Source organism: Pedobacter sp. R20-19 (assembly GCF_000708265.2).
Lineage (GTDB): Bacteria > Bacteroidota > Bacteroidia > Sphingobacteriales > Sphingobacteriaceae > Pedobacter.
Genome location: NZ_JCKI01000002.1, coordinates 115344 through 172646, shown reverse-complemented (window position 1 = coordinate 172646; position 57303 = coordinate 115344). Strand labels below are relative to the sequence as shown.

General features: G+C 36.8%; 66 protein-coding genes (2 of these 66 running past the window's edge). 21 read left to right on the top strand and 45 right to left on the bottom strand.

The genetic code is table 11. The features are described from left to right. The 3 genes from AN34_RS04585 to AN34_RS04575 form a co-directional block, all read right to left on the bottom strand. Positions 1 to 21 carry the start of a carbonic anhydrase gene (locus AN34_RS04585; protein ID WP_029282763.1) on the bottom strand. The gene continues 636 nt to the left of window position 1, outside the view, so only the first 21 of its 657 coding nucleotides appear in the window; its start codon is at positions 19 to 21; its stop codon lies beyond the left edge, outside the window. 5 nt (positions 22 to 26) lie between these two features. Next, on the bottom strand, positions 27 to 1631 hold the full coding sequence (locus AN34_RS04580) for a SulP family inorganic anion transporter (RefSeq protein WP_029282761.1): 1605 nt from the start codon (positions 1629 to 1631) through the stop codon (positions 27 to 29). Positions 1632 to 1782: 151 nt separating this feature from the next. Beyond that, positions 1783 to 2127 carry a hypothetical protein gene (locus tag AN34_RS04575; protein ID WP_029282759.1) on the bottom strand — a complete coding sequence of 115 codons (345 nt, stop codon included), beginning with the start codon at positions 2125 to 2127 and terminating at the stop codon, positions 1783 to 1785. Between the two features lie 242 nt (positions 2128 to 2369). Here AN34_RS04575 and AN34_RS04570 point away from each other — a divergent pair, with 242 nt between their 5' ends. The 6 genes from AN34_RS04570 to gpmA all read left to right on the top strand — a co-directional run bounded on the left by AN34_RS04570 (position 2370) and on the right by gpmA (position 7944). Beyond that, positions 2370 to 3911: an acyl-CoA carboxylase subunit beta gene (locus AN34_RS04570; protein WP_029282757.1), complete on the top strand. Its 1542-nt coding sequence runs from the start codon at positions 2370 to 2372 to the stop codon at positions 3909 to 3911. A 92-nt stretch (positions 3912 to 4003) separates the two neighbouring features. After that, the gene (locus AN34_RS04565) at positions 4004 to 5179 is read left to right on the top strand and encodes an MFS transporter (protein ID WP_036676551.1); all 1176 of its coding nucleotides are present in this window, start codon (positions 4004 to 4006) and stop codon (positions 5177 to 5179) included. 4 nt (positions 5180 to 5183) lie between these two features. Further along, complete coding sequence (locus tag AN34_RS04560) at positions 5184 to 5609, top strand: GNAT family N-acetyltransferase (protein ID WP_036676549.1); 426 nt, start codon at positions 5184 to 5186, stop codon at positions 5607 to 5609. Between the two features lie 114 nt (positions 5610 to 5723). Then, on the top strand, positions 5724 to 6860 hold the full coding sequence (locus AN34_RS04555; protein ID WP_029282751.1) for a M42 family metallopeptidase: 1137 nt from the start codon (positions 5724 to 5726) through the stop codon (positions 6858 to 6860). After that, complete coding sequence (locus AN34_RS04550) at positions 6860 to 7126, top strand: hypothetical protein (RefSeq protein ID WP_029282749.1); 267 nt, start codon at positions 6860 to 6862, stop codon at positions 7124 to 7126. The genes AN34_RS04555 and AN34_RS04550 overlap by 1 nt, the downstream gene beginning before the upstream one ends. 128 nt (positions 7127 to 7254) lie before the next feature. Further along, positions 7255 to 7944 carry a 2,3-diphosphoglycerate-dependent phosphoglycerate mutase gene (gene gpmA, locus AN34_RS04545; RefSeq protein ID WP_029282747.1) on the top strand — a complete coding sequence of 230 codons (690 nt, stop codon included), beginning with the start codon at positions 7255 to 7257 and terminating at the stop codon, positions 7942 to 7944. Between the two features lie 568 nt (positions 7945 to 8512). Here gpmA and xth read toward each other — a convergent pair. After that, entirely contained in the window at positions 8513 to 9283 is a 771-nt protein-coding gene (gene xth / locus AN34_RS04540) for an exodeoxyribonuclease III (RefSeq protein ID WP_029282745.1), read from the bottom strand. A gap of 109 nt (positions 9284 to 9392) precedes the next feature. On the opposite strand from xth, the gene AN34_RS04535 reads away from it, so the two are divergent. From AN34_RS04535 to AN34_RS04520, 4 genes are all read left to right on the top strand, one after another. Next, positions 9393 to 9863, top strand: coding sequence for a sigma-70 family RNA polymerase sigma factor (locus AN34_RS04535; RefSeq protein WP_029282744.1), 471 nt, complete (start codon positions 9393 to 9395; stop codon positions 9861 to 9863). Then, positions 9853 to 10347, top strand: a complete 495-nt coding sequence (locus tag AN34_RS04530; RefSeq protein ID WP_029282743.1) for a hypothetical protein — start codon at positions 9853 to 9855, stop codon at positions 10345 to 10347. Before AN34_RS04535 ends, AN34_RS04530 begins: the two co-directional genes overlap by 11 nt. Positions 10348 to 10403: 56 nt before the next feature. Beyond that, positions 10404 to 10976 (top strand): DUF1543 domain-containing protein, encoded by a 573-nt coding sequence (locus tag AN34_RS04525; protein ID WP_029282742.1) that lies wholly within the window; start codon positions 10404 to 10406, stop codon positions 10974 to 10976. Between the two features lie 92 nt (positions 10977 to 11068). After that, the gene (locus tag AN34_RS04520; protein ID WP_029282741.1) at positions 11069 to 11656 is read left to right on the top strand and encodes a DUF4142 domain-containing protein; all 588 of its coding nucleotides are present in this window, start codon (positions 11069 to 11071) and stop codon (positions 11654 to 11656) included. 56 nt (positions 11657 to 11712) lie between these two features. Here the strand turns inward: AN34_RS04520 and AN34_RS04515 are convergent, their stop codons facing one another. The 3 genes from AN34_RS04515 to AN34_RS04505 form a co-directional block, all read right to left on the bottom strand. Further along, entirely contained in the window at positions 11713 to 13449 is a 1737-nt protein-coding gene (locus AN34_RS04515; protein ID WP_029282740.1) for an FAD/NAD(P)-binding protein, read from the bottom strand. A 368-nt stretch (positions 13450 to 13817) separates the two neighbouring features. After that, positions 13818 to 16313, bottom strand: coding sequence for a PAS domain S-box protein (locus tag AN34_RS04510; protein WP_051666232.1), 2496 nt, complete (start codon positions 16311 to 16313; stop codon positions 13818 to 13820). A 629-nt stretch (positions 16314 to 16942) separates the two neighbouring features. Continuing rightward, positions 16943 to 17362: a transcriptional regulator gene (locus tag AN34_RS04505; RefSeq protein WP_029282739.1), complete on the bottom strand. Its 420-nt coding sequence runs from the start codon at positions 17360 to 17362 to the stop codon at positions 16943 to 16945. A 366-nt stretch (positions 17363 to 17728) separates the two neighbouring features. Here AN34_RS04505 and AN34_RS04500 point away from each other — a divergent pair, with 366 nt between their 5' ends. The 7 genes from AN34_RS04500 to AN34_RS04470 all read left to right on the top strand — a co-directional run bounded on the left by AN34_RS04500 (position 17729) and on the right by AN34_RS04470 (position 26125). Beyond that, positions 17729 to 20146, top strand: coding sequence for a S9 family peptidase (locus AN34_RS04500; protein ID WP_029282738.1), 2418 nt, complete (start codon positions 17729 to 17731; stop codon positions 20144 to 20146). Between the two features lie 490 nt (positions 20147 to 20636). Continuing rightward, positions 20637 to 21038, top strand: coding sequence for a helix-turn-helix domain-containing protein (locus AN34_RS04495; protein WP_029282737.1), 402 nt, complete (start codon positions 20637 to 20639; stop codon positions 21036 to 21038). Between the two features lie 194 nt (positions 21039 to 21232). Continuing rightward, complete coding sequence (locus AN34_RS04490; RefSeq protein WP_029282736.1) at positions 21233 to 22129, top strand: DnaJ C-terminal domain-containing protein; 897 nt, start codon at positions 21233 to 21235, stop codon at positions 22127 to 22129. A gap of 3 nt (positions 22130 to 22132) precedes the next feature. Next, on the top strand, positions 22133 to 22432 hold the full coding sequence (locus AN34_RS04485; RefSeq protein ID WP_029282735.1) for a chaperone modulator CbpM: 300 nt from the start codon (positions 22133 to 22135) through the stop codon (positions 22430 to 22432). A gap of 101 nt (positions 22433 to 22533) precedes the next feature. Further along, on the top strand, positions 22534 to 24102 hold the full coding sequence (locus AN34_RS04480) for a helicase HerA-like domain-containing protein (protein WP_029282734.1): 1569 nt from the start codon (positions 22534 to 22536) through the stop codon (positions 24100 to 24102). A 59-nt stretch (positions 24103 to 24161) separates the two neighbouring features. Continuing rightward, a complete protein-coding gene (locus tag AN34_RS04475; protein WP_029282733.1) occupies positions 24162 to 25061 on the top strand; it encodes a sugar phosphate nucleotidyltransferase in 900 nt (299 codons plus the stop codon). Continuing rightward, the gene (locus AN34_RS04470) at positions 25052 to 26125 is read left to right on the top strand and encodes a phosphotransferase enzyme family protein (protein WP_029282732.1); all 1074 of its coding nucleotides are present in this window, start codon (positions 25052 to 25054) and stop codon (positions 26123 to 26125) included. The genes AN34_RS04475 and AN34_RS04470 overlap by 10 nt, the downstream gene beginning before the upstream one ends. 203 nt (positions 26126 to 26328) lie before the next feature. Here the strand turns inward: AN34_RS04470 and dnaK are convergent, their stop codons facing one another. Further along, positions 26329 to 28239 (bottom strand): molecular chaperone DnaK, encoded by a 1911-nt coding sequence (gene dnaK / locus AN34_RS04465; RefSeq protein WP_029282731.1) that lies wholly within the window; start codon positions 28237 to 28239, stop codon positions 26329 to 26331. Positions 28240 to 28599: 360 nt separating this feature from the next. On the opposite strand from dnaK, the gene AN34_RS04460 reads away from it, so the two are divergent. Next, complete coding sequence (locus AN34_RS04460) at positions 28600 to 28959, top strand: DUF1304 domain-containing protein (protein WP_029282730.1); 360 nt, start codon at positions 28600 to 28602, stop codon at positions 28957 to 28959. A 142-nt stretch (positions 28960 to 29101) separates the two neighbouring features. Here AN34_RS04460 and AN34_RS04455 read toward each other — a convergent pair whose 3' ends face one another. Continuing rightward, positions 29102 to 30307 carry an SAM-dependent methyltransferase gene (locus AN34_RS04455; RefSeq protein WP_231625482.1) on the bottom strand — a complete coding sequence of 402 codons (1206 nt, stop codon included), beginning with the start codon at positions 30305 to 30307 and terminating at the stop codon, positions 29102 to 29104. Positions 30308 to 30576: 269 nt separating this feature from the next. Here AN34_RS04455 and AN34_RS04450 point away from each other — a divergent pair, with 269 nt between their 5' ends. Further along, positions 30577 to 32313 (top strand): GMC oxidoreductase, encoded by a 1737-nt coding sequence (locus tag AN34_RS04450; RefSeq protein WP_029282728.1) that lies wholly within the window; start codon positions 30577 to 30579, stop codon positions 32311 to 32313. Between the two features lie 10 nt (positions 32314 to 32323). Then, complete coding sequence (locus AN34_RS04445; RefSeq protein ID WP_029282727.1) at positions 32324 to 32962, top strand: gluconate 2-dehydrogenase subunit 3 family protein; 639 nt, start codon at positions 32324 to 32326, stop codon at positions 32960 to 32962. A gap of 109 nt (positions 32963 to 33071) precedes the next feature. On the opposite strand, the gene AN34_RS04440 is transcribed toward AN34_RS04445, so the two are convergent. From AN34_RS04440 to AN34_RS04275, 35 genes are all read right to left on the bottom strand, one after another. Beyond that, complete coding sequence (locus tag AN34_RS04440; RefSeq protein ID WP_029282725.1) at positions 33072 to 36041, bottom strand: glycoside hydrolase domain-containing protein; 2970 nt, start codon at positions 36039 to 36041, stop codon at positions 33072 to 33074. A gap of 612 nt (positions 36042 to 36653) precedes the next feature. Beyond that, positions 36654 to 37184, bottom strand: a complete 531-nt coding sequence (gene rplQ, locus AN34_RS04435) for a 50S ribosomal protein L17 (protein WP_029282722.1) — start codon at positions 37182 to 37184, stop codon at positions 36654 to 36656. Positions 37185 to 37309: 125 nt separating this feature from the next. Continuing rightward, on the bottom strand, positions 37310 to 38302 hold the full coding sequence (locus AN34_RS04430) for a DNA-directed RNA polymerase subunit alpha (protein ID WP_025145205.1): 993 nt from the start codon (positions 38300 to 38302) through the stop codon (positions 37310 to 37312). A gap of 85 nt (positions 38303 to 38387) precedes the next feature. Beyond that, complete coding sequence (gene rpsD, locus AN34_RS04425) at positions 38388 to 38996, bottom strand: 30S ribosomal protein S4 (protein WP_029282720.1); 609 nt, start codon at positions 38994 to 38996, stop codon at positions 38388 to 38390. A gap of 61 nt (positions 38997 to 39057) precedes the next feature. After that, positions 39058 to 39447 (bottom strand): 30S ribosomal protein S11, encoded by a 390-nt coding sequence (rpsK, locus tag AN34_RS04420; RefSeq protein WP_029282718.1) that lies wholly within the window; start codon positions 39445 to 39447, stop codon positions 39058 to 39060. 152 nt (positions 39448 to 39599) lie between these two features. After that, complete coding sequence (gene rpsM, locus AN34_RS04415) at positions 39600 to 39977, bottom strand: 30S ribosomal protein S13 (protein WP_010599886.1); 378 nt, start codon at positions 39975 to 39977, stop codon at positions 39600 to 39602. 69 nt (positions 39978 to 40046) lie between these two features. Next, positions 40047 to 40163 (bottom strand): 50S ribosomal protein L36, encoded by a 117-nt coding sequence (gene rpmJ, locus AN34_RS21385; protein WP_010599887.1) that lies wholly within the window; start codon positions 40161 to 40163, stop codon positions 40047 to 40049. A gap of 1 nt (position 40164) precedes the next feature. After that, the gene (infA, locus tag AN34_RS04410) at positions 40165 to 40383 is read right to left on the bottom strand and encodes a translation initiation factor IF-1 (RefSeq protein WP_010599888.1); all 219 of its coding nucleotides are present in this window, start codon (positions 40381 to 40383) and stop codon (positions 40165 to 40167) included. A gap of 71 nt (positions 40384 to 40454) precedes the next feature. Then, positions 40455 to 41240 (bottom strand): type I methionyl aminopeptidase, encoded by a 786-nt coding sequence (gene map, locus AN34_RS04405; protein WP_029282715.1) that lies wholly within the window; start codon positions 41238 to 41240, stop codon positions 40455 to 40457. Positions 41241 to 41332: 92 nt separating this feature from the next. After that, positions 41333 to 42673: a preprotein translocase subunit SecY gene (secY, locus tag AN34_RS04400; protein WP_029282713.1), complete on the bottom strand. Its 1341-nt coding sequence runs from the start codon at positions 42671 to 42673 to the stop codon at positions 41333 to 41335. Positions 42674 to 42680: 7 nt separating this feature from the next. Continuing rightward, the gene (rplO, locus tag AN34_RS04395) at positions 42681 to 43127 is read right to left on the bottom strand and encodes a 50S ribosomal protein L15 (RefSeq protein ID WP_029282711.1); all 447 of its coding nucleotides are present in this window, start codon (positions 43125 to 43127) and stop codon (positions 42681 to 42683) included. A 135-nt stretch (positions 43128 to 43262) separates the two neighbouring features. Beyond that, the gene (gene rpmD / locus AN34_RS04390; protein ID WP_029282709.1) at positions 43263 to 43442 is read right to left on the bottom strand and encodes a 50S ribosomal protein L30; all 180 of its coding nucleotides are present in this window, start codon (positions 43440 to 43442) and stop codon (positions 43263 to 43265) included. A 4-nt stretch (positions 43443 to 43446) separates the two neighbouring features. Then, positions 43447 to 43965: a 30S ribosomal protein S5 gene (gene rpsE, locus AN34_RS04385; RefSeq protein WP_010599893.1), complete on the bottom strand. Its 519-nt coding sequence runs from the start codon at positions 43963 to 43965 to the stop codon at positions 43447 to 43449. Between the two features lie 17 nt (positions 43966 to 43982). Continuing rightward, a complete protein-coding gene (rplR, locus tag AN34_RS04380) occupies positions 43983 to 44336 on the bottom strand; it encodes a 50S ribosomal protein L18 (protein ID WP_029282707.1) in 354 nt (117 codons plus the stop codon). Positions 44337 to 44341: 5 nt separating this feature from the next. Next, on the bottom strand, positions 44342 to 44899 hold the full coding sequence (rplF, locus tag AN34_RS04375) for a 50S ribosomal protein L6 (RefSeq protein ID WP_029282704.1): 558 nt from the start codon (positions 44897 to 44899) through the stop codon (positions 44342 to 44344). A gap of 18 nt (positions 44900 to 44917) precedes the next feature. Further along, positions 44918 to 45316 (bottom strand): 30S ribosomal protein S8, encoded by a 399-nt coding sequence (gene rpsH, locus AN34_RS04370; RefSeq protein WP_010599896.1) that lies wholly within the window; start codon positions 45314 to 45316, stop codon positions 44918 to 44920. Between the two features lie 157 nt (positions 45317 to 45473). Further along, positions 45474 to 45743 carry a 30S ribosomal protein S14 gene (gene rpsN, locus AN34_RS04365; protein ID WP_010599897.1) on the bottom strand — a complete coding sequence of 90 codons (270 nt, stop codon included), beginning with the start codon at positions 45741 to 45743 and terminating at the stop codon, positions 45474 to 45476. Further along, complete coding sequence (rplE, locus tag AN34_RS04360; RefSeq protein ID WP_088301915.1) at positions 45743 to 46309, bottom strand: 50S ribosomal protein L5; 567 nt, start codon at positions 46307 to 46309, stop codon at positions 45743 to 45745. Before rplE ends, rpsN begins: the two co-directional genes overlap by 1 nt. After that, positions 46306 to 46647, bottom strand: a complete 342-nt coding sequence (gene rplX, locus AN34_RS04355) for a 50S ribosomal protein L24 (RefSeq protein WP_029282701.1) — start codon at positions 46645 to 46647, stop codon at positions 46306 to 46308. Before rplX ends, rplE begins: the two co-directional genes overlap by 4 nt. 1 nt (position 46648) lies before the next feature. Then, positions 46649 to 47017: a 50S ribosomal protein L14 gene (rplN, locus tag AN34_RS04350; protein ID WP_010599900.1), complete on the bottom strand. Its 369-nt coding sequence runs from the start codon at positions 47015 to 47017 to the stop codon at positions 46649 to 46651. 1 nt (position 47018) lies between these two features. Next, on the bottom strand, positions 47019 to 47273 hold the full coding sequence (rpsQ, locus tag AN34_RS04345) for a 30S ribosomal protein S17 (RefSeq protein ID WP_010599901.1): 255 nt from the start codon (positions 47271 to 47273) through the stop codon (positions 47019 to 47021). 13 nt (positions 47274 to 47286) lie between these two features. Next, entirely contained in the window at positions 47287 to 47499 is a 213-nt protein-coding gene (rpmC, locus tag AN34_RS04340) for a 50S ribosomal protein L29 (RefSeq protein ID WP_025145217.1), read from the bottom strand. 73 nt (positions 47500 to 47572) lie between these two features. Beyond that, on the bottom strand, positions 47573 to 47995 hold the full coding sequence (gene rplP, locus AN34_RS04335; RefSeq protein ID WP_010599903.1) for a 50S ribosomal protein L16: 423 nt from the start codon (positions 47993 to 47995) through the stop codon (positions 47573 to 47575). Positions 47996 to 48035: 40 nt separating this feature from the next. Continuing rightward, a complete protein-coding gene (gene rpsC / locus AN34_RS04330) occupies positions 48036 to 48887 on the bottom strand; it encodes a 30S ribosomal protein S3 (RefSeq protein ID WP_029282699.1) in 852 nt (283 codons plus the stop codon). Between the two features lie 9 nt (positions 48888 to 48896). Then, a complete protein-coding gene (gene rplV, locus AN34_RS04325; RefSeq protein ID WP_029282697.1) occupies positions 48897 to 49259 on the bottom strand; it encodes a 50S ribosomal protein L22 in 363 nt (120 codons plus the stop codon). Between the two features lie 7 nt (positions 49260 to 49266). Beyond that, positions 49267 to 49533 carry a 30S ribosomal protein S19 gene (gene rpsS, locus AN34_RS04320; RefSeq protein WP_010599906.1) on the bottom strand — a complete coding sequence of 89 codons (267 nt, stop codon included), beginning with the start codon at positions 49531 to 49533 and terminating at the stop codon, positions 49267 to 49269. Then, complete coding sequence (gene rplB / locus AN34_RS04315) at positions 49533 to 50357, bottom strand: 50S ribosomal protein L2 (protein ID WP_029282695.1); 825 nt, start codon at positions 50355 to 50357, stop codon at positions 49533 to 49535. The genes rpsS and rplB overlap by 1 nt, the downstream gene beginning before the upstream one ends. Positions 50358 to 50377: 20 nt before the next feature. After that, complete coding sequence (gene rplW / locus AN34_RS04310) at positions 50378 to 50668, bottom strand: 50S ribosomal protein L23 (RefSeq protein ID WP_029282693.1); 291 nt, start codon at positions 50666 to 50668, stop codon at positions 50378 to 50380. A gap of 1 nt (position 50669) precedes the next feature. Then, positions 50670 to 51299: a 50S ribosomal protein L4 gene (rplD, locus tag AN34_RS04305; protein ID WP_029282691.1), complete on the bottom strand. Its 630-nt coding sequence runs from the start codon at positions 51297 to 51299 to the stop codon at positions 50670 to 50672. 4 nt (positions 51300 to 51303) lie between these two features. Beyond that, positions 51304 to 51921 (bottom strand): 50S ribosomal protein L3, encoded by a 618-nt coding sequence (rplC, locus tag AN34_RS04300; RefSeq protein ID WP_029282689.1) that lies wholly within the window; start codon positions 51919 to 51921, stop codon positions 51304 to 51306. A 416-nt stretch (positions 51922 to 52337) separates the two neighbouring features. Further along, positions 52338 to 52895, bottom strand: a complete 558-nt coding sequence (locus AN34_RS04295; protein WP_051666228.1) for a hypothetical protein — start codon at positions 52893 to 52895, stop codon at positions 52338 to 52340. A gap of 83 nt (positions 52896 to 52978) precedes the next feature. Next, positions 52979 to 53371 carry a DUF1634 domain-containing protein gene (locus tag AN34_RS04290; RefSeq protein WP_029282685.1) on the bottom strand — a complete coding sequence of 131 codons (393 nt, stop codon included), beginning with the start codon at positions 53369 to 53371 and terminating at the stop codon, positions 52979 to 52981. Positions 53372 to 53373: 2 nt separating this feature from the next. Beyond that, positions 53374 to 54207 carry a sulfite exporter TauE/SafE family protein gene (locus tag AN34_RS04285; protein WP_029282684.1) on the bottom strand — a complete coding sequence of 278 codons (834 nt, stop codon included), beginning with the start codon at positions 54205 to 54207 and terminating at the stop codon, positions 53374 to 53376. A 218-nt stretch (positions 54208 to 54425) separates the two neighbouring features. Further along, the gene (locus AN34_RS04280; protein WP_029282682.1) at positions 54426 to 55019 is read right to left on the bottom strand and encodes a hypothetical protein; all 594 of its coding nucleotides are present in this window, start codon (positions 55017 to 55019) and stop codon (positions 54426 to 54428) included. Positions 55020 to 55028: 9 nt separating this feature from the next. Beyond that, on the bottom strand, positions 55029 to 56285 hold the full coding sequence (locus AN34_RS04275; RefSeq protein WP_029282680.1) for a prephenate dehydrogenase: 1257 nt from the start codon (positions 56283 to 56285) through the stop codon (positions 55029 to 55031). A 139-nt stretch (positions 56286 to 56424) separates the two neighbouring features. On the opposite strand from AN34_RS04275, the gene AN34_RS04270 reads away from it, so the two are divergent. Beyond that, the gene (locus AN34_RS04270; RefSeq protein WP_029282678.1) at positions 56425 to 57036 is read left to right on the top strand and encodes a hypothetical protein; all 612 of its coding nucleotides are present in this window, start codon (positions 56425 to 56427) and stop codon (positions 57034 to 57036) included. Between the two features lie 23 nt (positions 57037 to 57059). Here AN34_RS04270 and AN34_RS04265 read toward each other — a convergent pair whose 3' ends face one another. Next, positions 57060 to 57303 carry the end of a YiiX/YebB-like N1pC/P60 family cysteine hydrolase gene (locus AN34_RS04265; RefSeq protein ID WP_082468319.1) on the bottom strand. Its footprint extends 404 nt past the window's final position, so only the last 244 of its 648 coding nucleotides appear in the window; its start codon lies beyond the right edge, outside the window — the gene reads right to left on this strand; it ends in the stop codon at positions 57060 to 57062.

Genomic DNA, 57303 nt, shown 5'->3' with positions numbered 1-57303 from the left:
TTCTATTGGTTTTGCACACATGTTGCTTATTGATTAAGGTCTTCTACAAATTTGTTAGTTAATTTTGGCACAGTATAATGTTTCTGTATGTGCGCTAGTGTTACAATAATGCCTTTCGTATAAGCATTATGTTTATAATTGAAAATGGTTTCCAACACATCAGGATCAATGTATCGGGCATTTGAACCATCTATAATGACGTTTGTCTCGCGTGGAATATTGGTCAGAACGACTTGTATCGCAGCCTTGTTTAAAAAGGATACCTCTTCCGCCAGCTTAATTCTGATATTTTTCCGGTCACCATCATTCGTAATCCGGTAAAAGAAAGGGTTACGCATATTAGTACGCAACAAATAGAATATCGAAACCATCATCCCTACAGCTACCCCTTTTAGTAAATCGGTAAACAGCACGGCCAGCACGGTAACCACAAAGGGCACAAACTGATCCCAGCCCTTATGGTACATGTGTTTGAACAAAGCTATCCGCGTTAATTTATAACCCGTTACCAATAAAATAGCAGCCAGGCAAGAAAGTGGAATCATATTAATCACCTGAGGGATAAATAATAAAGACAAAAGCAACCAGATGCCATGGAAGATAGCAGACATTTTGGTCCGTCCACCTGCATTCACATTGGCAGAACTCCTTACAATGACCGATGTCATGGGTAAACCACCAACCATCCCACTCGTAATGTTACCTATCCCCTGTGCAATCAGCTCACGATTAGTGGGCGATACCCGTTTAATCGGATCTATTTTATCCACCGCTTCAATACTCAAAAGCGTTTCCAAACTGGCCACTACCGCAATGGTGAGGGCTACAATATAAACGTTTTTATTAGCCAGCTGCGAAAAATCGGGCAAGGTAAATAAACCTAAAAACCCACTGAAGCCACTAATTACCGGAATTTTAACCATTTGATCGGCTCTTAATGGATGATCTGTTCCAGAGAATAAAAATGTACCCAAAATGCCCAATGCCACCACCAATAAGGGAGCAGGCACTACAGTTAATTTAGGAAACTTAGGCCAAATAATTAAAATGGCTATAGATAACAAGCTGATCACCACTGCAGCCAAACTAAAATGACCAATTGCCGCAGAAATTGCAGAAAAAGTATTTTCATGATCTTGTTGAAAGAATCCTTCATCGCCACTAAAATCAGTATCAACACCCAAAGCATGGGGCAATTGCTTCAAGATCAAAATCAAACCAATAGCGGCCAGCATCCCCTCTATCACACTGGATGGAAAGTAATTCCCAATGGTACCGGCCTTTACCAAACCCAGAATCAATTGAAAAACCCCTGCCAGTACTACGGCCAGTAAAAAGGTTGGATAAGCGCCTAATGAAGTTATGGCACCCAAAACAATCACCGTTAAACCAGCAGCAGGTCCGCTTACACTTAACTGCGAACCACTACAGGAAGCCACAACAATACCGCCAATAATGCCGGTGATTAAACCGGCAAATAATGGCGCACCAGAAGCCAGGGCAATTCCCAAACATAATGGCAAGGCCACTAAAAATACGACGATACTGGAAGGAAGATCTTTCTTGAGATTCTTTTTCAGGAAATACTTTTTGATATCCGAACCTGAAAAGGCCGGGTTAAACTTTTGCATAACGATAGAATTATCTGGTAAATTTTAACGAATAAATCGCGGGGATCTTAAAATGAAATCTTTTATAAATCAAGCATGCAGCAAAATAACCATGCGCCATATGCCTGCTTCAGTTAAAAAGCACAACAAAAAATTAACCCCAAGAAAAAAACTAGATAAAGTTGGGTGGCGGTGTAGGCACCGTAGGGTGATATGGATCTACATATCTTTTAAAATGCTCAATAAAACTACTCTTCAATACAAAGTGGCTGGAAGAGAATTCATAAGCAAAAATCGGATGATTGAGTTCGAGAAGTTTGAAATCGGTAAATTTTGTGATGTCTTTGCCAGTATCCTTGCCGCTATCATGTTCCAGTTCAATCTGCATGATTACCGCATTCATGATTTCCTTATCCATACTCTTATAAAAAACCGGCGCACCAGAAATGCCCATCTTCGCAATGAAGATAAACATAAAGGCCGTAACGATAATATATTTGTATTTCCTGAAAAACATCCGAGATTTCTAATCCGATTCTAATGTAATAGTACAAATGTAAAGGGATTATTCGCTTTTCAATGAGATTGCTGTAAAAAAATGCAATATAACGAACGAAGCACTTCAAATATATGATCGGCTATCCCACAGACTGATATCAATCTGATTTTTAACACTTATAACCCAGATCTAAATTAAGAAAGATACAAACTTGGAATCTCAATGGTAATTTTTAAATTTAAAACCTCATTACATCTGCAATGGATAAAAAAATAGCGTTACTTCAGGATAAGATTAAACAGGCCAGCCTTGGTGGCGGACAAGCACGTATTGATAGCCAGCACGCTAAGGGCAAGCTTACCGCCCGCGAGCGCATTCATTTTTTGATGGATGAAGGAAGTTTTGAAGAAATCGGAATGATGGTGACCCATCGAAGTACAGATTTTGGAATGGAGCGCGAAAAGTATCTGGGTGATGGGGTGGTAACCGGTTACGGCACAATAAACGGTCGCTTAACTTATGTCTTCTCACAAGATTTTACTGTTTTTGGGGGTTCCCTATCAGAAACACATGCTGAAAAAATCTGTAAGTTAATGGATATGGCCATGAAAAATGGTGCTCCTTTAATTGGCCTAAATGATAGCGGGGGTGCCCGAATTCAGGAAGGTGTGGTATCATTGGGTGGTTATGCCGATATCTTTTATAAAAATGTGCAGGCATCAGGCGTAATTCCTCAGCTATCTGCCATTATGGGCCCATGTGCGGGCGGTGCAGTATATTCTCCAGCCATTACCGATTTTGTTTTAATGGTAGAAAACACCTCCTACATGTTTGTTACTGGGCCAAATGTGGTTAAAACCGTAACACACGAAGAAGTAACTTCCGAAGAATTGGGTGGAGCCACTACACATGCCACCAAATCTGGTGTAACACATTTTGCATGCAGCAACGAAATAGAAGCCATTAATCATTTAAAAAAACTTTTAAGTTACATGCCACAAAATTGTGAGGAAATACCCTTGCAATGGCCTTATGAGGCAGGCGATGAAAGTAGATTATCATTAAATACTTTTATGCCAGAAAATGCGTCTCAACCTTATGATATCCGCGAAATCATCACCACAATAACCGATGCCGATAGTTTCCTGGAGATCCATAAAGATTTTGCAGAGAACATTGTGGTGGGCTTTGCCCGTTTGGCTGGCCGAAGCATTGGTGTAGTAGCGAATCAGCCTGCTTACTTAGCGGGTGTGCTAGACAGTAACTCCTCTACTAAAGCGGCAAGGTTTGTGCGTTTCTGCGATTGTTTTAATATTCCATTGCTCGTATTTGAAGATGTTCCGGGTTTCCTTCCAGGTACTGATCAGGAATGGAATGGCATTATTACCAACGGCGCCAAGTTGTTATATGCTTTCAGCGAAGCAACCGTTCCACGCATTACCGTAATTACCAGGAAAGCTTATGGAGGAGCCTACGATGTCATGAACAGCAAGCACATCGGTGCAGATTTAAATTACGCCTGGCCTAGTGCAGAGATTGCAGTAATGGGCGCAAAGGGTGCTGCAGAAATCATTTTTAAAAAAGAAATAACTGCTGCAGAAAATCCCGAAGAAAAATGGATAGAGAAAGAAAGATTATACGCTGATATTTTCGCTAACCCTTATCGCGCTGCCGAAAGAGGCTTTGTAGATGAAGTAATAGAACCTTCGCAAACCAGAATGAAGCTGATTAAAGCTTTTAAAATGTTGGAAAATAAAGTGGTTAATCATCCCCGTAAAAAACATGGAAACATACCTTTGTAAAAAATAGTCCATAGTCATAAGTCCATAGTCTGGGAGTATATCAATCTCGGCCTCCGAGACGCATGACTAAGGACTTTGGAATTTAAACTAGCATGCAGACTTCAACATTATCCCGAACCGACATTCTTTTAATGGCCTTTTGTACCGGCCTTATTGTGGCCAATATTTATTATTGCCAACCCCTGGTTATCCTCATTGCCGAAGATTTTAAGCTAAATGAAACCTATGCAGGCAGAATTACCTACATCACGCAGATTGGCTATGCATTGGGTTTATTTCTATTGGTTCCTTTGGGCGATATGTTCGAGCGTAAAAAACAGATTTTATTCATTACCGGCTTAGCCATTATAGCCTTATTAGTGGCAGCTGTTTCGCATACTTTTTTCTTACTTGAAATCGCATCTTTGTTAATTGGTATTTGCTCCATCGTTCCACAGCTTATTTTACCACTTGCAGCCAACTTAAGTACCGATGAAAACCGTGGAGCCAATATTGGCATCATCATGAGCGGTTTATTAGTTGGCATCCTTGCATCCAGAGCAGTAAGCGGAAGTATTGGCTTTTGGCTGGGCTGGCGTGCCGTTTATTACATGGCTTCAGGAATTTGCCTGTTATTAATCTTATTAATGGCGAAACGTTTTCCTCAAAGTTTCCCGGCATTTAAAGGTTCTTATAAACAGCTCATGCGTTCCATGTTTGGTTACATTAAAACGCAACCTGTATTACGGGAAACATCTATCATTAATTTTCTGGCTTTCGCTATTATCAGTGCCTTTTGGACAACCATGGTACTATTTTTAGCCAACCCACCCTTTCGCTTTCAAACCTTGCAAATTGGTTTATTTGGAATAGCCGGAGCAGCAGGTGCATTAGCCGCACCTTTGGTTGGCAAGTTAAGTGATGGAAATAATCCACGTAAAAACCTGATGATTGGCTTTGTATTGCAATTAGTAAGTATTGCATTATTCTATTTTACAGGCAGTCATTTATACCTTTTCGTCATTGGCATTGTATTGATTGATATCGGTCAGCAGGCCATTCATGTCACCAATCAAACTAGGATTTACACGCTCATCCCAGAAGCCAGAAACCGATTGAATACTATTTTTATGTCGGTTAGTTTTATTGGTGCCAGTTGTGGATCAGCCTTAGGATTATGGCTTTGGGGCCAGGGCGGATGGGCGATGTTTTGCTACGGCATGGTAGCCATCACCGCACTTAACATCTTAATTTATCAGTTTTACGGAAGAAAAAAAATTACATTATAAAATTATGATGCTCATTCAGATTGAACAGATTTTCCCATCACTCACGTGGAAAATAAGGCATGAAGTGATGTATCCTGAATTGCCTTTGGATAGTGTTAAACTGACAGATGATTTTGAGGGCATACACTTCGGTTTATACCTCGAACATAAACTTACTGGCGTGGTATCATTATTTAACGAAGGTGATGTATACCAGTTTAGAAAACTGGCCATTCTTTCCAACGCACAAAAATCTGGCTTAGGCACACAACTCATGGATCATATCTTGGATTTTTGTAAAATTCAGAAAGCCTCGAAACTTTGGTGCAATGCCCGCGTAAATGCTAAAGAATTTTATTATAAATTTGGCTTTCACGAAACCGAAAAAACCTTTTTTAAAGATGGTTACGATTTCGTTGTAATGGAAAAAGAATTTTACATGGTAGATTAACAAAATGGTTACTTAACCTATCAAAAGAACAATTCTAAAACCCAAAAAATTTGATCGATGATTTGATTTGATCCAAGCAAATCTTAAATCTGAAATCGTAAATCTAAAATACACATGGCTAAGAAAAAAGAAGATAGCAACCTGCCTAAAGCGCAGGAAAAGAAAAATCATGTTCCCGTAGTGACCAAAAAATCATTACAGTTTCTGGAAGAATATATTAACAACCCTGCCCCTACCGGTTACGAATGGGAAGGACAGAAACTTTGGTTAAACTATTTAAAACCTTATATCGACGAGCATTTTGTAGATAACTACGGAACTGCAGTGGGTGTAATCAATCCAAAGGCACCTTATAAAGTTGTGATTGAGGCACATGCCGATGAAATTTCATGGTATGTAAATTACATCACCAGTGACGGCTTAATTTATGTGATCCGCAATGGTGGTTCCGATCATCAGATTGCACCATCTAAAAGGGTAAATATTCATACCGAAAAAGGTTTAGTTAAAGCTGTTTTCGGCTGGCCGGCTATTCATACTCGTCACGGCGAAAAAGAACAGGCACCAGAATTAAAAAACATCTTTTTAGATTGTGGCTGCACCACAAAAGAAGAAGTGGAGCAATTGGGTATCCATGTAGGCTGCGTAATTACTTATGAGGATGAGTTTATGATTTTGAACGATCGCTATTATGTAGGTCGTGCTTTAGATAACCGTGTAGGTGGATTTATGATTGCCGAGGTGGCACGTTTATTAAAAGAAAACAAGAAAAAACTTCCTTTTGGATTGTACATCGTAAATTCTGTACAAGAAGAAATTGGCTTACGTGGTGCGGAAATGATTGCACAACGGATTAAACCAAATGTGGCCATTGTAACTGATGTAACGCATGATACCACTACGCCAATGATTAATAAAAATATTCAGGGTGATTTATCAGCCGGCAAGGGGCCTGTAGTATCATATGCGCCAGCAGTGCAAACCAATTTAAATAAACTATTAATTAAGACGGCAGAAAAAAATGAGATTCCATTTCAGCGCCAGGCCTCATCCCGTTCTACCGGAACTGATACCGACGCCTTTGCTTACTCTAATGGAGGTGTTCCATCTGCATTGATTTCATTGCCATTACGTTATATGCACACTACGGTAGAAATGGTACATAAAGAAGATGTTGACAATGTAATCAGCTTAATTTATGAAAGTTTACTAAACATTAAAGACGGTCAGGATTTTAGAGAATTTAAATAATGGAACAAAAAATCTCGCACGCGAAAATAGCAGTCAGAACCTTACTAAAGGTTTTATTAATGATTGTAATTATTTTCACACTGAATTCATGGCCTAGCATAAAACAAAGCCTAAGTGGTCAGGCGCCACCTTTCAACTATTGGCTTGATCACAGTTTTAAGCCTAGTAATTTTCTGCTCATCATTGGCTTTGGTGCTTATTTCTATTATAAAGATTTAACCGATCAGAAAGCATTGATTGAAAAACAGCAGAACGAGATTAAATAATTAGTGATAAAGGCTTGAAGTGAATACTTCAGGCCTTTTTTACAGGTTAAAAATATCGCACACTAAATTTTACAATCCGCATACAGCGAACAAAATCAATTATCAGTGATGATTGTTATCAAAGGCAAATGAAGAAAATTGTATTAATTCGCCACGGACAAAGTATTTATAACCAGGAAAACCGCTTCACGGGATGGACAGATGTAGACCTCTCTGAAAAGGGCTATCTGGAAGCTAAAAAAGCTGCTGCAATATTAAAGAAACATGATTACAATTTTGATATTGCCTTTACCTCTTTACTGAAGCGGGCCATCAAAACCTTGCACATCATATTAGAAGACCTTGATCATCTTTGGATTCCGGAATACAAAACATGGCATTTAAACGAGCGGTTTTACGGCGCACTACAAGGATTAAACAAAGCGGAAACAGCAGAGAAGTATGGAGCCGAACAAGTTTACAAATGGCGCAGAGATCCGGATGAAGAGCCTCCTCAACTCACAAAAAACGATGAACGTTATCCTGGAAATGATTTGCGTTACCATAACCTATCGCCAGAACAATTACCATTAAGCGAAAATCTAACCGATACAATCGCAAGAGTACTGCCTTTCTGGAACGAATCAATTGTGCCAGCCATCAGTAAAAACGAAAAAGTAATCATCTCCGCACACGGAAATAGTTTAAGGGCTTTGATCAAATATCTTGATCATTTATCAAACGAAGAAGTTACCGCTTTAGAAATACCAACAGGAAGTCCACTGGTTTATGAACTTGATGATGACTTAAATAAAATCAGGCACTATTATTTGGAATAAATGGTTTGCAAAGGAGGACCAGGTGCAAAGAGAAGCTCTTCCCTCCCGTCATCGTCGTTGGGAGAGGGCTTTTTCAGCCGACGAAGCAATCTTTCTTACAAATGAGATTGCTTCGTACCTCGCAAGGACGACCGTTCATGGTTATGCTTTGTTAAAAGAGTATTCCTAGCTCATCGTCCTTTTAAAAGAGAGAAGGCTTTTTCAGCCGACGAAGCAATCTTTCTTACAAATGAGATTGCTTCGTGCCTCGCAAGGACGACCGTTCATATATAGTCTTTAATAGCACCTTTTTCCCGTCATCATTGCGAGGAGGCTCTTTCAGCCGACGAAGCAATCTTTCTTACAAATGAGATTGCTTCGTGCCTCGCAAGGACGACCGTTCATGGTTATGCTTTGTTAAAAGAGTCTTCCTAGCTCATCGTCCTTTTAAAAGAGAGAAGGATTAGCAGATCTATGATCCCGTATTTGTTTAAAATTAAATTACTGAATAATCACTCATTTCATCACTCATTCATTCATTTTCTAATTTTGCATTCGCTAATTCAGCCATTTCATCATCCATTAATTCCTAATCAACCTCAATCCACACCGGAGCATGATCACTTGATTTTTCCCAACCCCTAACATTTTTATCAACACCAGCATTTAATAACCTTCCCTCCAGTTTCGGGCTTAACAAAAAATGATCAATCCTTAAACCCGCATCCCTGCCATAAGCATTTCTGAAATAATCCCAGAAAGTATAAATGGTTTCCGTAGGGTAAAGCTTTCTAAGTGCATCCGTCCAACCCTGATCAACCAGATTTTTAAAGGCAGCCCTAACTTCAGGCCTAAATAGGGCATCATTTATCCAACGTTCTGGCTTATAAACATCATTTTCTGTAGGGATCACATTATAATCACCCACTAAAACAACAGGCAAATTATATTCAAGCAATTTCGCTGCATGATCTGTAAGCCTCGCTAACCAAGCCATTTTATAATCCAGTTTTGGCCCAGGCGTAGGGTTGCCGTTTGGCAGATACAAGCAACCAATTACTACATCATTTATTAAGGCTTCAATATATCTGCTGTGAAGATCTTCATCATCACCAGGCAAGCCACGCCTAAGCTCCTTAATTTCATAACCGCGTGCCAGAATAGCTACTCCATTCCAGCTTTTTTGCCCCTGCCAAATGGCTTGATACCCGGCATCCAAAATCGCTTGTTCCGGAAATTTTTCCTGTGGTGCTTTTAACTCCTGAATGCAGACCACATCAGGCTGAGTTTCGGCTAACCACCTCAAAAGCACAGGTAAACGACCATTTATTCCATTAACATTATAAGTTGCAATTTTCATGATAAATTAAAGTGAATAAAGCATTTAGTAATAAAAATATTTCTTTTTTGTAAATGTAAATCAAAATTTGGCCTTATCTTGCAAATTATTTTACAAGTCAAGCTAATTAATGTCTGAAGTTATTCTAAACATCTCAAAAGAAGCATCGAAAGATATCCGGCAATTTTACGATAAATATGCAGGTATGCTTTTAGGCTTTATCCAAGGCACCATTCAGGATCCTAAAGAATCTGAAATGCATTTAATTAAAATCATCACATCTTTTATATTGGAAACGAATTTAAATGCGCAAAGTAACCTCAGCACATGGATGCTTTTAAGGCAACATGCACAGAGAACTTTGGCACAGCAAAATTTGAGCGACGGGCAATTAACAGATGCTGTTTTAAATAAAACTCCAAATCACCCTACAGAAAATTCAGATCTCTTAAGTTCCAGAGAAAAAGAAATATTTAGCGCTGTATATTATCAAGGCAGATCAATCTCTGGCTTAGCCGAATTACTTGGCGAAGAAGAAAACAACATACGCATTCAACTGAAATCATCAATAGATAAAATGAGGAGGTTACGTGAAAATTAAGGAATGGATTGACAGTGGCATTATGGAAACCTATATAATGGGTGTTGCCACCGAACAGGAAATTGAACAAGTTTTATTACTAAAGAAACAATACCCGGAATTTGAACAAGAACTTGGCAAACTGGAGTATGATATGGAAGTGCTGGCGCAGAATATGGCCATTCTACCCCCTCCAGGAATTTTATCTAAAATTGAGCATGAAGTAAATGAAATTCAGCTTCGTGAACAGAAAGTAGAGAAATTTACAGCAAGAGAACACAACTCAAATCAGAATGATAGCCGAAAAGACCGCTACATTGAAGTGGAATCAGAATCTAACCACATGCGTATTCATAAAGCATGGCGATGGGTTTTTGCTGCCGTTTTTGTATTGGGGAAAATCTTTTTAGGCTTTGCCATTTATTATTACCTGGAAAACAGACAGGCAAAAGAACAGGTTGAAGAACTTAAAATAGAGATCAAAAAAAATGCTCAGACTCGTTAATTTCTTATTTTTTTAAACTATAGCCTCTTTAAGGCGTTGTTATAAAAATCAGAAAAATGAACGAAGATTTAAATCAGCCCAAATTATATATGCTTTTGCTTGGATCAAAAGCACCTAAAAGAAATGTAGAACAGCACGACTATTTCTTCGGAATAGCCACCTCATTAAAGGAACTCGTGCCAGAGATTAAGGCATTCTGGCCCGAAGCCGGAGCAAGTATTCATGTTGATGGATGGCGAGAAGTAAATCAGGTAGATGGTTATCAAATTAACATTCTTCCTAAAGATGCTGAACAAAAATCTTCATTACATAAATTATTCTTTACCAATCTGGGCGGTTATCAGGCAGGTAAATTAGCAGAACAGCATTACATTGTATTAAGTGTAAAAGATGATAGGGCTTCTGCCATTCAACATGCTAAAAAAACTGTATTCTTCAAAACCAATTCCATAAAAGGTGCAAATGCACATATTGATGAAAAATACGGTATTGATATTGATGACATTTATCGGGTAGAAGAAATTTTAAGTCCGGTTTTCAAGGCAAAATATCATATTGAAATTACGCCCGATTCAACTTTACCAGAAGATGAGATTCATTTAGGTTACTTTAAACTTGATAAACTTTAAATCAGTTAGCATTTGCATTTGTCAAGAAGTATCTGCCTAAAAAACCATTCCGTAATTATCATGTTATTAGATGATAACAAAATCAATAAGATATGAAAAAGTTAATTTATGTAATGGCAGTTTCCGTTTCAGCTTTGGCATTTCAAGCATGCAGCGGTGGAAACAAAGATGCTAAAGAAAGTGCAGACAGCTTGAACCAAAGTAAAGACACCACTACCAATGTAGCGGCAACCGGAGGGATTGCTGTTGATGAAGCCGATTCAAAATTTGCTACAACAGCTGCCGTTGGTGGTATGGCTGAGGTAGAATTAAGTAAACTCGCACTACAAAAAAGCAGCAATGCCCAGGTAAAAGAGTTTGCTACCATGATGGTTACCGATCATGGTAATGCAAATGCAGAGCTAACTGAAATTGCAAAAACAAAAAACATTACACTTCCTACTACAGTTGATGCCGATCACCAGAAAAAAATGGATGATTTAAGCAAAAAATCAGGAGCAGATTTCGACAAAGCATATGTGAGCGATATGATTGATGGTCATAAATCTACCTTAAAATTAATGGAAGATGAATCTAAAAACGCAAAAGACACTGATTTGAAAGCCTTTGCAACCAAAACTGCACCTATTGTGCAAAGTCATTTGGTTATGATCAATAAGATTAATGATTCTATGAAGTAATCTTCAGGATAAAGTAATAAATAAGTATAGAACTTAAGCGTAAAAGAATCCCGAGGTTATCCTTCGGGATTCTTTTTGTTTTGAATAGTTCTAAGTACTTCCATAGAAGCCACTTCAGAGAAATCAATGCCAGAATAATCTGGATTATAGCCCCCGATATATGGCACAGCCATTATATAAATCCGATCATTTGCCTGTCCATCCTGCCCTACCACCTGAAAAGCATCATTAATGGTAATGCCCGGAACCTTTAAAGCATATGAACCATCCTTATTTTTTTCTACCAGCTTGTTTCCTTTTTCTACTTCTTTTTTTCCAATACCAGGTGATTTAAAATTTAACAGAGCAGGGCTCACAGCACCACCCTTTACCAATCCTTTAAAAGGGAAATCATCATACAATAAGTGTGGCTGACCAATGCAACTAATAAAAGTTTTATAGTGGATTGATATTTTCTTTCCATTATCATCTGTATAAATATAGGTTGCACCACCCTCTTCTTTAGGCTCTACAGAACTATCTTCACCTACAGATACAATTTCGAGTACACCAGCATCATGCAAGGCCATTAAATCTCTGCATGAACTTTGCGGCACGAATGCAATGACAATAGAAATCAGCGGCATTAATACTTTCTGTAACCGCTGCATATCTTCCGCACATAAATATTTTGCCGGATAATTCATAGCAAAACTCAGAACCGCTAATGCCTCCTTCCAATAAATGGATTCTTCACGTTTAATTGATTTTTCAGCCTCTTCATATTCTTTTCTAAACAAGTCAAACGGTGGAACATTTTCCCGGTAAGACATCATGGCCTCCACAAAGGTTTCCAGATCCATATCCTTTATTTTTTGATAAAAGGCTGGATTTCTTTTTATAAACTGATCTTTAAAGTTCTTTTCAAAAACAAAATTTAATGGAATAAATCCACCGTTTTCCTTAATATTTTGCTGAATCTCGGCTTTACTTAAGGTTTCATCTTTTCCCAAATGCGAATCTTCCAGGTGAAAACGAATGGCCGGAAGCAAGCCATTTCTGGAGTGCATCACAATTTTGAACTGATTACTGCTTTCATTGAGGATAAATTTATATGTTCCATCCTCTTCTGCCTCAAATACACCATTATTACGGGCTAGCGTTCTAATGGCATCTATAGCCGTAAGAGAAGAGCCCATAATGGCTATCGGGTGATTGACTTGTTTTGCCAGTTTTTTTGGTGGATATGGAGAATCATAATATTCTGGAATTTTACCTTCATGCTTTTTAGGCCAATTATGTCCAACACATACAATAATATGATCAAAATATATGATGTCTTTTCCATTTACTTCAACACCTACATTATTTTTAGCCGGATCATCAATGATATCAGTTACCTGAGTATTAAGATGAATTTTAGTAATCATCCCTTTATCATCTGCGGCTTTTTTAAGCAATTCGAACTGTGCAGAAAGGTATTCACCAAAAAACAACCTTGGTAAAACTTTATACTCATTAAACGTATCAGAATTAATATTAAACTTCTTTAACAATGGTTTTGGCGCCATCTTAACCCAATCCTCTATAGAATTAAAGATTACAGGAATCTCATTATCAGATACATTGGTAATGTGTTCCTCATTGGCACCTTCTGTGCTGTAAGGCATTCCAGATCCAAGCGTATCTTTTCTTTCGAAGATTTCAATTGTGAGGTTTCTAATTCCCGATTCAACCAATCTTTTATACATAAAAAGGCCACTAGGACCACCGCCAAGTATGGCTATTTTTAATGGGTTAGCTTTGTTAGTCATTTAATAAATAATGATAGTTTTTAATCTGTTATTGAAGCAATATTTACAGCACTCAATAGCGATCATTCTTTACACAATCTTAAAAACCCTAAATTGTTTTGTTCAAAATTAAAATCCTTTGGCTAATTAAAAACAGAACATCATTTATAAAAATATATACCCTTTTCTAAATGCAATAAGGTGGTGCAGCAATACCAATGAAAGGTGAAAATGATATAAGAAAAATGAATAGAAAAAGAGAAAAATAAAATTACATTTAATCTAAACCAACTTTAATCTAAGTTGTTTATCACGTAATTCATTCATGTTTGAGCGCATGTTTGGGTTTAGATAGAGGGATAGGTTTTATAACCTGTCCCTTTTTGCTTTTAATAAAGTGGCAAAGAGAAATAAAAAGTAGAACCAACATCCTCATTACTTTCTACCCATATTTTTCCATTATGGCGTTGAATAATTTCGGCACTAAGATACAGGCCAATTCCAAAACCCGAAATGGTGTGGTTGCTTTGAACACGGTAATAACGATCAAAAAGTTTCTTGGCATCATCACTAGAAATCCCAATTCCCTCATCTTTAACACTAACAATTACGTCATTATCCTTAACCTCACAATTAATCTCAATACTACTTCCGTTAGAAGAATATTTGTGTGCATTGCTCAACAGATTAGAAACCACGCTACCAATTTTATCCCGATCGGCATAAATGGAAACCTCGCATGATTGTGCAAAAATAATCTCGTGTGTAGAAGGCGATATAAATGTTTCATCAACTGTTTCCTGTAAAAGCTGATCTAACCTGAAAGAAGTTTTATCAATCATTAACTTACCTGATTCTAATCTGGATACATTTAGAAAACCATTAATCATGGCCGTCATTTTCCGGATTTGAATTTGGGTTTTCTCTAATGCATTATGCGCATACTGGTCATCATCAATTTTTGATTTGCGTTGTAATACCTGTACAAAACCATTTATTGCTGTTAATGGTGTTTTCAATTCATGGCTTACCATGCCTATAAAGTCATTTTTACGAAGTTCATCCAGCTTACGTTCGGTAATATCCATAAACATGCCTGAGTATTCAGCTAAATTCCCCATATCATCCAAAAAGACTTTTCCGGTAGCCCTAATCCATTTCTCTTCTCCTGTACGCAAATTATTAATTAAATATTCATTATCGCTGGATGAATGATGGTTAAAGGCATCCTCAAGTGTTGATAAAAATATTTCACGGTAATCTGCATCAATGGCTTTTAACACTTCATCCATAGCAACTTCACCATCCATATCTAAACCAAGTAACTCACGAACAAAACCAGACATTGAAATTTTATGCGTATTTGGATCAATGCTCCAGGTACCCATTTTTCCAGTTTCAATAGCTTGAAGAAGCTTTTCTTCACTGTCTGATAACTTTCTGATGTATTGAACAAGATCCTGATGTGTTTGAGCCAGTTCCTCATTAGTAGCAGCCAGCTCTTCATTGGTAGCGGCAAGTTCTTCGTTTGCAGCAGCCATTTCCTCGTTAACTTCCTGTAATGCTTCCTGATGCTGTTTTCTTTCTGTTACATCTGGCCCCACAGTGGCCAATACAACAAATTCATTTGTAATCGGATCTTTAATAGAAATCCCGTTCCATTCTACCCAAAAAGGTTTTTTAGTTCTTTCGTTCCAATAACGAATTTCATGCCTGAAGTTTCCAAATTCCAATAAGCTTACCAAAGCCTTTTGTGCAAAATCTCTATCTTCAGGATACACACAATCTAGTATTGTTCTATTTTTTACAGTATCCCATCCCAGCTTTTTCAAAGCAATTGGGTTGGCATAAGTCATCTCGTAATTTATGTTAGCTAAAGAAATAAATTCAGAGCTTGCATCAACCAAAGCACTAAGATTTTGCCTTTCTAGTTCAGCCAGTTTACGATCAGTAATATCTATACAAGAAGTGATGTATCCGGCAAAAGTACCATCAGGATGGAGCCGAGGTGGCCCATTAGATAAAAGCCAACGGTAATCACCCTCCTTGCTTAAAATCCTGAACTCGCCGGCAAAGGCTGCTTTTTTTTCTAACGCAGAAAGGTAAATATTAACATATGCTTCCTTATCCTGAGGATGAATCAAATCTACCCAGCCAAATGCCAGCAAATCGTTCATAGATCTCCCGGTAAGCGTCATCCAGGGTTTATTAAAATATATGGCATTTCCATTTTCATCACCAACGGCAATAAAGATTTCAGTTCCTTCTGCCATTGTTCTAAAACGCTCCTCGCTTTCAGAAAGTTCCTTTACACGTTCTGCCACCCTAACCTCAAGTTCAGTATTCAATACATGTAAGCGATTTTGTGCTTTTTGTAATTCTTCGTTGGTAGTAGAAAGCTCTTCGTTCATAGAAGCAAGTTCCTCATTTAAGGCCTGCTCTCTGTTTAATGCTGCTTCTTTTTCTGTGGCAAGCTGCATGGCTTCTCTTTTAAGAAACCTTTCACTTACATCAATCGCCGTATGAAGAATACAAATAACCTCCCCAGCATCATTTTTTATTGCACGATATTCAAAATCAAAATAAAAAGTTTTTATTTCGCCATTAATATTAAGATCTGCAGCAGTATCTTTTCCACCAATCACAAGCCCTTCATTCCATACCCTTTTAAACATATCAATAAAAGGTTGGCCTTTAAGCTCAGGAAGTGCATCGGCTAATGATTTACCAATTACACTTCTATCCTTGCCCCAAATAGCCAACATGGCATCATTGGCTTCCTGGATAATGGCATCTTCTGTTACATGTATCGCTGTGGCGGTTTGGGTGAGATTAAAAACCTGGAGTAATTCGGTACTACTTAAAAAATACGATGGGCGACTCATTCTACATTTTAGGGTAAAAGGTTAAAAATATACTTTTTTGAGAAATAATGCAGTAAGTTTTTAAAATAAGCAACTCCAATTTCCTCTGTGATGATAACAGATAAAATAAGTATTTTAACATCTCGATTTAGGAAACCCAAAAACACCATAAATGTTTTGCCACGCCCAATTTAATTTATTCACATTATCCACACGATGTGTAAAATTATTTTGCATATTAAAACTAACATTTCACTAAATTGTTCTTAGTAAAAAAAGCGACAAAAAAGTCCTGTGAGCGGGAGATCCGCGGAGGGCAGGCACACCATAAAAAGGTTACTAAACCTTAAATGATATATAGCCACTTATTAAAAAATAAGTGGCTATATTCTTAGAAAATTCAGAAGGTATTAAATCTACTTCCTGCTTCATTAATAATCACCATTCGTAAGTGATATCTGGTAATTTAGATCGTTAGAATCATATCAAATTTTCTAGTTAGACTTATATTTCAATTAATGATTTTGCGCACAATTATTTTAAATATATTTCCCAATCTTCAGGAACATAAAATGTTTTTGCTTTAATCTATCAAACGAAATATTTTTTACATCGATTTAGATTTTTTTATCAATACCTAGCATAAGCTATTATTGATACATGAACGTTTCCGCTCTTCTGTTTTTTAAAGGCATTTTATGCTGATCTTCAGCATTAGCCTCTTCTTCTTCAACACTTAACAAACTGTTGTATTTTTCTAATAAATGAATGTACTTATTCATCCAAAAGTATACTGAGTTTGAATCGGTAGATAGTTTATCACCAGTTTCTGCAAGTCCAGTGGCCTCTGTATTCCTTTCTACAAAAATATCAGGAAAAGAAATGGAAAGATTCTGTCCTATTGACTGTCCAATCTGCCATATAATTTCTTGATTAAGTTTGTCTTGGCCAAACCAATTGTAAATTGTTCTTCTGCTTACATTCAGTTTCCTGGAGAGTTCACTAATTCCCATTCGATTTCGGCGAACTATTCGCTCTAAAATCTCACCGTGTCTTAATTTTGCTGTCATTGAGATAATTAATTTTAAGTTTAAAAATTCAATTAAATCAATATCGGGGACGATTGACAGAACGAAAGTATGAAAATGTGAAGGATTATGGTTAATATGGTTGATTTTTTTGACTTATGTCAACATTTTCAAGAGTTTTTGACAATAAAAACAGTAAAAACACGTAAACCGTATCTTTAATAATACAATTTTCTTAATCAACTGTTAAAGATAAAAACTAAAGCAACCCGTTTTTATCAAGAGAATTTTGATGCTGGAATATATGATCTCATCATAATCATTGCTAACTGTAAATAAGAAGTTACGGTGCATTACTTTAAAATTTGCAATATTTGAACATTCCTTATTTCATACAACTCACCAAAAATGATTAAAAATTTATACGCCTGTTTATTAATAGCAGGTGCTTGCACTTCATTAAACGCATTCGCACAAGATGCGATTAGTTATCAAACACCACCTAAAGAAATTGCAGATTTATTATTGGCCAAACCAACGCCGGCAGTAAGTATAGATGGCAAGGCAGAATGGATATTATTTAGTGAACGAAATTCTTATCCCTCAGTTGAAGAATTGGCAATGCCAGAATACCGGATTGCCGGTTTAAGGTTAAATCCAAATAACTATTCTCCAAGCAGACAGAACTATATCAATAACTTTAGTCTGAAAAATATTAAAACAAACCAAACTGCCCAGGTTACAGGCTTACCAACGCCTTTATATGCCGGCAATATCAGCTGGAATCCTGCAGAAACTAAAATTGCCTTTACCCAAACTACACAAAAGGGAGTAGATTTATATGTTATAGATGTAGCTACAAAAAAAGCTGTAAAAACCAATAAAGCATTTTTAAATGTAGTATTAGGGAGCGGATTAACCTGGCTAAATGATAATACGCTAATTTACCGTACCGTAACCCAGCCTGCAAGCGCTGCACCTAAAAAACCTTTAATGCCTAAAGGCCCTACTATTCAACAAAACCTGGGCAAAGCTGCACCAAGTGCAACCTATCAAGATTTAATTAAATCGCCCTTTGATGAGCAGTTGTTTGAATTTTTCGCTACCTCACAATTGGTTAAAAATACTGCTGGTATAGAAACACCAATTGGCAAACCAGCAATTTATGCTAAAGTAGATCTATCACCAGATAAAAATTATATGATGACGGAAACTATCAGGAAACCATTTTCCTATCTGGTTTCTGCATTTGGTTTCCCATCAACCATCAACATCACCGATTTAAATGGAAAAACCATTAAAACCATTGTAGAATTACCCTCATCAGAAGGAACACCATCTGGTTACGACAATACACAAAATGTTGCCCGTGGCTTTGAGTGGAGAGATGACGAACCAGCAACACTAATTTGGGCTAAACCCCTGGATAGTGGCTTAATAAAAAAGAATGTTCCTTTCCATGATGCAGTTTATGCTTTAAGCGCCCCTTTTACGGCTGGCGAAAAAGAATTATTCAAAACCCAAACCCGTTACCGTGGCGTACAATGGGGAGATGAAACCCTGGCTTTAATTATGGAAGGCTTACGCAGTAAGCAAACCAATAAAGTAAGCAGGTATAACCCTACTACAGGTGCAGTAGAAGAATTATATACCCGTAACCAAACTGATGCTTATGGCAACCCAGGCTCGCCCGTAACAGTAAAAAATAAATATGGCCGCCAGGTAATTAAAACGATTGATAATGGCACCAAATTATTGATGAATAACCAAATAGGCTCATCAGAAAAAGGCGATTTACCTTTCTTAGCCAAGTTTGATCTCGCATCAAAAAAGAATGAAATTATTTGGCGCAGTGCAGAAGGTACCTTCGAATATGTGAGTGATGTAATCAATCCTGATAAATTGATTTTATTAACACGCAAAGAGAGCCAGAAAATGGTGCCTAACTACTTCATTAAAAACCTGGTACTTCGCATAGCAGATCAACCCATTACAAACTTTGCCAATCCCTACCCCTCACTTGATGGCATTACCAAAGAAAAAATTTCATACAAACGTGCAGATGGTGTAGATTTAACAGGCGATTTATATTTACCAAAAGGATATAATAAAGCTAAAGATGGTCCGCTACCAACGCTAATCTGGGCTTATCCACGTGAATTTAACTCAGCAGCAGATGCTGCACAAATCCGAGGATCTAAAGATAAATTTACCAACATTAGCTGGGGTTCGCCAATTTATTGGGTAACCCGAGGATACGCCATTTTAGACAATGCAGAAATGCCAATTGTAGCAAAAGATGGTAAAAAACCAAATGATACCTTTATAGAGCAGCTTAAATTAAACGCAGAAGCAGCCATTAATAAACTATCTGATTTAGGCGTTGGCGATAAAAAAAGAATGGCTGTTGGTGGTCACAGTTACGGCGCTTTCATGACAGCAAACTTACTGGCACATACCGATCTTTTTGCCGCAGGCATTGCCCGCAGCGGTGCATACAACAGAACACTTACGCCATTTGGTTTTCAAAATGAAGAACGTACCTACTGGCAGGTTCCACAGCTTTATTATGAAATGAGTCCGTTCAGTTATGCCGATAAAATTAAAACACCATTACTGTTAATTCACGGCGATTCTGATGATAACCCAGGTACCTTCCCTATCAATAGTGAGCGTTTATTTAACGCCATAAAAGGTGCCGGCGGAACCACCCGATTTGTATTCTTACCTTATGAAGCCCATGGTTATCGTGGAAAAGAAAACATCCTGCATACCCTTTGGGAAGAAGACCAGTGGTTAGAAAAATATGTAAAAGGGAAGAAATAATTTGCTCCCAATGATATACCCCTTAAAATACCGGCATCTGCTGGTATTTTAAGGGGTATTTTATTTTCATAGCTATTTACCAAATGAGCTCATATTTGCTTAAGTGACTAAGGTGGTAGAAATTAAATAATTAACTTAAGCACTTAAGACTGCAAAGCTTATGTTGCCTACTGGAAACCTTATATTGCTTACTGCAAACCTTATGTTGCTTACTGCAAACCTTATATTGCTTACTGCAAACCTTATTGTTCCTTAAGCAAACCTTATGTTGCTTACTACAAAGCCTATATTGGTTACTGCAACTTTTAAACTTTCATCTCCTTTTAGCCTTATATATCCTTAAATGCCTTATATGGTTAATAAATTGATACTATTGCTTATTTACAAAAGATAAACTTATACTACCATCCCCTTATATACATAAATAGGCAATTGTTAACTACAACTCCATATTGTTTTTTACCACACAAAAATTAGATATATTTGAAATATGGAAACCGCAGAAAAAACAAACACTCCTCACATAGGTAGAAAAATTAGCCGCATAAGAGAATTACGTGGTATGAAACAAGAAGCCTTAGCCATAGAACTTGGCATTAGCCAGCAAGCGGTAAGTAAATTAGAACAGAGCGAACAAATAGAAGATAACACTTTAGATAAGGTTGCTACGGTATTAGGTGTAAGCAAAGAAGCAATCAAGAACTATAGTGATGAAGTAGTTTTTAATGTCATATCCAACACCTATCATAACTCCAGTAGTGATCATTCAACATTGATTGCAAGTTCAGTAAATTATCAGCCAACATTTAATACTGTTGAAAAAATCGTTGAACTGTACGAGCGTTTACTATCAAGTGAGCGGGAGAAAATAGAAATTTTAAAAGGGAAGTAAATCATATTTCCTTACATATTAATAACATTAATCTGATCATTAAACAGCAGATGCCTTCAATTTTTTGGAGGCATTTTTGTTTAATGGTTTTTGAAGTAAAAAATCAATATTTGAGTAAGCTATACGTTAAAATATTAAAGTAAATTTAGCCACCAAACATTGAACATTAGTACTAACTTATTTGTTAACAACATATGGACTACATAGATTACTATAAAATCCTCGATTTAAAGAAAAGCGCATCAATAGACGATATAAAAAAAGCTTATCGAAAATTAGCCAGGAAATATCATCCAGATTTAAACCCGAATAATGATGAGGCCAATAAAAAATTTCAGCAGATCAACGAAGCCAATGAAGTTTTAAGCGATCCGGAGAAACGTAAGAAATACGACAAATATGGTAAAGACTGGCAGCATGCTGATCAGCTCGATGCGCAACAGAAACAACAGCGACAATACCAATCGCAAGGCGGAGGCTATGGAGGCGGTGGTTATTCTGGCGGATTTGGTGGAGATGATTTTTCAGACTTTTTCTCTTCCATGTTTGGTGGCGGTGCAGGTAGAAGCAGTAGGCAATCACCTTTTAAAGGACAAGATTATAATGCCGATTTACAGTTAAATCTTAAAGATGCATACACCACACAAAAACAAACACTAACAGTAAACGGAAAACAAGTACGCATTACCATCCCGGCCGGTGTAGAAAACGGACAAAAGATAAAGCTTTCTGGTTATGGAGCACCCGGCGCCAACAATGGGCAACCCGGAGATTTATACATTAAGTTTAACATCAGCGAAGACCCTAAATTTAAACGCAAGGGTAATGATATCTACATACAGGAAGAAATTGACCTGTACACCGCCGTTTTAGGAGGCGAAAAAATTGTAGAAACTTTAAATGGCAAAGTAAAGCTTAAAATACCAGAAGGTACACAACCCGATTCAACGCTACGTTTAAAGGGAAAAGGATTTCCTGTTTATAAAAAAGCAGATCAGTTTGGCGATTTGTATATTAAATGGCAAGTTAGACTCCCTACCAATTTAAACCAGGAGCAAAAAGAACTATTCGAAAAACTTTCTAAAAGCTAATAAATGATGAGAAATAATCTAATAGCACTACATGATATATGTGTATATCATCATGTAGAGATCGATTTCATCCAATCACTCGAAGATTTCGGTCTCATTAAAACCACTACTCAAAAGCAATTAACATTTTTAAGTCTTGATGAACTGATGAAACTGGAGCGATATGTTCGTTTAGCTAAAGATTTAGATATTAACCTCGAAGGCTTGCATGCCATTTCACAACTTTTAAATCAGGTAGAAACCATGCAAAACGAAATCAATACTTTAAAAGCAGAGTTAAATCATTATAAACAGTTTAATTAATTAGGCTAAAACATTGTGCAATAAATTGTACTTGCTATGTTCAGCCAACTACAGCTATTTTTAAAGATTAGTTCTTAAATTGTACTATCAAATATAACTACATGAATGAGTCATCTAAATTTATCGAAAAAATAAAATCATCCTATGCCCCAACAGGTTCATATATTTATTTAGGTGCGGGAATTTTAGATGGACAAGTTTACAGCGAAGCCGAAGTTAATTTATCATTAAAAATGATGAACAGGCATGGCTTAATTGCAGGTGCTACAGGAACAGGAAAAACAAGAACGCTACAATTACTGGCAGAACAGTTATCAGATGCCGGAGTACCAGTATTTATGTTAGATGTTAAAGGAGATTTATCTGGTTTAAATCAGCCAGGCTCAGTTAATCCTAAAATAGAAGAACGTGCCCAGCAGTTAAACAAGTCCTTCGTGCCTGCAGGTTTTCCTTTAGAAATCTATTCGCTCTCTGGAAAAACAGGCGCACAAATGCGGGCAACTGTATTTGAATTTGGCCCCACGCTTTTATCAAAAATATTAGACCTCAACGATACACAAGCTGGCGTAATGGCTGTTATTTTCAAATATGCCGATGATAATAAAATGCCAGTAATAGACCTGAACGATTTAAAAAAACTCGTTTCTTATCTATCAGAAGGTGCAGGTGCCGCAGAAATAAAAAGTAGCTATGGCAGTATTTCTACCTCAACATCAGGTACAATTCTGAGAAAAATTGTGGCAATAGAACAGCAGGGATTAGGTGGCATGTTTGGAGAAAAATCTTTTGACATTGAAGATTTATTTGAACGTGTTGACGGAAAAGGTACCATTAGCTTACTTAATATTGCTGATGTTCAAAATCAACCCGTATTGTATTCGACCTTTTTATTAAGTCTGCTCGCCGAACTGTTTAGTACAATGCCCGAAGTGGGAGATTTAGATAAACCCAAATTAGTTTTCTTTATTGATGAAGCACATTTATTATTTAAAAATTCATCAAAGGCCTTTTTAGAACAGATTGAAACCATTATCCGATTAATCAGATCAAAGGGAATTGGCGTATTTTTCTGCACCCAATCTCCAACAGATGTACCAGAAAGCGTATTGGGTCAATTAGGTAACCGGGTTCAACATGCGCTTAGGGCATTTACACCAAACGATGTAGATGCGCTTAAAAAAACGGTAAACACATATCCTAAATCCGATTTCTATGAAATAGATAAGATATTAACCTCACTTGGTACCGGACAAGCACTAATCACCGTATTAAATGAAAAAGGAATCCCTACTGAAGTTTCAGCAACCATGCTTACTCCTCCACGCGCCACAATGGGGTCCTTAGCATCCGCTGATTTTGAAAAGTTGATACAAGGTAGCCAGATGTTTAGCAAGTATAAAGATTTAATCGATCCTGAAAGTGCCTATGAAATTTTAACAAAAAGAATCAATGATCAGGCGGCAGCAGCAGAACAAGAAAAGCAGGAAAAAGAGTTACAAAAAAAAGAAACACAAGAAAATAAGGCCAGACCAGGAGAAAAAAGTTTGGTAGAACAGGTAATGGGTGCAACCATCACTCGCCAAATTGGCAAAGAAATTGTTAGGGGTATATTCGGAATGCTAACTGGTAAGAAAACCAGATCCAAAACTGGCGGTTTTTTTGGCTTTTAATCCTCCAAAATAATTAATATTAATACAATAACATTTAACGCTCCATTAATTTTTATAAGATGAAACCAACTCTATTGATATTGGCTGCCGGGATGGCAAGCCGTTATGGCAGTATGAAACAAATTGATGGCTTTGGCCCAAATGGCGAAACCATTATTGATTACTCCATATATGATGCAATTAATGCCGGATTTGGCAAGGTTGTATTTATTATTAAAGAAGAATTTGTAGATAATTTTAAATCTATTTTTGAGCCAAAATTAAATGGCAGAATAGAAACAGAATATGTTTTTCAAAATTTCGACTTAAAACAATTCGGCATAGAGGAAGAAATTTATAGAGAAAAACCATGGGGAACTGCTCATGCAATTCTATCAGGAAGAAATGTAATTAAAGAGCCTTTCTGTGTAATTAATGCCGATGATTATTATGGTTTTGATGCCTTTCAAAAAATGGCTGATTTCTTAAACACAGAAGCTAACGACAGCAATTATTCTATTATAGGCTATGAAATTGGTAAAACACTTTCTGAATTTGGTTCGGTATCAAGAGGTGTTTGTAAAGTAGACGAATCTGGTAACTTATCAGAAATTGTAGAACGTACAAAAGTTTATCCAAAAGACGGAAAAATTTTCTACGAAGAAGATGGAGAAGAATTTCCGTTAGATTTCAGTACGCCAGTGTCGATGAATTTCTGGGGCTTTACGCCAGCTGTTTTTGAAATTACAGAAGGCTTGTTTAAGGAATTTGCAATGGCTAATAAAGATAAACCTAAAGCAGAATTTTTTATTCCACTAATTGGCGAAAATCTGGTAAGAAACAATACAGCTACTTTTAAAGTTGTTCCTACTTCTAATAAATGGTTTGGTGTAACTTATAAAGAAGATAAACCATATGTTCAGGATTCTATAGACCAATTGGTTAAAAACGGAACGTATCCTGAAAAACTATGGAGCTAAATTTAGATTCAGAAGTATTAAAAGCTTATGGATTTACAAAAGTAAATACAATAATAACACCAATAGGTACGGGCTTAATTAACCGTACCTATTTGCTTTCACCAGTATCTGAAGAAAACAAATTCATTCTTCAAAATATCAATACCAGTGTTTTTAAGCATCCACAAAACATTGCCAGTAACCTCAAACTAATCGCAAATTACCTGGCAACAAAATACCCCGCTTACCTTTTTATCAAACCTATTTCTACCTTTGGTGGCGAAGAAATGGCATTTATAAATGGTGAATATTGGCGGTTATTACCCTACATCTCCCACACCGTTTCTCTAGAAGTGTTAAATGAGCCACAGCAAGCATATGAGGCAGCCAGGCAGTTTGGAAAATTAAGCCGCTTGTTAGCAGATTTTGATACCAACACACTTCAGGAAACCATTCCAAAATTCCATGATTTAAGCCTGCGTGTAGATCAGTTTGAAAATGCCTTAAAACTAGCCCCTACTGAATTAAAAATTATTGCGAAACAGCAAATAGAAGATGCAACTTCACAAAAACACCTGCTTGATTACTTTAACTCTTTTAGCCATCGCGAAGACTTTCCAGACCGTGTGATGCATCATGACACCAAAATAAGTAATGTGCTTTTGGATGCAAAAACTTTTAAAGGTGTTTGTGTAATCGATTTAGATACCATCATGCAAGGCAAATTTATATCAGATTTGGGTGATATGATGCGTACCTATCTATGTGCCTTCTCTGAAAATGAAACCGATTTAAGCAAAATCAACATTCGGTTACCCCATTTCGAGGCAATGATTAAAGGTTATCTTTCCGAAATGAAAAGTATTTTAACCGAAACAGAAAAGAAATTGATTTTATTCTCAGGCAAATACATAATCTACATGCAAGCCTTGCGCTTCTTAACTGATTTTTTAAACGGGAATACTTATTACCCGATTAATTATCCGACACAAAATTTAGACCGGGCAAAAAATCAGTTTAAGTTACTTCATGAACTATCCGTAAACGAAAAAGAATTACAGGATATTATTGAATCAAATCTATAAACCACCTAACCTTATAGGTTTAGAAATATTTTAAAACCAAAAGCGTTTCGAACCTAATTAGAAACGTTGGAATCAAATCTATAAGGTTTTAAAAACCTTATAGGTTTAGAATATTTTAAAACCAAAAAAGCGTTTCTGAACTTAATCAGAAACGCTTTTTATATAATCCCAAGACTTTCGACTCAGGACTTCAGACTCAAGACTTATTTCTTATCGTCTTCTTTTACTTCTTCAAAATCAACATCAGTAACGTTATCGCCACCACCTTGAGGTTGACCATCAGCTTGTGGTTGTTCACCACCTTGAGGCTGACCGCCATCTTTGTACATTTCCTCAGATGCTGCGTTCCATGCATTTTGCAATTCAGCTTGTGCTGCATCAATATCTGCAAAGTTACGTGATAAGTGAGCTGCTTTTAATTTCTCTAAACCAGATTCGATTGGCGCTTTTTTATCAGCAGATAATTTATCACCAAACTCTTTCAATTGTTTTTCAGTAGAGAAGATTAAAGCATCAGCACCGTTAATTTTATCTGCTTCTTCTTTTTGTTTAGCATCATCAGCTGCATTAGCTTCTGCTTCTTCTTTCATTTTTTTGATCTCAGCATCAGTTAAACCTGAAGAAGCTTCGATACGAATTTTTTGCTCTTTACCGGTAGCTTTATCTTTTGCACTTACGTGTAAAATACCGTTAGCATCAATATCAAAAGATACTTCTACCTGAGGCACACCACGAGGTGCTGGTGGAATACCATCTAAAATGAAACGACCAATTGTACGGTTTTGGTTAGCCATTGGGCGTTCACCTTGTAAAATATGGATTTCTACTGAAGGCTGGTTATCAGCAGCTGTAGAGAAAGTCTCTGATTTTTTTGTTGGGATAGTTGTATTAGACTCAATTAATTTAGTCATTACACCACCCATAGTTTCAATACCTAATGATAAAGGCGTAACGTCTAATAACAATACATCTTTCACATCACCAGTTAACACACCACCTTGAATAGCAGCACCAATTGCTACAACCTCATCAGGATTAACACCTTTACTTGGCTCTTTACCGAAGAAAGCTTTAACAGCATCCTGAATAGCAGGAATACGAGTTGAACCACCTACTAAGATAATTTCATCGATATCGCTAGTGCTTAAACCAGCATTTTTCAATGCAGATTTACAAGGCTCAATAGTACGTTTGATTAAGCTATCAGCCAATTGCTCAAATTTAGCACGAGATAATGTACGCACTAAGTGTTTAGGGCCGCTAGCATCAGCAGTAATATATGGCAAGTTAATTTCAGTAGAAGTTGTGCTTGATAACTCAATTTTAGCTTTCTCAGCAGCTTCTTTTAAACGTTGTAACGCCATTGGATCTTTCGCAAGGTCCATGCTGTTTTCTGATTTAAATTCATCAGTTAACCAGTCGATAATAATGTGGTCAAAGTCATCACCACCTAAGTGAGTATCACCATCAGTAGATTTTACTTCAAAAACACCATCACCTAATTCTAATACAGAAACGTCATGAGTACCACCACCACAGTCAAACACAACAATTTTCATGTCTTTGTGTGCTTTATCTAAACCATAAGCTAAAGCAGCTGCAGTAGGCTCGTTAATGATACGTTTTACAGATAAACCTGCAATTTCACCTGCTTCTTTAGTAGCCTGACGCTGAGCATCATTAAAGTAAGCTGGTACAGTAATTACCGCTTCAGTAACTTCCTGACCCAAGAAATCTTCAGCAGTTTTTTTCATTTTCTGTAGAATCATTGCAGAAATCTCTTGTGGAGTATATTTTCTGTCGTCGATTTCTACGCGAGGTGTGTTGTTATCACCTTTAACAACTTTATAAGGTACACGTCCAGCTTCTTTCGCACTTTCGTCGTAGCTGCTACCCATAAAGCGTTTAATCGAATATATCGTTTTTGTTGGGTTGGTTATAGCCTGACGTTTAGCAGGCTCGCCAACTTTACGCTCACCGTTTTCTGCAAAAGCAACAATAGACGGTGTAGTACGTTTACCCTCACTGTTTGCGATAACTACAGGCTCATTGCCCTCCATTACGCTCACGCAAGAGTTTGTTGTTCCTAAGTCTATTCCAATAATTTTTCCCATTGTATTTATATTTTCTTTCTTTTTATTATTCTAATTTCTACCTATTAAACAATGCTTGTGCCAATCGGGTTTTGGCAGAAAATATGCACAAAAGACTGATAAAATGTAAAAAATAGGCCTAAAGTTTACTGACAGCATGACAGAACTAAGATTAAATGTAAAAGTTGAAAGGTTAAAGCTTAAAGACTAAAGTTAATATTGAAAGACTAAAGCTAATTTAGAGTCTAATGATGAGGTTAAGATTATATTGTAAGTTAGCTTACTATTCAAGCAACAGGTTACCAGATAGAATATCCATTATAAAAATCAACTATAATAATTCACAATTTATTGTATCTTCAATAAATAAACCAATACATCATGCAATTAGCTGCACAAATTATGATTGGCCTGGTCGCCGCCATTCACCTTTATATTTTATGGTTAGAAATGTTCGCCTGGACAACCAAAGCTCCAAAAGTTTTTAAAACCATACCTGCAGACCTTTTTCTACCTACAAAAACATTGGCCGCAAACCAGGGCTTGTACAATGGTTTTCTGGCAGCCGGATTAATTTGGTCTTTATGCATTAATGATCAGCATTGGAAAATATATGTTGCCATATTTTTCTTAATCTGTGTAATCGTAGCTGGTATATATGGTGCAGCCACCGCCAGTAAGAAAATCCTTTATGTGCAATCTATCCCGGCATTAGTTGCATTAATTTTATTGCATCTGTAAGTTCCATTCTATTTGTTGGTGTCACACCAACAAACATGGTAAATTCCTGGCCGCTATCCTCACCCTGAACTGGTTTTAGGGTCTTATCTTGAAGGATGCTGAAACAAATCCGATAGCTATCGGATCAGAATGAAGAATATTCTTAAAGCTCCAACAACCTTTCCAAATGATGATAGCCAATCCCAAAATATGCTTTACTCGCTTTAATCTTTTGTAAAACTTCTGCTTTTCTTTCGCTTTCCGCTTTTAGCTTTAAGCTTTCTGCTTTCTTTACCCCAACAACAAGCACATTCTTCGGCGTATGTACATCAGAAATAAATTCAAATACTTTAGTTTTATAGCCAAAGTATTCCAAAATTAAAGCACGAATACCATCAGTAACCATTTCGGCCTGGCGTTCCAGAAAAATTCCATGTTTAGTTAAAAACGAAATATCATTTTTCACCTTATTCTTCTCTATTTCCCGTCTAATCTGTTTATGGCAGCAAGGCGCAACAACAATTAAATCAGCATTTGCTTTTATTCCTTTATAAATGGCATCATCCGTTGCAGTGTCACAGGCATGAAGCGCAATCAATAAATTTACATCCGTAGCATCGTAATCTTCAATCGTTCCCTGAACAAAACTTAATCCATCAAATGAAGATTTCTTTGCTACCTCATTACATAGATTAACCATGTCCTGGCGGTATTCTATACCAATCACCTCAGACTCCGATTTAAGAATGGAATGCAGATAATCATATAAAGCAAACGTTAAATAACCTTTACCCGATCCCATATCGGCTACTTTCTTAATTGTTCCATCTGGTAACTCCTTAATCAGCGCACTCAAAATTTCAATGTAATGGTTAATCTGACGGAATTTATCCTGCGCATTTTTATAGACCTTACCATCAGCATCGGTAATCTTTAATTCATTTAAGTAAAGTTTTAATTCAGGCTTAATCAATCGCTCTTTTGTTTGATCATGAACATCTGCCGGAACTTCTTTAATAGACGCATTTATTTCTCTGATTACAGTCTTTCCATTATTTAATTCTTCAAAAATCAAATCCTTTGCTGTTGTAAATAAGGTAGCTATTTTGAATCCATTTTGCAGGTATTCCGCTATTAAATTAATCGCTTCCGCTGAATTAAAATTTTTAACTATGTCTCTTGTTTTGTACCGGAAAGTAAAAGCCAATTTTTCCTCTCGCCTGATCACCACCTTACGAACCAGAATTTGCTTTAAAGCTTCTTCTTTTCCTTTGTAATTCCCTAAAGAAATTTTTGCAAAGTTTTTTACGTTTAAGCTAACTTCTAAAGCCGAAAGAAATTGGGCAATGTGTTCAGAAAATACCATCATTAAAATTTAAATTCAAAGATAAATCATTTTATCATGAGAATGAACGTCGCCCCATAATGTAACAATTGAGCGACTTACCAATTATCTTAAACCTCTGTTTATACTTTGAATATAGGTTTTTGATTAAAAGAATAAAGATGAGAGGTAATACGATTTAGGAATGCAAAAAAACAGATTATCTGTAATCATTCCAAAGAAGGTGATCACTTTTATTTCAAAGAAATTAGTTTTAGATTAGATATTAATTAGTTAATTTCTATCCATATTACATGAGTGACTTTCAGATAAAAAAATCGCCTACCGTTTATGATGCCATTATTGTTGGATCTGGTGCTGGTGGCGGTATGGCGGCCTATGTTTTAGCTAACGCGGGTCAAAAGGTTTTAATGCTTGAGGCTGGTCAATATTTCGATCCCCGAATAGATGCACATCAATTAAAATGGCCTTGGGAATCTCCCCGTCGTGGTGCATCTACTACAAGACCTTTCGGAGATTTTGATGCCTCATACGGTGGCTGGGAGTTGGAAGGTGAACCTTATACCACCAAAGATAAAACTGAATTTGAATGGTTCAGATCCAGAATGCTGGGCGGACGTACCAATCACTGGGGAAGAATATCACTTCGGATGGGTCCACTTGATTTTCAGGCAAAAGATGGCTTAACTGATGACTGGCCAATTACTTACGATGATGTGAAACCTTTCTATGATAAAGTTGATCGTTTAATCGGGATTTATGGCACCAAAGAAGGATTGCCTAATGAGCCTGATGGAATCTTCATGAAACCACCAAAACCCCGATTGACTGAGCTTTTCATCAAAAAAGGAGCAGATAAAGCAGGTGTTAAGGTTATCCCTGGCCGTGGTTCTGTTTTAACAGAACCATTACCAAATAATAGCGATAGGGCACCCTGCTTTTATTGTGGCCAATGTGGTAGAAGCTGTAAAGTATATGGCGACTTTTCTTCTTCATCGTGTTTGGTGATTCCTGCAGTTAAAACCGGAAACCTAACCGTAATTACTGATGCAATGGTTCGTGAGGTGATTACAGATAAAGATGGGTCTGCCAAAGGAGTTTCCTATGTAAACCGGAAAGATCTACAGGAATATCAGGTAAATGGAAAAATGGTAATTTTAGGTGCCAGCGCATGTGAATCTGCCCGTATTTTATTGAATTCTAAATCATCCGCACATCCTAATGGTTTAGCCAATAGTAGTGGTATAGTGGGTAAATACCTCCATGATTCTACAGGCGTAAGCGTTTCAGGATTTTTGCCTCAGTTAATGGATAGAAAACGTTATAATGAAGATGGCTTAGGAAGTGTGCATATTTATTCTCCATGGTGGCTAGACAATAAGAAACTTAACTTCCCTAGAGGTTACCACATTGAATATTGGGGCGGAATGGGAATGCCTGCCTACGGGTTCGGGGGCGGTGTTGCAGAAATGAATGGCATGGTCCCCGGCAGAGACGGCAAAATGAAGGATGCTGGTGGCTACGGGAAATCTTTGAAAGATGATTATCGCCGTTTCTATGGTACAACTGTTGGTATGGCGGGGAGAGGAACAGCCATAGCGAGAGCAGATAATTATTGTGAAATTGATCCAAATGCGGTCGACAAGTTTGGTATTCCAGTATTGAGATTTCACTACAAATGGGCCAAGGAAGAAATTTTACAGGCCAAACACATGCAGGATACCTTCCTCACTATGATGAAAGAAATGGGCGGCGTAGTGACTTCTAAAATTCAGGGACCAGAAACCAATTATGGATTACTTCCACCAGGAAAAATTATCCATGAGGTAGGTACTATTAGAATGGGCGATGATCCTAAAAATTCTGCACTAAACAAATATTGTCAGGCTCATGACTGCAAGAACTTATTTGTAGTAGATGCAGGTTCATTTGTACAGCAAGGTGATAAAAACGCTACCTGGACAATTCTTGCATTATCTATGCGCACCGCCGAATATATTTTAGCTCAAAAGAAAAAACAAAACATTTAAGAATTACCATATGAATAGACGTGATTCCATAAAAGCATTAGGCTTAACAGCCATTAGTACTTCTGTAATATTAGATGCCTGCAAACAACCTGAAAGCAAAACTGCTGATATCGCGGTTCCAAAAGAAGAAAGTGGTAAAGAGGCTGGACGAGAACAATGGGAGATTGACCGTGATAAAAGATTAAAAGCTGAAACATATTTTACCAAACATGAAATGGCTACAATAACTGTTTTAGCAGACATCATCATTCCTAAAGATAATGTATCAGGCAGTGCATCTGATGCTAAAGTACCTGAGTTTATAGAATTTATTGTTAAAGATATTCCAGAACATAAAATCCCTATGCGTGGCGGATTGAAATGGCTTGATGTTTACTGCTTTAACAAGTTCAGTAAGTCTTTTATTGATGCATCTGCTGATCAACAGATATCTATAATTGATGAAATCGCCTACCCTAAAAAGGCAAAGCCAGAAGTACAGGCCGGAGTTACATTTTTTAATAGGATGAGAAGTTTAACGGCATCTGGTTTTTATACAACTGAAATTGGTGTAAAAGATATTGGTTATGCGGGGAATACACCCAATCAATGGACCGGTGTGCCAGATGATGTGTTAAAGCAATATGGCATGCAGAATGTGAAAATATAATAAAAAAAATCGTCATTGCGAGGTGGCTTTTCAGCCAATGAAGCAATCTTACTTGAAGAAGAGGTTGCTTTGTTGTTCCTCCTCTCAATGACGAATACTTACTTACGAACTACTCCAAAATCAATATCAAACCTTTCCCTTTTTTAACAAGAACAGATTTTCCATCAGGATAAGTTCCAGCCACCTGAAACTGATCAATATTTGGAGCTGAGATTTTTGCCTTATCAGCATTTAAGCCTAATTTATTCCAATCAATAGTTAAATTAACCTGTACATCATCCTCTGCCCAACTTGCCAAAGCGATCATTGTCTTACCTTGCTTCTTGTAAACAGTTGCCAACACTTTCGGGTGATCAGTTTTCACAGGACAGTTTTCGCTCCAGTAACCAATCATCTCAGATCCTTTTATCCCGAAATTATCCCAGGCTTTCCAAAGTGGTTTTGGATCACTCTTATCCGACCAGCCGAGTCGGCTCGTCATGCCATAAATCATTCCCCTCCAGGGGTTCCCATCATCCTGCAGCATCTCTCCCATTAAACCAAATGGAATTCCACTTACTTCTGTTAAAAAGAACTCTGGATTATTTTCTTGATAATCAAAATATTCACCAAACCATAAACGATTGAGATAAGGAAAATGCTCCAGATATAATATAGCACTATTATTAAACCCATCATTCTTATTATATTGGTTAGCAGAATGAAGATCAATAATTCCAGGGTGATTATTTTGTGTTAATACACGTTTAATACGCTTCATTGTAATGCGGTCAAAAGCTACATCATCAAGATATACACCATCAATACCCACATTATTCACAAGCCAATTCATCCCTTCAACGTAATAATTATGCCAACGGTTCATCCCACTGTTGATAATTGCTGCATCTTTTATCTCAGGCACAAACCAGGCAGCAATATAATTAGAATCTAAGTGCTCCTGTAACCAGCTAAAACCACCACCCTTACCTGGAGAATAAACTTCAGTACCTAAACTTCTTAAAGCCGGCCATTCATAGGCATGGTTCGAAAGTTCACGAACAGTATTATAAATTTTTACTTTTAATCCTTTTGAATGTGCGTTATCGATATAACTCTTCATCTTTTTCCATTCGATAAATGGATAGTTGATCCAGGGATTAATTGGCGTAGCATGGTGAATATTAACTACAGTTGCACCTGTTGATTTAATAGAATCTAAATCTCCATACTTATGATAAAAACGATTATCCCATTGAAAATCGGTATCTATTAAGTGAAAGGGAGTAATTAACAAGTTAAAATTGTAATAAAGCACATCTCCCTTCTTCATTGTTCTCGCTCCTGTAAAGTTATCAGCAAGCATAGAGCTACCTTTAACGTTGATCTGAATACCTCCCCTATTATCATTGCCCCATGATTTTGGTAATAGTAAAGGTTTCTGCAAATAGAAATTGGTATTTAATGGGCGAACATAGTTCTCATCTCTTAAGTTGTAGTACAAGCCTGCATTTACATTCCCAATCCAAACGGCATCTTGATTTTTATGGGCTACATCCCACTTCCATTTTACCGTATCTGGTCTTACCCCGCCTTTCTCACCCAAGCCCATCAGATATTTAGTAGAACCCTTATCAAATGGGATGTGAAAATCGACATTACTAAACTCCACATCATTTAAGACAGTAAGCTTTACTACATAGTGAACGTATCCGTCAAATTCCAAATTACCTTCAACATCCATTTGGAGATTAGCCGAAGTATTGGATGCAGCCCATTTTACTATTCCAGCTTCTCTACTGGTGATTTGAAAATTGCTTGCAGTAAATTTTTCCTGAGTTTTAGGTGTATTATAAAAGTGAAAGTGAATTGGCTCGTATAAAATATTATTGGGCTTTTCTGTATAGGCCGTCATTTCAGAATTGAAGAACGTTTGAATTTGCTTTGGAAAACCATCTGCATTAATTTCGAACTTTCTACCTAAAAGCGAGATTACATTACCATCAACCGTTAGCGATGTATAAGGAGCAACAACCGTATTTGATTGTGCCAATGTAGAATTTAGCCAGGTTAAACGGGTCTGTTTATTTGGCTTTCCTACACCAGCATCAGCTAAAACTTCACTACCAATAGTAATTTTAACATCAATTATTTTGGATTTCCCATTGGCCTTGACCCTAAATTTTCCGGCATAAATACCAGCAGTTGTATTTTTAGGGATATTTACAGTAATCCACATCGGTTGTATTTTACCTGATGCTACGTTTATCGTTTCAACCAAAGGTTTGTTATCATAACTTGTTCCATTGGTATTTAAACAGTTGATGTATTTCGAAGAAATTACTTTTCCGTTGCTTGATTTTAAATCGCCGAAGCCAACCTCAACATTTTTTAAATCTTTCAAAGCATATACACCTAATTGAAAAGCGTAGTTCTCGCCTTTACTTGCTGTACCTATAAAGGAATTTGAAGACCCTTGTTGTATCCAGCGGTAAGGCAGATCATTTTGCATCTTAATAGGATACATTCTATCTTCAGGAAAAACAATAAAGTCATCAGATGGATATTTAGCTTTTATAGCCGATGTTTCCTTACTGGTAGCAATTACTTCCATTGGATAGAAAGAGTTAAAAGCGTCGATAGATTGGAGCGCTAGAACCGAGGTATTTACCCCTACCTGTTTTGCTCTCGTTAACCAACTTTGATCAGCCTGTTTAGGTTTTATATAAACACCTTTTGGATAATTACTTCTACCTTCGTTTTTATAAGCAAGGTAGTATACATAATATTTACCAGCACCTGAAGTTTCAAAATAAACATCGGCACTTTCTCTGGTTAGCTTATCCGTAACTACAAGCGGAACAGTTTTTCCATTGGCATCCTGAATGATGATCCCTTTTAATTCAGGATGTTCATCCCTCCTGCGCCAATTGATTTTTGCATGCGCAATTTTTCCCTCACCTGTAAATTGAAGCATAACCCGATGGTTACCCAATGAATCAGGATTCCAGGCATTATTGCCATTGGTATATTTTATAATTTGTGCATTAAGAGATAGCTGCCCGAATAAACAGAGCAATAAAAAAAGACTAAATTTCATTATTAGTTTGTTTTAGGCTAATTTATAAATACCTCCTTGAAATAATGCTATGTAATAAAAAAATGAGAGAAACGTTCGGTTGGTTTGGTTTATTGGTTCAATAGTCAATGGTCAATGGTTCATTAGTTGAGAGCATGTTGCCTATGGAGTTCATTCCATAGATTCATAGTGGTGTCCGATGTTATATCTGACACAAAAACTTAATCCTTCCTAATTCCATGCTATTAACCTCAATTCAATTATTAATATTCCTTTAAAAGTATTCTGCAGACATTTTCCGCTCATAGCCGTCACCCTGACCTGTAGCGAAGCGAAAAGCTACGGAGTAAATTTATTTTAGGGTCTATCTAGCAGGAAAGACGCAGAACACGAAGTAGCTATTAGACCTATGAAACAATGAAAATTACCAATAAAATAAATTCAGCAAGACGATCGCGATAGTTTCACAGGCTAAAAATCGGTCAGTAAAGATAAATATTAACCGAATTGAGGTTAATAATATTAAAGCAACTGTCAGATGGTAACATCTGACAGCACAAAACAGAATAACAAGAAAACAAAAAAGTCCTGATCTTTCGAACAGGACTTTCTAAACTTTTAAAGTTGAATATATTATTCCCCTTTTGGTTCTTTAGTAGCAGGCGCTTCTTCAGTAGTAGTTTCTGGAGCAACTTCAGCAGTTTCAGCTTTCGCTTCTTCTGCTTTTGGAGCAGCAGTAGCTTTACTTCTACCACGACGAGTTGTTTTCTTCTCTTCTTTAGCTTCTACATCTTTGCCATAAACGTCATTATAATCTACCAATTCAATTAAAGCCATTTCAGCATTATCACCTAAACGGTTATTTAATTTAATGATACGAGTATAACCACCTGGACGGTTTGCAACTTTCTCAGCAATTTCGCGGAATAAAATAGTTACTACTTCTTTATCTTGTAAGTAAGCAAATACTGTACGACGTGAGTGAGTAGTATCATTTTTTGATTTAGTGATAATTGGCTCAACATATACGCGTAAAGCTTTTGCTTTTGCTAAAGTTGTGGTAATTCTTTTGTGCAAAATTAGTGATGAAGCCATATTAGCCAACATCGCTTTTCTGTGTGAGGTAGTTCTACCTAAGTGATTGTGTTTTTTACCGTGTCTCATTTCGAGTGTTATAAAGTATATACCGTCTCTTTGCAATTAAGCTGAGGGAATTATATACTATGAAAAAATATTATTTATAGGTAAGTTTCGGACTCAAGGCTTTTGACTCCGACTTATAACTATTTTTATTCTTCGTCTAATTTAAATTTAGACAGGTTCATACCGAATGATAAACCTTTTGATTTTACAAGTTCCTGAATCTCAGTTAAAGATTTTTTACCAAAGTTTCTGAATTTTAACATATCAGCAACATCGTAAGAAACTAAATCAGCTAAAGTACGAATATCAGCAGCTTTTAAGCAGTTTAATGCTCTAACCGAAAGATCCATATCTACTAATTCAGTTTTAAGGATTTTACGCATATGTAAAATTTCCTCATCAACTTCTTTAGTTTCTTCTTTAGCCTGAGATTCTAATACTAAGTTCTCATCAGAGAATAACATAAAGTGTTGGATAAGAATCTTAGCCGCTTCTTTTAATGCTTCTTCTGGATGAATAGAACCATCAGTAGAGATATCTAAAACCAATTTCTCATAATCCGTTTTTTGCTCAACACGAAAGTTTTCGATCGTGTATTTTACATTTTTCATTGGAGTATAAATTGAATCGATCGCAATAACACCTACAACAGCATCAGCAACTTTATTTTCTTCAGCAGGTACATAACCACGTCCTTTATTGATGGTTAATTCCACTTCCAAAGTAACAGATTTATCCATGTTGCAAATTACATGCTCAGGGTTTAAAACTGTAAAGTTGTTAGAGAATTTAGTGATATCGCCAGCTTTAAACTGATCTTGACCATTAACGATGATGAAAACTTTTTCAGAATCACCTGAATCGCCAGTTTTCTTAAAACGAACTTGTTTTAAGTTTAAGATGATATCAGTTAAATCTTCTACAACACCTTTCATGGTAGAAAACTCATGAGAAACTCCTGAAAAACGAATAGTAGTAATAGCATAACCTTCTAATGAAGAAAGTAATATTCTTCTTAAGGCATTACCAATTGTTACACCGAAACCGGGCTCTAAAGGACGAAATTCAAATGTGCCATCGAAATCGGTTGATTTCTGCATGATCACTTTGTCTGGTTTCTGAAATGCTAAAATTGCCATTTATATTTTTTTAAATTCGTTATTGAATATATAGTAACAAGAAAAAAGTTAATTACCCTTTCGAGGTAATTAACTATCCTATTTATTACTTTGAGTATAACTCGATGATTAAGTTTTCCTTAATGTTTTCAGGAATCTCATCACGTTGTGGATAGGTTAAGAACTTACCGGTTAATTCACTGGCGTTCCACTCTAACCAAGCGAACTTATTAATTGTTCTCCCTGCAACTGAGTTACTAATTGATTCTAAAGATTTCGATTTTTCACGAACAGCAACCACATCACCAGCTTTTAACTGATATGAAGGGATATTTACAACTTCACCATTCACAGTAACGTGTTTATGGCTAACTAACTGGCGTGCACCAGAACGGGTTGTTGAAATACCTAAACGGTAAACTGTATTATCTAAACGTGCTTCTAATAACTGAAGTAAGTTATCACCGGTAATACCCGCACGGGAAGATGCTTTTTTAAACAAGTTACTGAACTGTTTTTCTAATACACCATAAGTATATTTTACTTTTTGTTTCTCCATTAACTGGATAGCATATTCAGATTGTTTTCCTCTTCTTTTTGATGAGCCATGTTGCCCAGGAGGATAATTTTTTCTGTCTAACACCTTATCAGGACCGAAGATTGGTTCTCTGAATTTACGGGCGATTTTTGATTTTGGGCCTGTATATCTTGCCATTTTTTTTCTGTTTTAAAGTATCATTCGGCCTTTAACCGAAGATTCTTAGCTTTAAAATTAATTAAACTCTTCTCTTTTTAGGAGGACGACATCCGTTGTGAGGAAGTGGAGTGATATCTTTAATAGACATTACTTCGATACCTGCTACTTGCAAAGTTCTGATTGCAGATTCACGACCTGAACCCGGACCTTTTACAAACACTTCAACTTTACGTAAACCTAAATCAAACGCAACTTTACCGCAATCTGATGCTGCTTGACCAGCTGCATACGGTGTGTTCTTTTTAGAACCTTTAAAGCCCATTTTACCAGCAGAAGACCATGAAATGGTTTGTCCGCTATTGTTTGTTAAGGTAACGATGATGTTATTGAAGGTAGCATTGATATGCGCCTGTCCAACAGACTCAATTACAACGATACGTTTTTTTGTTACTTTTTTACTCTTAGCCATTTTTTATTTTAGATTTTAGATATGAGACTTGAGATATGAGAATTTCTCTACCCCGATACTCAGTATCCTACTTTTTCTCTTTTGTTCCAGATTTGAGCAGATTTTAAAGACATGGTTTTCACATCTGTAATCTCACCTCTCCTATCTATCTATTACTTAGTAGCTTTTTTCTTGTTAGCAACTGTTTTTCTCTTACCCTTACGAGTACGTGAGTTGTTTTTAGTACGCTGACCACGAGATGGTAAACCTTTTCTGTGACGTAAACCGCGGTAACAACCAATATCCATTAAACGTTTGATGTTTAACTGAACCTCTGAACGTAAAGCACCTTCTACTTTAATTTCATCGTTAATCATTGTGCGGATTGCTGATAACTCATCATCAGACCAGTCTTGTACTTTTTTGTTTAAGTCGATGCCTGCAGTAGTTAAGATACGTTGTGCAGTAGTTCTTCCTATTCCGTAGATATAAGTTAAACCAATCTCTCCTCTTTTGTTTCTTGGTAAATCAATACCTGAAATCCTTGCCATATTTATTTATGTTTTAAGTAATTCCGAACGGCGGGCCACCGTTGTACGGATCATTACAATATTTTAAAATTACCCTTGACGTTGCTTGTATTTAGGATTTTTCTTGTTGATAACGTAAAGTTTACCTTTACGGCGAATAATCTTGCAATCAGCGCTACGTTTTTTAATTGATGATCTAACTTTCATTTTATTTATATCTATAAGTGATGCGTCCCTTTGTTAAATCATAAGGAGACATCTCTAATTTTACTTTGTCACCAGGAAGGATTTTGATGTAGTGCATCCTCATCTTACCTGAAATATGGGCAATAATCTCGTGTCCGTTTTCAAGTTCTACCCGGAACATTGCATTAGACAATGCTTCTCTGATTACTCCGTCTTGTTCAATTGAGGCTTGTTTAGCCATATTTTGTTGATTGTTACTTAATTAGCTGCTTCTAAACAGGGTTGCAAAATTAAATAAAAAATTTTAATTATTTATTTTTTTTGTTGTAAAACTTCTTCTATTATAGAAAAGGTTGATAAAACTTCTGCTTTGCCCCTTTTTATGGCTACTGTATGTTCAAAATGTGCCGATGGCTTATTGTCTTTACTGGTTACCGTCCACCCATCGTTATGAAATTTAACACCGGCAACGCCTGCATTAATCATCGGTTCAATTGCAATAACCATTCCTTCTTCAAGTTTTGGTCCTGCACCACGCTTTCCATAATTCGGAACTTCAGGTTTCTCATGAAGTTTTACGCCAACGCCATGTCCAACCAATTCCCTTACTACACCGAAACCATTAGCTTCCGCATATTGCTGAACGGCAAAGCCGATATCGCCAATACGCATCCCCACAACAGCCTTCTCAATACCCAATTCCAGACAACGTTTTGTAACCTCTACCAGTTTCTGCTTTTCAGCATCAATTTCTCCGATAGAGAAAGTATAAGCCGAATCACCGAAATAGTTGTTTTTGATTACGCCACAATCAACCGAAATTAAGTCTCCTTCTTCTATAACGTATTTACTTGGAAACCCATGAACAACTTGTTCATTTGGAGAAATACATAAAGAGTTCGGGAAACCATTGTAATTTAAGAAAGCCGGAATTGCACCATGATCGCTTATAAACTCATAAGCCAATTTATCCAGTTCAATAGTAGTCATACCCGCCTTTATTACCTTTGCTACTTCAGCTAAGGTTTTAGAAACAAGCATGGAACTTTCTCTTATTAACTCGATCTCCTCAAGAGACTTGTAATAAATTTTAGACATTTAATTCTAGTTTTGAATGATTGAATTTTGAATGAATGAATAGCTGTCTGAGTATTCATTCATTCTATCATTCAAAATTCACTAATTAATATTTACAAAGCTGCGTTGCTACTAGCTGCAGGAACTCCTGTTCTACCAGTAACTCTACCTGTTTTCATTAAACCATCATAGTGACGCATTAATAAATAGCTTTCAATTTGTTGAAGCGTATCTAAAACTACCCCTACTAAAATTAATAATGAAGTACCACCAAAGAAATGTGCAAACTCTTGTTTAATACCGAATTTAACCGCCAACGAAGGAAGAATAGCAATGATTGCTAAAAATACTGCGCCCGGAAAAGTGATTTTAGAAATGACATCATCAATAAAAGTTGATGTTGCAAAACCTGGTTTAACACCTGGAATAAAACCACCATTTTTCTTCATATCGTCACTCATTTGAGTTGGATTTACTGTTATTGCAGTATAGAAGAAAGTAAATGCGATAATTAAAAAAGCGAATGTTAAGCTATAAGCTAGCGATGTTGTATTGCTGAACTGAACCAACCATGAACCTTGTAATGACGGAACAAATTGCATTAAGGCACCAGGAATGAACATCAATGCCTGAGCAAAGATGATAGGCATAACCCCAGCAGCATTTACCTTTAACGGAATGTACTGACGAACGCCACCAAACTGACGGTTACCAACAATTTTTTTAGCGTATTGTACAGGCACTTTACGTACACCCTGAACAATTAAAATGGTAAACATTACTACTGCAAATAAAGCAACGATTTCTAAAACCAATGCTACAGGGCCTCCACCTTCACTGGCAGATCCTACGCGTGCACTGAACTCCTGACTGATTGCCTGCGGTAAGCGAGCAATAATTCCAGTCATGATAATTAAAGATGTTCCGTTACCAATTCCTTTATCCGTAATCTTTTCGCCTAACCACATTACAAATAATGTACCTGCTGTTAATACAAACGTAGATAACACTAAAAACAATGTATTCGGTAATAAAATAGCTTCAGCCGGAACCTGCGTTTTAACGTAACCTACAGATTGAACGATTGTGATCGCTACCGTTAGGTAACGAGTGATCTGGTTCATTTTCTTTCTACCACTTTCGCCCTCTTTCTGCATTTTTTGGAAAGAAGGAACAGCAATACCCAATAGTTGTACCACGATAGACGCGGAAATATAAGGCATTACCCCTAATGCTAAAATAGATACACGAGAGAAAGAACCTCCGGCAAACATATCGAGTATGCCTAAAAGTCCTGATTTTTCGTTAGCATCTAAAGCAGTTGGATCTACACCTGGTAAAACCACGTGAGATACAAAACGGTATACCAAAAGAATTAAGAGCGTAAACAAGATACGCTCTTTTAATTCTTGAATTTTCCAGATATTACTTAAAGTAGTAAATAGCTTCTTCATTTAATAATTACAATTTTACAATAGAACCACCTGCAGCTTCAATAGCTTTTTGTGCGGTTGCAGAAAACGCATGTGCTGTAATCTCTAATTTTGTTGTTACTTCACCACGACCTAAAATTTTAACTAAGTCATTTTTTGAAGCTAAACCATGCGCTTGGAGAGCAGCGAAATCGATTGTTGTTAAGCTGTATTTTTCAGCTAAAGTTTGCAATACGTCTAAGTTTACACCAACATATTCTGTACGGTTAATTGGCTTGAAACCAACTTTAGGCACACGACGTTGTAAAGGCATTTGACCACCTTCAAAACCAATTTTGGTTTTGTGACCTGAACGAGAACCTGCACCCTTGTGACCACGGGTTGAAGTACCACCACGGCCAGAACCTGTACCACGACCAATTCTTTTGCTGTTTTTTGTAGAACCTTTTGCAGGTTTTAATGTATTTAAATTCATTTTTTTGAATTTGTGTTGCCCTTCGCTTTCACTAAACAGGTACAACGATAAATAAATAATGATTGAATTTTGAATGATTGAATGTTTGCAATATACTCATTCATTCACTCAAAACTCATTCATTTAGTAATTCTCTTAAATCGCTTCGATTGCTACCAGGTGATTCACTGCGCGAACCATACCGATAATTTGCGGTGTAGCTTCAACCTCCACACTTTGGTTCATTTTAGATAAACCCAAAGCCTGAACGGTTCTCTTTTGGCGCTCGCTTCTGTCGATAACGCTTTTTACTTGTGTTATTTTGATCTTAGCCATGATATTATCCGTTAAATACTTTGTTTAAATCTATACCACGGGTTTGAGCTACTGTATAAGCATCACGCATTTTTGTTAATGCATCGACAGTTGCTTTTACCACGTTATGTGGGTTAGATGAACCTTTAGATTTTGCCAATACGTTATGTACGCCAGCACTCTCTAATACAGCACGCATTGCACCACCAGCAATTACTCCGGTACCTACTGCAGCTGGTTTAATTAAAACAAAACCTCCTGAAAATTTACCAATTTGTTCGTGAGGAACAGTACCATTTAAAATTGGAACTTTTACCAAGTTCTTTTTAGCATCATCCACACCTTTAGCAATTGCTTCAGTTACCTCTTTCGCTTTACCCAAACCGAAACCAACAACACCGTTCTCATCACCTACAACAACAATTGCTGAGAAGCTGAAAGTACGACCACCTTTGGTTACTTTGGCAACACGTTGTATACTAACCAAACGATCCTTTAATTCGATATCGGTGGTTTTAACTCTTTTTATATTGATAGTTGACATCTTACTTTTTCTTCAGATTAAAATACTAAACCAGCCTCGCGAGCACCTTCTGCTAACGATTTTACACGACCATGGTATAAATAGCCGTTTCTATCGAAAACAACTTGTTTAATACCTGCAGCGATTGCTTTTTCAGCAACTAGTTTACCTACAGCCACTGATTGGTCACTTTTGTTTCCAGTACCAGTAAAATCTTTCGATAATGATGATGCTGATGCAATTGTTTTACCGGTTATATCGTTAATTACCTGCGCATAAATCCCTTTATTGCTTCTATATACAGATAACCTTGGACGTTCTTCCGAACCGGTAAGTCTTTTTCTGATCCCTTTTTTAATACGATCTCTTCTTGATAATTTTTTACCTGCCATGATTACTATTTTTTAGACGCTGATTTACCTGCTTTTCTTCTTAACACTTCACCTACAAACTTGATACCTTTACCTTTGTATGGCTCTGGTGCACGTAACGAACGGATTTTCGCTGCTACCTGACCGATCAATTGTTTGTCAATACTTTCTAAAATGATTTTAGGTGTCTGACCTTTTTCTGAAGATGTAGTTACTTTAATCTCTTCTGGTAATTGGAATACATAGTGGTGGGAATAACCTAAAACTAAATCAAGTGTATTACCTGTGTTTGTAGCACGGTAACCAACACCTACTAATTCTTGAGTTAATTTATAACCTTCTGTAACACCTACAACCATGTTGTTAAGCAATGAGCGATATAAACCGTGTAATGCTTTGTGTTTCTTTTGTTCTGACGGACGTTGAACTGTTAAAATTCCGTCTTCCTGACTTACAGTGATATCTGAATCTACTGCTTGTGTTAATTCACCTTTAGGTCCTTTTACACTTACTACATTATCATTAGATACTGTAATGGTAACACCTGAAGGGATTGTAATTGGGGCTTTTCCTATTCTTGACATTGTGCTGTTCTCCTAATATTAATAAACGTGACACAATACCTCACCACCAATGTTTAATTTGGCTGCTTCTTTATCGGTCATTACACCTTTTGAAGTAGATAAGATTGCGATACCTAAACCGTTTAATACTCTTGGCATATTTTCAACACCAGCATAGTTTCTCAAACCTGGTTTACTTACTCGCACTAATGTACGAATAGCAGGAACTTTAGTTATTGGATTGTATTTCAAAGCAATTTTAATAGTGCCCTGAACTGTAGTATCTTCAAACTTATAGTTCGCGATGTAACCTTTATCGAAAAGAACTTTAGTAATTTCTTTTTTAAGGTTTGATGCAGGAATTTCTACAACACGGTGGTTGGCCTTAATGGCATTCCTTACTCTTGTTAAATAATCTGCTATTGGATCTGTATTCATTTTTTATTGTTTTTGATAGTGGTTTCCTTTCCCGATCTCACATCGGGATGGGACCTGCTACCGGTTAAAATTCTTTTAAAAGCAAAAAGACTAAAGCACAAAGACTAAAGCGACATACACTCGCTTTAGACTTTGAGCTTTCAGCTTTAAGCTTATATTACCAAGATGCTTTTTTAACACCCGGTATTTTACCGTCTAGTGCCATTTGGCGGAACGTAACCCTTGAAATTCCAAAGGTACGCATGTAACCACGTGGACGACCAGTTAATTTACAACGGTTGTGTAAACGTACTGGAGATGAGTTTTTAGGTAATTTATCTAAACCTTCGAAATCTCCTGCAGCTTTTAATGCTGCACGTTTTTCAGCGTATCTAGCTACCAATTTTTGGCGCTTAACTTCGCGTGCTTTTACACCTTCTTTTGCCATTATTCTGCTGTTTTTTGATTTTTAAATGGTAATCCGAATTGTTTCAATAACTCAAGTGCTTCAACATCAGATTTCGCCGAAGTTACGAAAGTTATATCCATCCCTAAAATTTTATTGATTTTATCTATATTAATTTCTGGGAAGATGATTTGCTCGGTAACACCTAATGTATAGTTACCTTTTCCATCAAATCCTTTATCGTTAATACCTTTGAAATCACGAATACGTGGCAAAGCAACAGAGATCAAACGATCTAAGAACTCGTACATATTGTTATCACGTAACGTTACACGTACACCTACTGGCATACCTTTACGTAATTTAAAGTTTGAGATATCTTTTTTAGAGTTAGCCGGAACTGCTTGTTGACCAGTGATGGTTGACAATTCAACGATTGTCGTATCCATGATCTTTTTATCAGTTACAGAAAAACGACCTACACCCTGATTGATACAGATTTTTTCCAATTTTGGAACCTGCATTACAGTTTTGTACTGGAATTTCTCTTTTAATGCATTTACAACTTCTTCTTTGTATTTGCTTTTTAATCTAGGTGTAGCCATTATTTAATTTCCTCCCCTGAAATTTTAGCAACTCTAACAATTTTACCATCAGCGTTTAGTTTACGACCAACGCGGGTAGCTTTACCAGATTTTGGATCAACCAACATCAAGTTAGAAATATGAAGAGCAGCCTCTTTTTTAATAATACCACCGTTTGGATTTGCAGCATTTGGTTTAGTATGTTTAGATACTAAGTTAACGCCTTCTACAATGGCTCTGTTTTTATCTATTTGTACTGAAAGTACTTTTCCTTGTTGACCTTTTGAATCGCCAGCAATTACTTTAACTAAATCTCCAGTGCGGATTTTAAGTTTTGATGGTGTATTTACTTTGTTTCCCATTTTATAATACCTCCGGTGCTAATGATACAATTTTCATGAATTGTTTTTCACGTAGTTCTCTCGCAACCGGGCCAAAGATACGTGTACCTCTTGGCTCATCCTGTGCGTTCAATAATACAGCTGCATTATCGTCAAAACGGATATAAGAACCATCTTTACGACGGATTTCTTTTTTAGTTCTTACAACAACCGCTTTTGAAACTGTACCTTTTTTAATATTACCTGACGGTAATGCGCTTTTTACGGTAACAACTACTTTATCACCAATTGAAGCATAACGTTTGCCGGTTCCACCTAGCACGCGAATTACCAATACTTCTTTTGCGCCGCTGTTATCAGCAACGTTTAATCTTGATTCCTGTTGTACCATCTTATTTAGCTCTTTCTAAAATTTGTACCAATCTCCAGTTCTTGTTCTTACTCAAAGGACGAGTTTCCATGATTAATACAGTATCACCGATACCACATTCATTTTTCTCGTCGTGAGCCATAAATTTGGTAGTTTTCTTAACGAACTTACCATAAATCGGGTGCTTTACTTTACGCTCAACGCTCACTACAACAGATTTGTCCATCTTGTTGCTTACTACTAGTCCCGTTCTTGTTTTTCTTAATTGTCTTTCCATGTCGACTCTCAAATTATTTAGTTTCAGTAGCTGACTCAGTGTTTTTCACTTTAGTCAACTCAGTGTTTAAACGGGCTATGTCTTTCCTTACTTTCGCAATACGCGAAGGATTTTCGATAGCTGAAATAGTGTGTGCGAACTTTAATTTTGATAAGTTCTCTTTTTCTTCCGCAATCTTAGCTACTAATTCTTCTTTTGAAAGCCCTGTGATTTCTGAATTTTTCATTTTTCTTTTTCTTTTACGTTGAGTGTAGCGGTTATAATAAACAAGTATTTACAACATTCACCTCAACACTTTACTATGCTTCTACGTAATCTCTACGTACTACGAACTTGGTTTGGATTGGTAATTTCTGAGCTGCTAAACGCAATGCTTCTTTAGCTACTTCTAAAGGCACACCTTCAGCTTCGAAAATTACGCGACCAGGTCTTACTACTGCTACCCAATACTCAGGAGCACCTTTACCTTTACCCATACGTACCTCAGCAGGTTTTTTAGTTACCGGTTTGTCCGGGAATATTCTGATCCATACCTGACCTTCACGTTTCATGAAACGTGTTACGGCGATACGGGCAGCCTCTATCTGGCGACTTGTGATCCAAGTTGCTTCTAAAGATTTGATACCGAAAGATCCGAATGCTAATTCAGCTCCACGAGAAGCTAAACCCTTCATTCTGCCTTTTTGCATCTTCCTGAACTTCGTTCTTTTTGGCTGTAACATTTTATTTTGTTCTAATCGTTAAACGATGTTAATAAATCAATTATTTACGAGGACCTCTGTTAGCGCCTGCGCCACCACCTCTATTTGCTCCGGGACCGCCTTGACCTGGACCACGACCACCACCTTGGTTTCCACCACGTCTGTCGTTACCACCGCCACGGTTATCTCTTCCACCACCTCTGTTATCTCTTCCGCCGAAAGCTGGTTTCTCTGATGCGCCTTTTGGACCGTTGTTTGTTGAACCGATGTTCGGAGACAAATCACGTTTTCCATAAACTTCACCTTTACAGATCCAAACTTTAACACCTATTTTACCATAAGTAGTTAAAGCCTCAGCTAAAGCGTAATCAATATCAGCACGGAATGTATGCAAAGGCACTCTTCCTTCTTTGTACTGCTCAGTACGTGCCATCTCAGCACCACCTAAACGACCAGAAGTCATGATTTTGATCCCTTCAGCACCCATACGCATAGTTGATGCGATAGAAGATTTCATTGCTCTACGGAATGAGATCCTTGCTTCTAATTGTTTTGCAACACCTTCTGCAACTAATTGTGCATCAAGTTCTGGGCGTTTAATTTCAAAGATGTTAATTTGAATTTCCTTTTTAGTTAATTTCTTTAACTCTTCTTTGATTTTATCAACCTCAGCACCTGCTTTACCGATTACGATACCTGGACGAGCTGTGTGAATAGTTACCGTGATACGTTTTAACGTACGCTCGATTACTACTTTTGCAACACCGCCTTTAGCGATACGGGCAGAAAGGTATTTTCTTATTTTCTCATCTTCAACTAATTTATCGGAGTAGTTGTTGCCACCGAACCAGTTAGAATCCCATCCTTTGATGATACCTAACCTGTTACCTATTGGATTTGCTTTTTGTCCCATTTCCTAAAATTAGTTTTGAGTTGTTTCTGTACTTTTACTATCTACAATCAGCGTTACATGGTTAGAACGTTTACGAATTCTATATCCACGGCCTTGAGGAGCTGGACGTAAGCGTTTTAACTGACGGCCACCATCAACCATAATTGTTTTAACAAAAAGTTGATTTTCTTCAGGACGGGCACCTTCATTTTTAGATTCCCAGTTTTTGATCGCAGATAATAATAATTTCTCAACTCTTATTGCTGCTTCTTTATTGGTAAACTTTAAAATGCTTAATGCTTTCTCTACACGTTCACCTCTGATAAGATCTACAACCAAACGCATCTTACGCGGTGAGGTTGGACAATTGTTTAATTTTGCTATTGCTTCCATTGTCTAATTATTTTTTCTTTTCAGCGTGTCCTCTGAATGTTCTGGTTGGAGCAAATTCTCCCAACTTGTGACCAACCATGTTTTCTGTAACGTACACAGGAATAAATTTATTACCGTTGTGTACTGCAAATGTATGATTAACGAAATCTGGTGAGATCATTGATCTACGAGACCAAGTTTTGATTACCGACTTTTTGCCTGAATCATTCATAGAGTTTACTTTTTTCTCTACGTTATGGTCAATATACGGTCCTTTTTTTATCGAACGAGCCATTATTTCTTCCTTCTCTCTATGATGTAACGATTAGAATATTTTTTAAGTTCTCTGGTTTTAAAGCCTTTAGCTAAAACGCCATTTCTTGAACGTGGGTGACCACCTGATGACCTACCTTCACCACCACCCATTGGGTGATCGACAGGGTTCATCGCTACCGGTCTAGTTCTCGGACGACGGCCCAACCAACGTTTACGACCTGCTTTACCTAATACTTCGTTTGCGTGATCTGAGTTAGATACCGCACCGATAGTAGCAAGACAAGTAGTCAAGATTAAACGGGTTTCGCCTGAAGGCATTTTTAAAGTAGCATATTTACCATCGCGGGCAGCTAATTGTGCATAAGCACCTGCACTACGAGCCAATTGTGCTCCTTTTCCAGGGTGAATCTCCACGTTGTGGATAATAGAACCTAATGGAATGTTAGATAATTTTAAAGTGTTACCTACTTCTGGTGCTGCAGTTTCGCCCGATAATAATACCGAACCAACTTGCAATCCTTCAGGAGCAATGATATAACGCTTCTCGCCATCTGCATAATGTAACAATGCAATGCGGGCAGTACGGTTTGGATCGTATTCAACAGTAGCTACTGTTGCAGGAATATCAAATTTATCACGTTTGAAATCAATCAAACGGTATGATTTTTTGTGACCACCACCCATGTAGCGCATAGTCATCTTTCCTGTGTTGTTACGTCCACCAGACTTTTTTGATGATACAACCAATGATTTTTCGGGCGTGGTTGCTGTAATCTCCGTAAAACTAGCACCAACTCTGAAGCGGGTACCTGGAGTAACTGGTTTAAATTTTCTTAAGCCCATAGTTATAATGAATTATTAAATTAAAGGGTTGCGTAATAATCTATTGTTTCGCCATCTTTCAACGTTACGATAGCTTTTTTGTATTTCGGGCTACGGCCAGAAACAAAACCTGCTTTAGTGTAACGTGATTTAGCTTTTCCATCAACAACCATTGTGTTAACTGCAACGATGGTTACACCGTACAATTTTTCAATAGCTGCTTTAATTTGGATTTTGTTAGCCTTGTGGTTAACGCTAAATGTGAAACGGTTAGATTTCTCAGTTAAAGCTGAAGCTTTTTCGGTTAATATTGGTTTTTTTAAAATGTCCATATTATTTGGCAAACGCCTCCTCCAAAGTTTTAACAGAATCAGCAGTTAACACAAGCACACCAGCATTTAATACATCATAAGTATTTAAATCTGCTGCCGAGATTACTTTTGTTTTCTGAACGTTTCTGCTTGATAAATAGATATTATTATTTTGTGCAGGTAAAACCAATAAAGTTTTTTGAGTACCTACGTTTAACGCAGCCAATAAACTGGTATAGTTTTTAGTTTTAGCAGTATCGAAGTTGAAATCTTCTAAAATTACCACGTTGTTATCTTTTGCTTTATAAGCTAAAGCAGACTTACGTGCTAACGTTTTTAATTTCTTGTTCAATTTAAAGCTATAATCACGTGGTTGAGGACCGAAAACACGACCACCACCGTTAAATAACGGAGATTTAATGCTACCAGCACGTGCACCACCTGTACCTTTTTGCTTGTATAGTTTACGGGTCGAACCTGCAATCTCATTACGTTGTTTAGATTTGTGAGTACCTTGACGTTGGTTAGCCAAATACTGTTTTACATCTAAATAAATCGCGTGGTCGTTAGGCTCGATACCAAATACCGATTCAGGAAGTTGCACCTTGGCACCTGTTTCTTTACCTGAAATGTTTAATACTTTAACTTCCATCTGATTACTTGTCTAAGATTACGTAAGAACCTTTAGCTCCTGGAATGGAACCACTAACTACTAATAAGTTTTGCTCAGCATAAACTTTCAAAACCTGTAAGTTCTGAACTTTTACCCTGTCTCCACCTGTTCTTCCTGCCATGCGCATTCCTTTGAATACACGTGAAGGGAATGATGATGCTCCCAATGAACCTGGGGCACGTAAACGGTTATGCTGACCGTGAGTCTGCATACCAACACCGGCAAATCCGTGGCGTTTTACAACACCTTGAAAACCTTTACCTTTTGAGGTACCTACAACATCAACAAAATCGCCTTCTGCGAATGCTTCAACAGTTACTACATCACCTAAGTTAAGTGAAGTCGTAAATGAATCAAATTCTACCAGCTTGCGTTTCGGAGTTGTGTTTGCTTTCGCGAAATGGCCTTTCAATGGTTGAGTTGTGTTTTTCTCTTTTTTCTCATCGTAACCCAACTGGATTGATGAATAACCATCTACTTCTTCGGTTTTTACCTGTGTAACTACACAAGGCCCAGCCTCGATTACCGTACAAGGAATGTTTCTTCCTTCGGCATCAAAGATACTGGTCATTCCTACTTTTTTTCCAATAATTCCTGACATTTTATCTTTTCTTTTTAACACCCATCGAAGCAGTAGGGCTTCGTTCAAGGTGGTTGTACATCCCCCTAAAGGGAGGGCAAAGATAGACAAGAAATATTAATTTTCAAATAGTTAGCGAAATATTTTTTCAAATAAATTGCTGATATGATGGGATTTAACTTTTAAAGACACGTTAAAGCCGTAAATTAGATTTTAAACTGCTTGGTAACAATCTAAGCAAGAGTATATTTATTCCACTTTTATTTATAAAAACCATTCATACAGCAGGTTAGCGATACATCATATCAAGAATGTTTTATTTCCTTATCTATAATTATTAGTAAAAAAGCCTATCACCGTATCTATAACATTGATAGTTAAGAATATCACCTATTACGGCATTACCAAGGCTTATTGCATGATATGAAATTCATCATCTAAACTTTATCATTATAAAAGAAGTAGTTTCCCATGCCTACTTGTTTATCTAGCGTAAACAATATCCTATTAATTATAACAGCATCATCATGAGGCCCAACGTAATAAGCCGGAACCCCATTCTCACCAAATTCAATAGCTATTATTGGAATACGGTCATCATCTTCTTCAAGTATAAACTGGCCTACTTTCCAATCCGGATGTGGTTTGAAGCCACAACTCTCAGCAAAAGCTTCTGCACCATATATAATATTGTGCGCCATGTTATACTCAATCACTTCCCCATTCATGTACGATACCAGATCTTCAAACTCATCTGTAGGAATATTAAACTTAAAGGCAGAATCTTTGATTCCTAAGCATTTTAGATCAATAAGATAGATGCCTATGGTGAAATTTCCATTGATGTGTGCCCGACTTACCAGTACGTTTGCAACACCACTCTTTTCCCAATTATGAGAGATATAACATTTGCCCAATGGTAATTGCCTGGCCCGTGATCTAATGAAATTCTCGGGTTTTTGAAATAGCTGAATAACTTTACCAGTTTTTGCCATGATTTGTGAAAACTATTAACACAATTTTGAATGTTCTAATGCATTTAAAATACATATTTTTCGATATTCTGAAAACATCGGGTTTAATGCGCTAAACCTCCATTCAAACTGATGGTAATAATCGTTAAAATAATTAAGCCTATTAATACGTATAGATAATCCTTTTCTATCAAGAAGCTAAAAATAGCAAAAACGATGCGTGCTACCGGTGTAAAAATTAACATCAAAATTCCAAACTGCACAATGGCATCACCATGAAAAGTGAGTAGGCCTTTAAAAATGGCTGCAATAGAAGAGAATTTGGCAAGCTCTGGTTTAAACACCTTATAATCTGTAATAACGCCCTTATTATGAATCAGAAAGATAACACCTCCAATGAGTACAATGGTCATGGATATAATTACTCCTGCCCGCAATAAGGTACCCAGTATAACCTGAATGTCTTTATCATTGATATTTTTATTTACCGCACTCATGATTATAATCCGCTGATTCCTTTATAAATCATTTGAATAGCTAAAAAGGTTACAACGATTGCAAATACAATTTTTAATTTATCTGTTTTAGCCTTTAATAGAACTTTTGAGCCAACAGTAGCACCAGTTAATACACCTATACAAACGGGCATGGCAATTCCTGGATCGATCTGGCCACGATGCAGGTAAACAATTGCACTGGCTGCTGCTGTTACGCCCATCATAAAGTTACTGGTGGTGGTAGAAACCTTAAATGGTAAACGCATGATATTATCCATAGCAATAACCTTTAAAGCACCACTTCCAATACCGAGTAAACCCGAAAGTGTTCCGGCAAAAAGCATCATTAAGAAACCAGCAGGTACATGTTTTACAGCATATTGATGATCTGTGCCTTTATCAGGATAAGATCCATTCAATTTAAAAAATTTGGCCCATTTGTCTGTATCATCTAAAGTAGTATGGTCTACTTTTTTCTTAAGTGTCATAATCGCAGAAAAAATCAGGATACATCCAAATATGATAGCAATATAGTTGGCATTTAGATAAACGGCTACAATTGCGCCACATATGGCCCCTACAGTAGTGGCAATCTCCAGAAACATTCCAATCCGGATATTGGTAATCCCCTCTTTGACATAAGCTGCTGCAGAACCTGATGAAGTTGCTATAACTGAAACAATAGAAGCACCTATGGCATAGTGAATATCAACACCTAAAGCCAGGGTAAGTAATGGAATAATGATTACGCCACCCCCTAAGCCTGTTAGGGAACCCAATAAACCAGCCAAAAAAGCACCTAACAAAACAATTATGGTAAACAGCAATACCGACATGCAGGCAAATATAATGTACTGATTTTGGGTAAACGAAAGATTATCTGAATAAAATAAAGTCTATATATCAAGGGGATAAAATAGAATTTTAAGGCAAGGAAGAAATGAGTGATTGAATGAAAGAATGAAGAAATGAGTGAGTTCTTAATGAGTGAATATAGCATATGCCATTCTTTCATTCAAAATTCAATCATTCTCTCATTTGAAATTCAATTATTCTACATTTTATAGTGAAGCTTACTTTCCTTATTCAAATCAACATTCTTAAAACTTTCCAACAGCTCAAAAGCGATTTGCCTAATCGTTTCCGGGATAGGGTTGATAGTTGTTTTATTACCATTGGTATCCGTAATTTTCCATCCAGAAGTATTGATTAGTAATGAATCTGTATTGGCTACTGATTTAATTATTTTCGCTCGTGTGAAGGCATTACCATCCGAATCGATAATCAATTTTTTATTGTTCCACCAGTTTTCATAAGATACCTTCACTAATGCTAACCTATCCAATTTGGCTAAATATGTCCAGCCCCTTTCAGCATGGTGTTCCAATTTTAACAAGCCAATAAAATTGGTGAGTGTTTTTGAATTATAAATTTCAGAACTACAAAGGAAATCAAGGTGAGTAAGTTTGAGCTGACTCAATAATGATTTAGATTGATTAGAGTTGTTAAAAATTAAGGCAATTTTTACAGATATATCATGAATAATAGCTTCATTTCCGTTATCATATTCGCCACAAAGCGCAGCAATATCTGTTAAGTGATGTTGCAATAACGAAACCAATTCAGGTTTATTCAAAACGGTTTTCATATTGAGAGACTATTTCCCCAACCTTTTAATCATTTCAGCACTTAAGTCTCTCCCATCATTTAACCGATTGGCAAAAAATGATTTTGCAGCCTCAAAATGTGCTTTATAACCCTTCAAATCTCCATAACCAATAATAGATGCCCATTCATGTACAGCGGTATGAAATTCCAGGTCGTCACCGCGAATGGATTTATCATATAAAGCCGTATGAATAGACTCTTCAAGCATTTGTTCATTTTTAAAAAGGTACTCTGCAATGCCCAACCTTAATTTAAATGGTGGTGTCTGACAAATTAAATTATCGTAAGGATTTACCCCCATTTTATACCAGGCATAAACCATACTCAATAAACTTAAATGCGAATTAGGTTTTTGTTTATGGCTTGCATCAGAAAGGCTAAACTCTTTCATAATATTATCATCAAGCAATAAAAGCGAGCGGCTTTCATGGAAAACGAAATCACGGGCAGCATAAATTTTAGATCGAAATTCAGTCTCATTTTCACAGATCATTAATTTATATAGTTCAGATTCTGCCTGAGCATAATATTTAACCTGCTTCTGCGCATAGGGATTTAAGATGGCCAAACCGGCATATATATGAGATTTGTAGCTGAAAATTCTTAGCGTTGTTAAAATTTTAACATTATCAATTCCGCCGGCATAAGCAGGATTATCCCATGGAAAAAAGCCTGCATTTTTCCAGGCTGAGCCCATGCTCTCGAAACCCATGTGGGTAACGGCTTGCGTATCGGCAACAATGCGATCGTGTTCCCGATAATCGTCCATTTCAATAATGTTCGATTTTAAAGCTTTATAAATTTCTAATGCTTGTGCATACACTTCATCTTTGGCCCTGTGGCGAACCACTACCAATGTTTGTCCTTCGGGACTAAAAGCAGGGCCATGAAGAGAATGACAGGTTACAATTTGAGTATCAGCAGGAAGATGTTTTTCAAAAGCAGCAATTTCAGGGTGCTTTACAGAAGTTTGTCCGGAAACAATAGCACCAAATTTGGTTGAACGTGCAAAGGTAGCCACTACCTCATCTATCTTCTCGGCTTCGACACAATAAATAATGAAATCAGATTTACGGGCCACCTCGTGTCCATCGATTAAAATTTCGATGCCTTTAGGTTCAAGCTCATTTTTAAGATCGGTAAAACGCAAGGGTTGATCTGCACCGCATACTTTATAACCGGCACTTACAAACGAAATGGCGTATAATTTACCCATATCACCCAACCCAATAATTCCTATTTGCATAGAACAAATGTAATCTATCACACTTAATTTATAATAAAACCGTGATAAAATTGTTAATTTATAAATAATATAACATCATCTTTATGCATCATCAATGTATAAAAATGTAGTTTTACACTTTAATACCTATAATATCACTATGCAGAAACTTAAACCAACCCTATTATTTTTAGTAGCCATGCTATTTGTAAATATTGCATTCGGGCAGGCTAAACAAGACACTTCGAAAAATACTGATCCATCTCTAAATGGCCAGTATAATTTTATGCTGAAAAAATCTAAAAGTTTATATGGTGCAAAACTGATTAACCCATCCAGGTTATCGGCTTTATGGAAAAGTGTTAATGATACTTTGAGAAAAGAAAGAAAACAACTTCAGGAAGCTAAAAAAGAAATAAAAGCACAAAGTGATAACATCGCCAGTTTGAAAGGTGAAGTTACAGGCAAAGAAAGTTCACTTGCTAATGCAACTGCATCCGTAAATGAAATAAAATTTTTAGGGATAGCTTTCAATAAAGGTACTTACAACACTATTGTTTGGGCAATCATTATTATACTGGGAGCTGGTTTAGCAATTGTAATTTTTCAATCCGGAAAATATCGTAGGGAGGCCACCTATAGAACACAACTTTACCAGGAGGTAGCCGATGAATTTCAAACCCATAAGGTAAAAGCAAAAGATAAAGAGATGAAACTTGCCCGTGAGTTACAGGATGAACGCAATAAATGGGATGATTCCAGAGGCAGATAATTAATCAATTTGAATTTTATCAATCAATACGTATTGATTGATAAAATTCCTGCTAAAAATAACTTATCACTTGCGGCTAATCCATTTGGGTTACAGCCTAATTTTCCTTCCGGTACCTCAAGGTTTTGTTTTTTGTAAAACTCCATCCAAAATTCATCTGTTTTGTTAGTTTTCGGATTGATAAAGCTCATTGGTTCTAAAGTGAAGATATGATTTTTTCTAAAGCACCTTTCAATAAAGTCAGAGCAATAATAAGAACTATCATTC

Excerpts from the sequence above, each read along its gene's own strand:
- rplD (WP_029282691.1), bottom strand. The coding sequence starts at position 51,299 with ATGGAAGTTAAAGTATTAAACATTTCAGGTAAAGAAACAGGTGCCAAG.
- rplB (WP_029282695.1), bottom strand. The coding sequence starts at position 50,357 with ATGGGCTTAAGAAAATTTAAACCAGTTACTCCAGGTACCCGCTTCAGA.
- rplR (WP_029282707.1), bottom strand. The coding sequence starts at position 44,336 with ATGGCAGGTAAAAAATTATCAAGAAGAGATCGTATTAAAAAAGGGATC.
- infA (WP_010599888.1), bottom strand. The coding sequence starts at position 40,383 with ATGGCTAAACAAGCCTCAATTGAACAAGACGGAGTAATCAGAGAAGCA.
- AN34_RS04475 (WP_029282733.1), top strand. The coding sequence starts at position 24,162 with ATGAAACCAACTCTATTGATATTGGCTGCCGGGATGGCAAGCCGTTAT.
- AN34_RS04490 (WP_029282736.1), top strand. The coding sequence starts at position 21,233 with ATGGACTACATAGATTACTATAAAATCCTCGATTTAAAGAAAAGCGCA.
- AN34_RS04515 (WP_029282740.1), bottom strand. The coding sequence starts at position 13,449 with ATGACTAACAAAGCTAACCCATTAAAAATAGCCATACTTGGCGGTGGT.
- AN34_RS04550 (WP_029282749.1), top strand. The coding sequence starts at position 6,860 with ATGGAACAAAAAATCTCGCACGCGAAAATAGCAGTCAGAACCTTACTA.
- AN34_RS04505 (WP_029282739.1), bottom strand. The coding sequence starts at position 17,362 with ATGACAGCAAAATTAAGACACGGTGAGATTTTAGAGCGAATAGTTCGC.
- AN34_RS04460 (WP_029282730.1), top strand. The coding sequence starts at position 28,600 with ATGCAATTAGCTGCACAAATTATGATTGGCCTGGTCGCCGCCATTCAC.
- AN34_RS04280 (WP_029282682.1), bottom strand. The coding sequence starts at position 55,019 with ATGAAAACCGTTTTGAATAAACCTGAATTGGTTTCGTTATTGCAACAT.
- rpsC (WP_029282699.1), bottom strand. The coding sequence starts at position 48,887 with ATGGGACAAAAAGCAAATCCAATAGGTAACAGGTTAGGTATCATCAAA.
- rpsE (WP_010599893.1), bottom strand. The coding sequence starts at position 43,965 with ATGTCAACTATCAATATAAAAAGAGTTAAAACCACCGATATCGAATTA.
- rpsK (WP_029282718.1), bottom strand. The coding sequence starts at position 39,447 with ATGGCTAAGAGTAAAAAAGTAACAAAAAAACGTATCGTTGTAATTGAG.
- AN34_RS04480 (WP_029282734.1), top strand. The coding sequence starts at position 22,534 with ATGAATGAGTCATCTAAATTTATCGAAAAAATAAAATCATCCTATGCC.
- rpsQ (WP_010599901.1), bottom strand. The coding sequence starts at position 47,273 with ATGGAAAGACAATTAAGAAAAACAAGAACGGGACTAGTAGTAAGCAAC.
- AN34_RS04450 (WP_029282728.1), top strand. The coding sequence starts at position 30,577 with ATGAGTGACTTTCAGATAAAAAAATCGCCTACCGTTTATGATGCCATT.
- rpmD (WP_029282709.1), bottom strand. The coding sequence starts at position 43,442 with ATGGCTAAGATCAAAATAACACAAGTAAAAAGCGTTATCGACAGAAGC.
- rpmC (WP_025145217.1), bottom strand. The coding sequence starts at position 47,499 with ATGAAAAATTCAGAAATCACAGGGCTTTCAAAAGAAGAATTAGTAGCT.
- AN34_RS04520 (WP_029282741.1), top strand. The coding sequence starts at position 11,069 with ATGAAAAAGTTAATTTATGTAATGGCAGTTTCCGTTTCAGCTTTGGCA.
- AN34_RS04440 (WP_029282725.1), bottom strand. The coding sequence starts at position 36,041 with ATGAAATTTAGTCTTTTTTTATTGCTCTGTTTATTCGGGCAGCTATCT.
- AN34_RS04500 (WP_029282738.1), top strand. The coding sequence starts at position 17,729 with ATGATTAAAAATTTATACGCCTGTTTATTAATAGCAGGTGCTTGCACT.
- AN34_RS04270 (WP_029282678.1), top strand. The coding sequence starts at position 56,425 with ATGCAGAAACTTAAACCAACCCTATTATTTTTAGTAGCCATGCTATTT.
- xth (WP_029282745.1), bottom strand. The coding sequence starts at position 9,283 with ATGAAAATTGCAACTTATAATGTTAATGGAATAAATGGTCGTTTACCT.
- rplF (WP_029282704.1), bottom strand. The coding sequence starts at position 44,899 with ATGTCAAGAATAGGAAAAGCCCCAATTACAATCCCTTCAGGTGTTACC.
- AN34_RS04580 (WP_029282761.1), bottom strand. The coding sequence starts at position 1,631 with ATGCAAAAGTTTAACCCGGCCTTTTCAGGTTCGGATATCAAAAAGTAT.
- rpsD (WP_029282720.1), bottom strand. The coding sequence starts at position 38,996 with ATGGCAAGATATACAGGCCCAAAATCAAAAATCGCCCGTAAATTCAGA.
- secY (WP_029282713.1), bottom strand. The coding sequence starts at position 42,673 with ATGAAGAAGCTATTTACTACTTTAAGTAATATCTGGAAAATTCAAGAA.
- AN34_RS04485 (WP_029282735.1), top strand. The coding sequence starts at position 22,133 with ATGATGAGAAATAATCTAATAGCACTACATGATATATGTGTATATCAT.
- rpsS (WP_010599906.1), bottom strand. The coding sequence starts at position 49,533 with ATGGCTCGTTCGATAAAAAAAGGACCGTATATTGACCATAACGTAGAG.
- AN34_RS04275 (WP_029282680.1), bottom strand. The coding sequence starts at position 56,285 with ATGCAAATAGGAATTATTGGGTTGGGTGATATGGGTAAATTATACGCC.
- AN34_RS04560 (WP_036676549.1), top strand. The coding sequence starts at position 5,184 with ATGATGCTCATTCAGATTGAACAGATTTTCCCATCACTCACGTGGAAA.
- AN34_RS04565 (WP_036676551.1), top strand. The coding sequence starts at position 4,004 with ATGCAGACTTCAACATTATCCCGAACCGACATTCTTTTAATGGCCTTT.
- rplN (WP_010599900.1), bottom strand. The coding sequence starts at position 47,017 with ATGGTACAACAGGAATCAAGATTAAACGTTGCTGATAACAGCGGCGCA.
- AN34_RS04430 (WP_025145205.1), bottom strand. The coding sequence starts at position 38,302 with ATGGCAATTTTAGCATTTCAGAAACCAGACAAAGTGATCATGCAGAAA.
- map (WP_029282715.1), bottom strand. The coding sequence starts at position 41,240 with ATGTCTAAAATTTATTACAAGTCTCTTGAGGAGATCGAGTTAATAAGA.
- dnaK (WP_029282731.1), bottom strand. The coding sequence starts at position 28,239 with ATGGGAAAAATTATTGGAATAGACTTAGGAACAACAAACTCTTGCGTG.
- rpmJ (WP_010599887.1), bottom strand. The coding sequence starts at position 40,163 with ATGAAAGTTAGATCATCAATTAAAAAACGTAGCGCTGATTGCAAGATT.
- rplC (WP_029282689.1), bottom strand. The coding sequence starts at position 51,921 with ATGTCAGGAATTATTGGAAAAAAAGTAGGAATGACCAGTATCTTTGAT.
- rplQ (WP_029282722.1), bottom strand. The coding sequence starts at position 37,184 with ATGAGACACGGTAAAAAACACAATCACTTAGGTAGAACTACCTCACAC.
- AN34_RS04455 (WP_231625482.1), bottom strand. The coding sequence starts at position 30,307 with ATGATGGTATTTTCTGAACACATTGCCCAATTTCTTTCGGCTTTAGAA.
- AN34_RS04575 (WP_029282759.1), bottom strand. The coding sequence starts at position 2,127 with ATGTTTTTCAGGAAATACAAATATATTATCGTTACGGCCTTTATGTTT.
- AN34_RS04445 (WP_029282727.1), top strand. The coding sequence starts at position 32,324 with ATGAATAGACGTGATTCCATAAAAGCATTAGGCTTAACAGCCATTAGT.
- AN34_RS04495 (WP_029282737.1), top strand. The coding sequence starts at position 20,637 with ATGGAAACCGCAGAAAAAACAAACACTCCTCACATAGGTAGAAAAATT.
- rpsM (WP_010599886.1), bottom strand. The coding sequence starts at position 39,977 with ATGGCAAGGATTTCAGGTATTGATTTACCAAGAAACAAAAGAGGAGAG.
- AN34_RS04510 (WP_051666232.1), bottom strand. The coding sequence starts at position 16,313 with ATGAGTCGCCCATCGTATTTTTTAAGTAGTACCGAATTACTCCAGGTT.
- AN34_RS04570 (WP_029282757.1), top strand. The coding sequence starts at position 2,370 with ATGGATAAAAAAATAGCGTTACTTCAGGATAAGATTAAACAGGCCAGC.
- rpsH (WP_010599896.1), bottom strand. The coding sequence starts at position 45,316 with ATGAATACAGATCCAATAGCAGATTATTTAACAAGAGTAAGGAATGCC.
- gpmA (WP_029282747.1), top strand. The coding sequence starts at position 7,255 with ATGAAGAAAATTGTATTAATTCGCCACGGACAAAGTATTTATAACCAG.
- rplO (WP_029282711.1), bottom strand. The coding sequence starts at position 43,127 with ATGAATTTAAATACATTAAAACCTGCAAAAGGTTCTACAAAAAACAGC.
- rplP (WP_010599903.1), bottom strand. The coding sequence starts at position 47,995 with ATGTTACAGCCAAAAAGAACGAAGTTCAGGAAGATGCAAAAAGGCAGA.
- rpsN (WP_010599897.1), bottom strand. The coding sequence starts at position 45,743 with ATGGCAAAAGAAGGTGTAAAAGCACGCGAAGTTAAGCGCCAAAAATTG.
- AN34_RS04470 (WP_029282732.1), top strand. The coding sequence starts at position 25,052 with ATGGAGCTAAATTTAGATTCAGAAGTATTAAAAGCTTATGGATTTACA.
- AN34_RS04555 (WP_029282751.1), top strand. The coding sequence starts at position 5,724 with ATGGCTAAGAAAAAAGAAGATAGCAACCTGCCTAAAGCGCAGGAAAAG.
- AN34_RS04290 (WP_029282685.1), bottom strand. The coding sequence starts at position 53,371 with ATGAGTGCGGTAAATAAAAATATCAATGATAAAGACATTCAGGTTATA.
- rplV (WP_029282697.1), bottom strand. The coding sequence starts at position 49,259 with ATGGAAGCAATAGCAAAATTAAACAATTGTCCAACCTCACCGCGTAAG.
- AN34_RS04295 (WP_051666228.1), bottom strand. The coding sequence starts at position 52,895 with ATGGCAAAAACTGGTAAAGTTATTCAGCTATTTCAAAAACCCGAGAAT.
- AN34_RS04525 (WP_029282742.1), top strand. The coding sequence starts at position 10,404 with ATGAACGAAGATTTAAATCAGCCCAAATTATATATGCTTTTGCTTGGA.
- AN34_RS04285 (WP_029282684.1), bottom strand. The coding sequence starts at position 54,207 with ATGTCGGTATTGCTGTTTACCATAATTGTTTTGTTAGGTGCTTTTTTG.
- rplW (WP_029282693.1), bottom strand. The coding sequence starts at position 50,668 with ATGGACATTTTAAAAAAACCAATATTAACCGAAAAAGCTTCAGCTTTA.
- AN34_RS04535 (WP_029282744.1), top strand. The coding sequence starts at position 9,393 with ATGTCTGAAGTTATTCTAAACATCTCAAAAGAAGCATCGAAAGATATC.
- rplX (WP_029282701.1), bottom strand. The coding sequence starts at position 46,647 with ATGGGAAACAAAGTAAATACACCATCAAAACTTAAAATCCGCACTGGA.